Raw genomic sequence first — 57,671 nt, 5'->3', positions numbered from 1 at the left:
TATCTTACGTCCTGTACTTCCTTTTTCAAACTCACTCCATTGGATAGATTCTCCCATACAATACAACTTAGCGATAGCTGTAAGTAGTGCTTCTTCTACGTTTTCACCAAAAACCGAATCAATAACTTTATAGTTAGCACTAAAATTATGTATGTCACATAAACTGTTTCCAATATTTATATAAAGTTCATATCCTTGCTCTGTTAGATATTGTAAATCCATTTTTTTCGACGCATTACTTTCCAAAATCTCCTTCCAATAATCCAATGATACCGCCGTTGCACTATCAATCTCTTTTGATGATCTACCCGATAAAAATCTTACTTTTGGCGGGTTAAGTCTTCCGCTAAATGACTTATGTTCGGATACTTTGAATATTTCTTGTGAAACTAATTCTAAAGCTGTCTCTAATGACATGATTTCTGCAGCACAAGCTGCTGACAGTTCACCAATTTTCTCCCCCAAAACCGCGTCGGGTTTTATACCCAAGCTTCTCCAAAAACTAAAAAGTGAATACTGAATAGCCAACAAACACGCTTCTCTAACTACCGTTTCTGAAAAATCAATTGTCATATTGCCAAGAGTTTTAATATTTTCAATTAATGAGAATTTGAAGTGTTTCTTTATTAGTTCATCACAACTCTCCAATATTTCTTTAAATTTTGTATGCAAATCATATAAGTTTTTTGCAATTTTCAACAGATCATTCATTTCTGAACTAAATATGAAAACTGTCTTTAACCGACCACTAGTATGACATGTTCCTGAATAGAAATTGCCTGAACTTTCTGTAGCTTTGCTTGTACTACCAGTAACAAATTCATTTAAATCATTTCTGAGTTTTTCAAGGTTATCTGCTACGAATGCTGCTCTATTTGAAAAATGTGATCTTCCTACATTTGAGGTATAACAAATATCTTCGATTGGAACATTTCTATTATTATCTATATAATTACAATAAGATCTCACTTTTTCGATTAAAGCATCCTCGCCTTTAGCAGATAAAGCCAAAACATGCCATTTCCTTTGGTGAGTATCTTTCTTGCGGTTACTTACAGACTCAGCCTCAGGAGCTTCTTCAATAATTATGTTTACACTTGTCCCGCTTAAGCCAAAAGAATTCATAGCGCAAATTCTTTTTTTACCATCTGTATCCCATTTGGTTAGCTTTGTAGGCACAACAGCAGGTATTTTGTCCAAATTTAGTTTTGGGTTAAGAGAGTTTAGCCGCATTGTTGGCGGTATCGCTTTATTTTTCAGGCAGAGTACCGCTTTTATAAGTGCAGAAACACCTCCAACATACTCTCCATTATTAATATTTCCTTTAACACTACCAACCATCAGAGGTGTCTTACGTGTTTTGCTGTTTCCATAAACTGACCTTATTGCTTCCATTTCGATAGGATCACCAACAGGCGTTCCCGGGCCATGAGCTTCAAAATAACCAATTTCATCTGGAGAAAGTCCTGCGTTCTCTAAAGATTTTTCTAAGAGTTTTTTCTGTTGAACTACATTAGGAGATGCAAGACTCCTGCCTTTACCATCATTATTAATCGCAGAACCCTTTATGACAGCATGTATATAATCCCCGTCCTTTATTGCATCTGACAATCTTTTTAAAGCTACTATCCCTACACCTTCTCCTCTACCATAACCATCTCCATTGGCATCGAAAGGTTTGCACCTACCATCTTTTGCCAACACTTTTAGTTTACTTAAACCTATAAATACATCCGGCATTAGTATTAAATTTGATCCCCCAGCTAATGCGATATTGCATTCATTATTTCTTAAAGCGGAGCAAGCCAGGTGAATTGCAACTGCTGCTGCCGAGCAAGCTGTATCGACAACTATTGAAGGTCCGTTCAGGCCGAGCACATATGAAATTCTGCCTGATATCATATTTCCAACCATACCAGCAAACGAATAAGGAGTTATTTTTTTCAAGTCCCTATGCATGGACCAGTAATCACCACAGATAAACCCTATATATACACCCGCTACCATGTCAGAAATTTTATTCATGTCTACACAAGCACTTTCAAGGGCTTCCCAAGAAACTTCCAATAAGAGTCTCTGATTAGGGTCCATTTCAGAAGCCTCGCTGGGCGAAATTCCAAAAAAAGCCGGATCAAATTGCTTCAGGTCTTCACTTAAAAATGATGCTTCTTTAACGTATGATTTTCCTGGCACATCGGGATCAGCATTATAATAATCTTCATAATCCCATCTTTCACGAGGTACTTCACCTACAACATCTCCGCCATTTTTTAAAAATTCCCAAAACTTATCCGGTGTATTACTGTTACCAGGAAAACGGCATGCCATGCCAACAATTGCTATTGGCTCATTTTGTTTTTTCTCAAGTTTTTCAATCTTGTCTTGTAATATTTTTATGGCACGAAGTGACTTTTGTAATAAAACTTCTTTATCATGATAAACTTGTTCATCCATGGCAAATCCCCCTCATATATTTGTTAAAAATTTCCTGTTATAATCCCATTTTATCTATAATGGATATAAGATCATCTTCTATAAAATCATTTTTGCCAGACTCCTCTTTTTCTGATAGTATTATTGTGTCTAAAAGCTCCATGACTTTATGGTTGCTGACTTCTGCTGAGCTATCTTCTTCAGAAGTTTTTACTCCATGATTATGCTCTTTATCAAGCTGAATAATATCTAGTATATACTCTGATAATTTTTCAATTGTTGAATATTCATACAATATAGTGCTTGGAAAATCAACTTTAAATTCTTCCACAAGTTTGGACTTGAAGTCCAAAACTGTTACGGAGTCCATTCCAATATTAACAAAATCCACATATATCTCTGGCAAATTTGGCGGAATATAAGATAAAAAATCTGCAGCCATTTTTTGAATATGTTTAGTAATTATTCCTTTTCTTTCGTACTCTGGTGAATCGTATAACTTATTAAAAATATTTTGCTCTGTCTCAATCTTTATATTTGGTTGGTTTCTAAAATTATTTGAATAAATTTTAGACTCATCCGATTTTGAAGTATTAAACAACTTTTTCGGTTCAATTATAGTTTCCACTTGTTCAAGTAGCTTTTTTACCTGTTCAAGAACATCTTTTACGTTTTGAAACAGACCATTTTGTTGCTCTATCCAATAACTTTCCTTCACAAATGGATAGTTTGGCAACGTTATTCGGTTTGGTTTGATTTCTTTATATAGTAAATTCCAATCAACACAAACACCTGAAACCCATAACTGAGCTAATCTATTTGGGTCAGCATAATCTTGTGCACTTGCCACGTTGTCTTTATCTTGTCCAGCATCTAAATTCGGTCTGCCTGACATCGCATTACCCTGATAAAAGTTTTCTAAGTTCATCCTTCCTTCAATATATAAATGTAACTTTTCTATAATCTCATTTACATTAGCAGCTATGAAAGCTATTCTTTCCTCCATTTCAGTTCGTCCAACTTGCAGAGTATAGGCAATATCCCGAAGTGAAATATCTTTTTTGTTTCTAAGTTGTCCATCTAAAAATCCTACAAATTCCTTTGCATATTCTTTTAATACATGTTGTTTCTTTGCTGAAAGAATAAATATATATTTATCTTTATCCTGAGCATCATATATAACTTGATTATTTTCATATTCCTCAAGGATAATATGCGTATTAACTCCACCCGCGCCAAAAGCACTTATTCCTGCTCTTCTTGGGTACACTTTTTCGGTACCATTTTCTTTTATAACAGGACGTTTCCAATTTTCTAGTTTATGTTGAACCTGAAAAGGCGACTCTTCAAAATCAATTAGTGAATTTAATTCATCCGAATGAAGAGACGGCACCAGTTGTTTGTTTTTCATTTGGAGCAACACTTTGGTAAGTGATGCAATGCCAGCAGCCGACTCTAAATGTCCGATATTTGTTTTTACCGAACCTATTGAACAATACTGTTTGTCGTTTGTATAATTTCTATACGCCATATTTAGTCCGGTAATCTCTATGGGATCACCTAAAGCAGTACCTGTTCCGTGTGCCTCTACATAACTGATGGTTCGCGGATTTATCTTTGCCTTTCTCAGTGCCTTTAATATTACTTCTGATTGGGCAATCGGGTTTGGAACTGTATATCCGTTAGTTTTTCCTCCGTGGTTGATTGCACTGCCTTTAATAACACCATAGATATTGTCATTGTCTTGAATAGCTTTCTTTAATGGTTTTAGAAGAACAGCCCCTACCCCTTCACCAGGTACATAACCATCTCCGAGTTCACCAAATGTTCTACATTTTCCATCGCTCGAAGCAAATCTTTTTTGGCTTAACATGAAATACTTGATAGGATGCAAAGTAAGATTTACTCCACCGGCAATAGCCCAATCACATTCTCCTCTTCTAATACTTTCACAAGCCATATGAACTGTAACAAGAGAAGATGAGCACATTGTATCTATGGCAATACTAGGTCCGTGTAAATTTAAGAAAAATGATACACGATTTGCAATGGAAGCAAAACTTGACTCACTGAATCTGTAATTACCTTTCATCAATTCTTCTGCTCCAAATAGTTGGTATTGTCCGAACATTACTCCAACAAATACCCCCATATCCGAACCGGACAGTGCATCACTCTTGTATCCTGCATCTTCGATAGTATGCCATACTGTTTCAAGGAACAATCTTTCCTGCGGATCAATAACCTCAGCTTCTTTTGGTGAAATATTAAAAAATGTAGGGTCAAACTTATCTATGTTGTCTAAAAAACCGCCCCACTTATTGTAATATGTATTTTTATTATATTTATCAGCATCAAAGTAGCGCTCATTATTCCATCTTTCCTCTGGAATCTCTGTAATGCAGTCCTTACCAGATTTAAGGTTTTCCCAAAACATTTCCAAATTGTTTGCCATTGGATATCTTCCGCTTAATCCAATAATAGCAATGTCTTCATCATTATCGTTCTTAATTAAATTTCTTTCTTCTTGATATGATTCCACTATTTTCTCTTCATTATCTTCTTTGAGATTCAAGGGAGCAGCTTCCCTTTTAATGGCATTTACAAGGCCTGATAAAACATTTCCGGGGCCTACTTGTATTATATTCTCTACACCTTGCCCCAAAAGATACCTGATAGACTCTGTCCATTTTACAGAGCCTGTAATTTGATTTGATAAAATTGTTTTAATGTCTTCATCTTTGTAGGGTCTTGCATGAAAATTAGATATAACCGGTATTTCCAGTCTATTGAATGTAACAGTGTGTAAATATTCCTCAAATTCCTCTTTTACTGATTCCATATACCTTGAATGAAAAGCTCCGCTAACCTTTAAAATAATATACCTTGCTCCTGCAGCTTCAAAAATCTGCTTTGCATTATCTATATCTTGTTTTTTCCCAGAAATAACAATTTGTGAAGGTGTGTTATAATTCGCAATATCTATACCATAAAGCTCATTTTTTTCTAATACTTCTTTAACTAATTCTTCATTTAAGCCAATAACGGCTGCCATGCCACCTCCCAAAATATTACCCATCAATTCGCCACGCTTTTTGACAAGTTTTAATCCGGTCTCAAAATCAAAAGCTCCGGCAGCAAATAATGCTACAAATTCTCCAAGACTATGTCCTGCAACAAAATTGGGTTTTATCCCAGTTTCATTTAATTTTTTTAAGTAGGACAGTGAATTTACACAGTATAAAGCGGGTTGGGTAAACTGAGTTAGGCCTAATCTTTGGTCCGGGTCTTCCAGACATAACTGTTTTATTGAATAACCTAATATTTCATCAGCTGTTTGGGTTAACTTGGGAAACTCATCAAATAAATTTGAACCCATTCCTTTCTGCTGCGAGCCTTGGCCAGAGAATATATATGCTATCATTTTTCTTCTCCTTATAGACATAATAATCTTTTATCTGGTTACTACAGTGGTAAATTACCAAATTCTTTATAAATATCAGGTAAAAAAGATGAGAGATGTGAAAACTCTTGAACATTATTAAATGCAAGCCCCATAGGTGCTTCAACCGGTATCACAACATCTTTGGGAAGTACTAACATTGGAATACCTTTGTTTATCCTATATCCTAACCAAAATCTTGTTCTAGACTCTACACCATATTCGGTTTCACGAAAATTATGAATCATTATAACCGGCATTTTGCCCTGACTTTTCCCATAGTTATTATCACGGCTTTCTATTATGCCATAACCACCTATTATCGTTGATTTAGAAGTATCCAATGCTTTAGTAATTCCTAATTCTCTGTGTGTTAAGAAATGAATAACTACGTCCTGGGGCCCTGCTCCAATATCCTCAACTTCGAAATGTATTACTCCCTGCGATTTTTCTTCTAACGGTATATTGGGATTTTTTATTTTCTCTCTATGTTCATCTGAAATAGCAATAGTTTGGTGACCGTATGGATTCCATATTTTATAACGCAAGCCTTCTAAAGTATGCCATGCATACCACCACTGTATCATTTCTATTGTGCAACCTGGAAATTTATTATTTGTCGCCACATATCCTGCGCCATTTTCCAAAATACAATATCCGGTTTCGACTTCCATGTATCCCATCTTCAACAACTCATCCATATTTTCAGGATAAAGTGCTTTGCGAGGGTTCATGGGACCTTTGTTTAGTTGCTCTATTTGCTCCATATTGGGTTGAGCTAATTGAGTTTTATAGTATTTAGCATAAGGCTTTTTTTGTTCTTCCTGGGTCATCGGAATTAGCTGTTTTTCTTTCATGTATTTCCCCCTATGTTTTCAGGTTTATATTTATAGTTCTCAAATGGTACTTCCATCTCGTCAGTTATAAGACTTCCGTTTATACTCTTTGCTGTATACCATTTAACTTTATTTAATTTCTCAGGATAGTCTTCTCTTAAAAACCATCCTCTGGATTCCTTTCTTAATAATGAAGTGGTAAAGAAAAGTTCTGCACAAATCAGCATTGATTCAATTTCATTACATCCAAATAATTGATGTGCGTCCTCGGCTTTTAACATTGATGTCCTTAATTTTAGCTCTTGAATTCGTTTCAAAGCAGCCAAAATTCTTTCTTCACTACGATATAAACTGTTTCCAAGGGGCTGTATAACTTTATGTATTTCCGGAAGAAAATCCATAACCTCTATATTTCCATTTTGTGATAAAGGTTTCTTAAAACGCATATCGATTTGTGCAACTGCAATTTCATCAATATTTCCATAATTTTCGACAGAAGTATATTCTGCAGCACTTAGCCCTGCAATACGCCCTGAGTATTGAGCAAAAGCTAACCCACTCCCCCTAACACGTCCCGGAGGTGGTGGTACTGCTCCAGCTACAGCGGAACCACCATAGCATATATCCCCTGCTGCAAATAATCCCGGAATTGTAGTTGCCATATTCATATCAACCTGAAGACCAGAGAACTCACCTATAAAGCCCGGAATTACTTCGTCGCTAGTGCGTTGAGAAAATGCATTAAAAAATAAATTGTTCCAAAAACGGTCAGCATATGGTCTTTCATAAAAAGAATCAGATCCTAGAACTGAAGTTAAGTATGGCATCAATGGATTTAACTCCATTCGGTAATGCATAGGTCCATTGCCGTCACGCATCTGTTTATACCATTCAGCAAGTGAATTTTGATCTACATCCGGATGCTCTCCTCTTGTATGAGGCTCCCCTACATTTTCACCTTTATCATTAAATAAAGCAAACTCAACGCCCATGTCAGATTCAAAGTTATCAAGGGAGGTCCAATTATAGAAGGATCCAAACTCACAATTTCTAAATTGTGCACCTGCTCTGAAAGCTGCTGCCATTCCTTCCCCGCGTCCAGGCGACCACATAGGCATTATGCGATAATTTTGTGAACCAGTCGCAAGTATAACAGACTTGGCTTGGAATACTATTTGTTCTTGTGTATCTATATTGTATCCTACTGCACCGCTGATCCTGTCACCATCTTTAAGCAGATCAACAATTCCTGTTCTATCAATAATTTTGACTCCCACACTTCTTGCATAACGGCATACATTTAGCATAAAGTCTAATTCAATAGCGACCAATGTCCAAGGGAAATGTTCCGGTTCATCAAAAGTTCTTTTTCCGTATTCATCAGTACCGGTTATTTGAGCTAACCACTTTAAAGTTTTAAAAGAGTTTTCTTTGTTTTTGCAAATTTTACCATTCGACCATTTATCTAGTAGCCTTACCCCTTCATCAAGGGACATAGCATATTTTCTTAATGCATTTTGGTCATTCAAATAATCTCCGATATGATGAATATGATATTTTACAAAGTCTTCCGGATCAGAATTACCCATCATAAACATAATTCCTGCGCCTCTATTTGCTTTGCCGGCATAGCCAGATGTATACTTTTCGACAACGGAAACTTCTAATTCAGGAAATGCCTCCTTTGCAGTTATAGCCGCTGATATACCTGCAAGGCTGCCACCTACAACTAATATATCTGTTTTCGTCATATCCAGCATGATTTATCTCCTTTTACATTTCATTAATATTCTCACGTGGGAATAAATAACTTCCATAGTCCGGTTCAACTTTAACGGCTCGTTTTGGACAGTTAATTTCACAGTATCCGCACTGTACACATTCTTTAGGATATTTTACAATCGGTTTATTAGCTGAATTATCCCATTTTATTACATCGATAAAACATGATTTAAAACAGATTTTACAACCAATGCAGAGTTCTTTATTTATTATTATTGTGTTCATTCTTCCCCCTCAATTTAGTAAAAAACTTTGATAATATATTTGAATCAAATATTCATCGTCTTGAGAATTTAGCTAATATTTTTTTGAATATATTCACATAGCGATTTTATATTTTCACACTTTAAAAGTGTAGCCATTACAATTTTCATATTAAAAGTTTTAATTATTTCATTAGAAAAGTCCAACAACTTTATTGAGTCAAGACCATTAGAAGCAATTGGAGTCTGGACGTTTATATTCTCAGGTGATCTACCAGAGAGGCGGCTGATAATTAATTTAATCTTATTTTCGATATCTTGTATTGTTTGCGAATCAGACGAATATTCGTCACTTGATGTTTCTTTCCATGAATAAATTATATTCATCCTGTTATTAAGAAATTTTTCCTTAGTAGAATTCTTCAACATTTTTCCTGTTGGTGACCTTTCTATCTCCCCAGGTTTAACTAAATTTATTGAGTAAACTGGAATTTCCAAAGCCCCATAAATTTTATTTTGTATAGACTCAGTTACTTTTAGCAAATCATTTTCTGTATAGTTATTTTCATTGATTTCACATACTACTATAAGCCTTTCTTTATCATCTATTTCATCTACAACAAAGGATGTACATGCTGCTGTGCTAAGAAAAGGATGAGAACGGCCTATCAATTCATCAATATCATCTAAATAGTAATTCTTTCCGTTTACAATAATCATTGATTTACATCTACCTGTTAAATACAATTGACCTTCATAGAAAAACCCCATATCACCCATTCTATAAAATGGACCTTCTCCTGTATCCGCTATATACGCATTTAATAATTCCGTTATAGTTTTTTTGTCACTATTCCAGTATCCTTTTGCTACGGTATTACTTCTTACCCAAATTTCACCTATTTCATTTTTTTTACATAATTTTCTTGTATCTGGGTTAACTATTTCAACTTTTGCAAACCTATTGACTTTCCCGGCACTTACCACCTGTTTATATTCCGGTCCGTCAACAGTGGATATTCCAACCAGATTTTCCCCTATTTTCTTTTTGTTTAAATATTTAATAACAAGACCACATCCAAATGTTAAATTCAATGTTTCAGTAGAGCCTAAAAGGTTCTTTAAAGCTTCGGGCCTATACCCGTATTTACTAAATTTATTGCAGAATTTATTATATGTATCAACACGAATTTTCTCACCAGAATTTAAAACTGTTATACAGCTGCTTAAATCAAGACCGATGCATTGTTCGTCTGTGATTTTCTTGCAGCAAAGTTCTAGCAGAAAGTTAATAGTACCCGAGTAATCAGCTTTGTATCTCGATATAGCCTTTAGCCACAAAATAGGGTTTATAACTACACTTGTATAAGGCAATAATACTACATTGAATTTATGGCAAAGTGAATTAACCGTTGCAACATTTAGTCCAAAGGCATTATGTAAAGGCATCCAAGAAACTAATGTTCTTTGAGAACTAATTGGCATCCATGCTTCCATAAAAGCATCCGCACTGGTTAAATGGTTTTTATTTGTTTGCATAACACCTTTAGGTTTGCCAGTGGACCCCGAAGTATATAATATGCTTGCTATAGTGTCCAATTCCATTTGAGGGTCATTCCACATAATTGGATCATAATCCTCAATTTCATCACCAGAAATGATATACTTGCACCCGTAAGATTTTAATTGTCCGATAATATGTTCTATGTTCGAAAGCATAATGTTTGTTGTTAATATACACTCGGCTTGTGAATCAATGACAATATCCTTTAGCAACTTCTCTGCTTTCTCACCCAAAGGTGGAGCAACTGGTATAGCAACTACTCCGGCATATTGACAGCCAATAAAATATAAAAATACATCTACTGAGCGTTCTGAAAATAGAACTACTCTATCACCGGATTTGCAGTTATCTAAAATTTTTAATGAAAGACGTTTTGCCAATGCATCCAGTTCTGAAAATGTATATTTTTCTTCAACTTCTTCTCCGTCTACTAAATATGTAATTGCTACAGAATCAGGGGTTTTCTCAGCTCCTTCTCTTAAGACATCAACAAGAGAGTTATACTTTGAACTGAAATACGCCTCGCCAATATTTAATACATCTTTATATCCTGATTCAATCATATTAGCCCCCTATTATAATGATAAAAATATTGAATTTGAATTAAAAACTATGACCTTATATTTCAAATTTGCATCCCTATACGTTTACCAGGAAGTAAGGTAATTAGAAAGAAAGCTATTAAAAAAACTATAGATACAAAAACAAGTGCATACTTGAAAGATAAATTGAACAAAAGCTTACGGTGGTGGTTATATTCTTTTTTGATTACATTTAATACTGAATCTTTCATTTCATTTGATATTTGATTATTTGATTTTGCTTTATCTAGCTGTTTGACACAAGAAATAGAGCGTTGAGTATCATTTTCAAAAAGTCCTTCAGAAAATGTGACCCTAAAATCATTAATAAGTTCATCCTGTAGCTTTGCTGGTATACCTATATTATGAAATTCGGATTGTATATTTGGAATAGCCTTTTCAACACTTATGTTTGCTTGATTTACCAACACGCCAAAAAAGACAACTCCTACCAAAGCTACGCCTATTCCATTGGCCATTTGTGTTATAGTATTGATAATTCCAGATGCAGATCCAACATCATCATTTTTAACACATCCAATAATGATATTAGTAAGCACTGGAGATATCAATCCACTTCCTAATCCACCAATTATCATCAGCGGAACCATATTCCAAGACCCTATTTCTTTTCCTTTTGCAAATATAGTAATAATCATACCTACCATAGCTATGATTAATATAACCACTCCCGCTCGAATCAACTTTCTTCCATATTTATTCACAAGCTTAACAGATTTTCCAGAAATTAACATTACACTTATTGACCAAGCCAATGTGGTCAAACCAGCATTTTTTGTTGAAAAGCCCATTCCTATCTGCCAATACACCCCAAAAGTAAAGAAAAAAGCAGATATTGCTGAAAATACACATAAATTAACAAGAAGTCCTGCAGCAAACTGTTTTTGTTTGAACAAGCTTACAACAACCAGAGGAGATCCTGTTTTATTGGTTACATGTTTTTCATAGAAAGCAAAGGCTACAAATATGGGAATTGACATTAGTATCATCAGAAAAGACCAAATAGGCCATCCGGCTTCTTCCCCTTGAATTAGAGGATAAATAAATAGCAATAAACCAACAGTAGCAATTACAATTCCTAATATATCCATACGCATTGCTTTCAAAGATTTTGATTCTTGAATAAATATCATAGTACATATTAAAGTAACAATACCTATTGGTATATTAATTAGGAAAATAGCTCTCCATCCAAGATTCAAAATATTTCCCTGAATTAAAAATGCACCAACTAGCGGACCGCTTATAGTAGCTAAACCAACTACTCCTCCATATATTCCCAAAGCTATTCCTCTTTCTTTAGCCGGAAATAATATATAAATAATTGATAGTACCTGGGGTATCATCATCGCTGACATTGCCCCTTGTATAGCACGGGCTCCAATGAGCACTATAGAATTTTGTGCACAACCACACACGGCTGAAGCTAAAATGAATCCCGCAACTCCTATTAAAAAAATACGCTTACGGCCAAAAATATCTCCTAATCTGCCACCAACTATAAGTAAAATAGATAATGAAATTGAATATGCTGCTATTACCCATTGCATAAGCGCAAGACTTGTACCGATATCTCTTTGAATTACAGGGATAGCAAGACCTACTATGGTACTGTCCAAAAGATCCATAAATACAGCAGCAAGTATAACTGTTAACGAAATCCAGTGACGTTTTGGAATTTTCTCTTCACTGCTGTTACGAATATTATTGTATCCTCCGATATTCTCCACAATGAACTCCCCCTTATACTTATAAGTGTTTACCTATTACATAAATTAAAATGAAATAATTTTATCCTTCTATGTTTATTGATTTAAATAAATTGAAAATTTATTTGGTAATGACTAAATTGTTACTGATTAAGCCAAATATAAAGTTCATTTATGAAATATACGCTGTTGCGGAAATTTGCGCAGTTTTAGAAGCTCGGAAAAGGGCTTTGTTTATCTAAAATGCCCCATCAGCAATTAGCATTTAATAAGTGCCTTTTGTAAATATAGTACCTATACACTTCTACATATTAGTGGTATAATAAAATAGCAATGCAAAATAGCATAAAGCTATTATGCAACTAGCCCATAAGTCATCTGCTCCCGCCAAGAAGTTGTATGACTTATGGGTTTTTAACTTATATCTTTTTTCTGTAAATACCTAATTAATTTTGAATTAATCCTTATTATAATTATTCAAGTATATAATATTTGCGACAATATTTATACCATATTTTTCATTTTAATACATTATTTTTGAAATATGACTTATAGTTACATTTTTACTTACTAATTATAAGTAAATATATATAAATTGTCAATATTTATTTGTATTTACAATTTATGCATTATTATCGTTTTATTGGTATCAATTCCTTGTCTTCTATTTTTTCCAAGGTCGCTCCTTATTTAGCCACCCCCGTTCCTCCCAATACTTCCTTTCGACAGGAGAAGAATCCCATCCGGCTTTGTGTATGTTCGCCATAATAAAAAATATAAATTTTGTCTTTATACTTGCTCTTGGCCTTTTAACACGTGCCACCTTTTGGGCAAACTTATTCATATCTTTTTCGATTTTTATTTTCTTATCCGCCTTCACGCCAGCCCAGTTCATGGCCTGTACGTTAATGCCATAGCTTTTTATAAAAGGAACACCCCAATAAAAGAGAGACCTTGTCACGCCCTTAATTGCCTGCTTGGTTCCTGCTCCAGCAGCAGTTGAAATAACAACTGCTTTCTTTCTAAACATCCACTCTCTAGGACAATGTGCCATCCAATATGTAAACATCATGTCAAGAAAAGCTTTCATTGATGCAGATGGACCCATGCAATAGTTTGGGGTAGTGAAAATAAACATATCAGCCTTTTCCATAGCGTCGATAATGCTCCGCTTTTCCTTGTAATATGGACATTTTGTATCATCATCAATACATTGGTAGCAGCCCTTGCAAAAATGATTCAAGTCCCTTGGCAAGAAAAACTCTGTAATCTCATCCTCCGTTGCAAGCTTATCTGCCAATAGCTTGCCTATATGATAAGTACTTCCCATATGGTTTTGCCCATGTATCATCGTAATTTTCATGCTAAATTCTCCAATCGCAGTATTAGAATTATCGGCTTAAGAAAATATAATCCTTGTTTCATGTAATTTAATACTACATTTGGTATATTTCTATGTCAAGATTCAACATTTACCGCACTATTTCGTTTTTAATCATCCTCTTTTCAACTCTTAATATCTGGCCTGTAGTCGCATAAATATTAACTTCATATACACCATATGTTGTACGAATATAGATTTCATAGTTCATATCGCTAGCGTTCTAAAAATGGGCAATATAAAACCGCACACCATTTAATAACTGAATGTACGGTTACCTTCACAAAAGTGCAGCTCAATTGAATCTATAAAATTATTAACACTTAATCAGTTAATTTAATATAAAAAAGCAAAATACGCAATACTAAGTAATTATGTAATGTTTAAATCAAACTTTACGGAGTAGATTGAATTATATTCTCTTCAAACAAAGTTTCAAAGGTATTTGTCGCACCTCCATGCTCAACGATTTTTCCATCCTCTATTTTATCAATATCAACACCAGAAAATAATAACTTTTTCCCTGTATTCAGTTAAATCTTATTTATTGTTTCATAAAGTAATAAAAAAGAACGAACATATTTTATATAATCAAAAATACCTTCGTTCTTTTACTTGCTTGTACTTTATGATAAATACTACATCCGATTAACAATGACACCGAAAACAATAAATGAAGCCACAACCAAGAAAATAATTATGTATCTTCAGTGCTAAAACACAAACGAAACGTTGGATATTGTTATACTATCTGAGGAAGCGTTAGTAATACCTACAAAATAATAATTTGTTTTGTCAGCGGTATACGTTATAGTAGCACTGGATGCCTTCTTTGTCCCAGACTTCCAAGTATTTGGGTGTGTTGTGTCTGAAGTAGAATTTTGATAAAAATAATATTCGATGGTAGCATTTCTGTTTAATGTATAAGAAAACGACATGGATGTGTCTTTGGTAACGTAAAAACCTCTGGGTCCTGGTTGCATAAATGCTGTGTACCAACCATTATCCAGGGTAATTGAACCTGACCAGGTATATCTTGCACCTATTGCCGGAATTAATCCTTCTTTAACGATTTCACCTTTTTCATTATAAACGGTATAATAAATGTCGTGTACGCTCGCATTAGTTGCAACGCTCGCAGCACTTACAGAAAAAGATAACCCCATTACCGTTGCCAAAATCATAGAAAGAACAATTCTAAATAATTTTTTTGATTTGCTCATGTTATACCTCCTGTTAAAGACTTAGTTGATAATTTTGAACGTATCTACTTTTTATGATAAATAATCGGATGTAGCACTAATAACATAATAACTTCTAGATTTCTTATGCTGTCAGGCGCATTTAATTGCAGTATACACAAATATGCTTTCTGCCGGTAAAATTAAGCCTATTATGATGTTTGTATAAAAAACCAGATTTAGCTATACAATACTGTTAAAGAATTTAGCAAATACTAATAGCTTATTTATATCATTATGATAAAAAGAGGTGAGTTTTTATGGATTTTACGGTAAACATAAAAAATAACACTAATGCATTGCATTTAGCATCTGAGAAAAGTGGGTTTATAAAGAGATTAATCGAAGGAAACGCAAGTAAAGAAGGATATATTGAATATATATTTAATTTACATGCTATGTATAAAGCAATAGAGGATACTCTTAATAAACATTTAAACCATGAAGGTATTGAATATTTTGCTACAAAAGAATTGTATAGATCCGAATTAATAAAAAAGGACTTAGATATTCTGGTTGGAGGTAAACTATCTGAAATGAAATTATTGCCTTCTACAGAAGCATGTATAGCAAGAATACACGAGATAGATAAAGAGCATCCTGAGTTAATTGTAGCTTATGCTTATGTCAGGTTTATTGCAGATTTATTTGGAGGAAGAATATTCCCAGACATACTAACAAAAAGTTATGATATTCCTAAAGATGCCTTAAACTATTATATTCAACCTGACATTGGAAATATCAGAGATTATGTAATGGAATATCACAAGAAATTTGAGAAATTAAATTTATCTGAACCCATGCAAAACTTATTTGCTATAGAAATAAGCAATGTTTATATTTATAATATTGGAATTTCAAATGAGCTAGATGCAAAGTTATTTCATGCTAAATAAGTATACTCACATTTTGTGAAAATAAAGTAATCAGCCTGACATAAAATTCTTTTCAGGTCAGGCTGGTCAATATTAAATAACCATACAGCTACGTAGCTAACGGAAGTACCAGTGCTAAACCAGTAAGTATTTCTGTTTTGCTACAGCCCTTCCTATTATCTATTTCTTCTGATTTTAATCACTAATTTATTTTGTAAAATTAACCTTAAAATATCAAAAACATTTCTATCTACAACCCTGTTTTCTATCTTTTGTTCAGGCTTTGAAATAGCGATATCTGCCATTTTTAATATACTTTCAAATGAACCGGCTTTTGCTATAAATCTTGATGAATGGCAAAAGACAGCATCTTTTACTCCTACAATGCGGCTCAATTCCTCTTCCCTTTTTCCAGCCCATTCCTCTGGAAGACTCTTTCTGTCCTTGCGCACTTCACCGTACTCACGAACCGTTTGCATATAGTATCCTTCTTCTTTTGGATAAATAACAAACAGAACTTCTTTATTTTTATCAATCTCTTTTAGCGTACGTTCCCACGGATATGAATTATCCAATACTAACAGTTCAGGTCTCTTACGATTGTTGTAAGCATCAATTACAAAAGTTCTCGCTTTTAGTGTTGAAACCTTTTGATCAATTAAGTTTTCCAGAATATCTTCCGCAAATCCTACTGCATCATTAAATGCTGCATCCACTGACTCTGGGGAATCCCATGTAGGGTTATAACCACCAATAATTGAAGAAATACACATAGTAGGAATAATGTTCTCTGTTGTCCTAATACCATTATCGGCTGCATCAATTCCTTCTACCAGTACAGTATCTACGTACCTGAAAATAATTTCTACTTCATTTTCTGATACTTCCGGATGCTTTGATAATATTGCTTGCTTTCCAAATTTTCTCCATATTAGTCCACAAGCAGCATATGGTGTACCATTGTCCCTATACTCCTTTTCCAACTGATGATGGTCAAACTCCCCATTGCCAATATCGTATATTAAATCTTGTTTCTCAAGAATTTCCGGGTCTCTGGTTCTGGTCAATTCAATTTCAAATACCTGTTTCAGTATGGCCGTTGCCATTACTTCGTCAGCATGAAATCTGCCGCTATGAGTTGCTACTTTTTTAAATTCTTTATTTATATCCAAAATAATCCTTCTTTCAAAAATTTTTAATGAAATTATTTTTACATTATTGTGTTCTATCAAGGTTATTTTGATTCATAAAGAATTAATGTTTAGCAATTGCTGTGCTAACTATAAAAGAGCGACCAAAGAAGCGTTCACTTAGGGATTGAAGAAAAACTTAAATGAACAGCTTCAAGCGGGGCAAAAAAGACCACATAAGAGTTTTTATACTCCTGTGTGGTCTTTTTAACATTCAGCTAATTTTGTCCCAATAGTTCTATAATTAATAGTTTATCTGCAATATCCTTAATAAAATGAGGAATTTCCTCTATATGTTGTGCAATAGCTTTAGCTTTTCCTGGCTTTGAAGAAATATGATATTTTTCAGAAATAGTTTGTTCCATTGAAGTATAATCCTCTATTGCTGTACGCAAATAGGATTCAAAGTCTTTACCGAAGTATGCATAATCGGCTCTAACAATACAATTTTCAGTTTCTGTATCCCATTCTTCTTCGCAAAAGATGCCATTAAACACATCCCTAGTCTTTGATGCATTCCTGTCACAATCAAATATAGCATAACAATTATAACCGTATGCTTTAAATAACCTCCAGTACAAGGGGATTGCATCCTTACCGCGACAATTAACAATTTCGGTTCCATGTTCAGCTAAAGAATACCCACTACGTTTCAAATACACTGGCAGAGCAAAATATTCAGTAGCTCCCTCCACTAAAATGATTGTTTCGGCAAACATTCCTTTTAACTGGTCTGAAAATAGTTTTGTCGAGTAAAAATCAACTATATTTTCTGGTGACACACAATTCTCTGGAACACCTGACCCTATACAAAAATCGCAAAGTTGCTGAGCGGATAGTTGTATTGCTTTAGTAACTCCACCCTCTTTATGTACTCGAACAAGTCCGTCTAAGTATTCTGCATCTATGAATTCTGCGGAATGTGTTGAAATGATTACTTGAATACCACATGAACACATATCCACAACATATTCCTTTAACCATCTTTGAGCTAAGGGATGAAGATGGGCTTCTGGTTCTTCAATAATCAACACAAAGTTTTCACCAGTGAATACTTCCATATATGCTTTAACAAAAGCCATTAATAAGACTTGCTGTTCACCAGTGCCGAATTCTTCAAATCCACGAATATTATCTCCCTCTTTTGCATAGATCCGAAGTGACTTTGCATAATTGTTTGGATCATAGGCTGAAAAATCCACAGCCAATGAATGAACAAACCCTTTTACCGCTCCCTTTAGAGCTTCAGAAAATCGATTAAAAAAACCAGAGAATTCATCAGTCTGTTCAAAGGATGCTGTAATTTGATTAAAGGCTTGTGATAATTCATCTTTATGCTCTGTACTTAAGGCTTCATGTATCTTCTTTGAAAACTTGCTTAACAGAGAGTAGCTACTACTATAATTAAAAGCACTCTGGATATTTCTTTCAGCATCAATCAAGTAAGATTGACAAGCGGAACGCTCTTCATTTTTTATATATAACCTATTTCCATTAACATCGTGAAAAAGATTATTATTAGCCTGTCCATTATAATTATAACTTATAGTTATCACATCATGTCCATTCCCTCTACTATCATAATGTAAAGGCTCAGAAAATTTAGCAGTTATCTGTGCGGTAGGATATTCACTTTGATTACGTTTAAAGTAATCACTTTCCAACATCTCAATATTTGTTGGATACCTTTCACCAAGTAATCTATTTATAGCTGATAATATATTAGATTTTCCTGCGTTATTCGGTCCAAATAGGACAAGTGGCTTATTTTGAGGAAGTTTAAGAGCCACTTTTTCTATCGACCGATAATGTTTAATTAAAAATGCTTCTAACCTCAATCTTTCACCCCCCTAAATTAAATTACTCTGCCAATACTTCCTTAATAATCTGAGCCATCTGTTTGTTGTTTAACTGATCACGGAAATAAACAGTGTATCCATCTTTCGAGAGCATATCAAAGAAAACACGAGCACAATCAATTTTTGCTTTTTCTGTACCACGTAAGTCGGATTTATTTTCTACGTCTTTTGTTTCGACTACAATGTTAAGCTCTTTCTCACCGGAAGCCTTTCTTACAACATACATGAAGTCTGGACTGTACATTCCACCGGTAATAGTTGGTATGGCAATGCTGCTACGTGGAATTTTTCCATATACAATGACTTCTTCGATGTCCGACATAATATTTTTTTGTTCCAACGGTGAGTCATAAGCGAAAGCATCATATAAATACTTCTCACTTGGAGTTCCCGGAACTATCTTTGTGCCAATACGTCCCTGCGCAATATCTTCACGTGGAGAACCGTCTGAATAGGTGAGTGCTGTTGCACCAACAGGCGTATTGCTTTTTGCATAATGGAATCGACCTTGCAAATTATTGCTTCTCCAGTCATGAAATTGTTGGATAAACATGCTGACAGAATTTTCATTAATACGTTCTGGATTTATAGTTCCATTCCTCTTAACATACTCACACAATGCCTCATGCAATACTTTAATTGGAATGTTTGTAGCATTTGTGATCCTCTTAAGAAATTCATTGTAGGGAATAGGTTTGGATACTATATATTGGGCACCTGTATCTGAAACAATCATCATCTGTGAGCCATCGCTCTTAACGATATCTCTGGAGCTAGTCATGACAACGTCTGTAAAAACACCGGGTTTTTCCAGCAAAGATAAAACAACTTTAGCCATATCAGCATCCAGATCATCATCATAGAAAAGTAGGTATCGTTGATTGATTGCTTCCCATAATTCGCGTATTTCACTGTAAACAGCTTTGCGGATTTTTACAGGTCTTGGTTTTGCTACATTTCGGTCTTTTACCTTACCTGAAGACAATCCTGTAGCAAAGTCCGGGTATTCTGCAAAGAAAGCGTCCCTTGTATCGGGTTTTATATTTAATCGCCTGTCTATGTAATGTTTATCATATAGTGCATCAAAAAGTTCATCTGAAGTCATGCCAAGCTTCTTGGCCACTTGTTCCAATCTTTCTTCGCTAATAGAAGAAGCTTGTGGAATTTCTCCGTTTATTTGGTCTATTAATCGTTTAGCAAAGTCTGCCTCTGTGAAGTCGACAATATAATTAAGCTGGAATTCTTCATTGGAGATTCGATTACCATTCTCATCTACAGGCAGTCGTAAACCTCGTCCAACCTCTTGCAGTTTACTGTTTTCACTTCCACTAGAACGAAGTTTAGCTATCGTAAATACATTAGGGTTATCCCAGCCCTCTTTAAGTGTCCATTTTGAAAATAGAAAACGTAAAGTGTTATAGCTACCGTCTTTATTCTTGAAAGAGAGAAGGTGTTTTTTTCCATGAAGGATAGTTTCTACTTCTTTTGCTATATCTTCATCCGAATCGCTATTGTCCTGTGAAAAATAGCCTGCATGGCAAGCAGAAATATCTGCAAGACTTGCTTCCAGATATGCCCGATATTCAGTATCATGCTCACTGAGGGTAGATAGCACCGATTCTATCCGTTCCTTAAGCAATCTCTCAAAAGCTTGTAATAGATAAGGGGTTTTACCTTCCTCGTTTGGTCGATATGATGATATATCATCGATAAAAAATAATGCCAATGTCTTGATCTTGAAATTGCGACCACAGAAGTTTATTTTTTCTGTTTCAAAATGACGCTCAAGGGCAAGACGCATCATCTGCTCTTGATAAGAGGTCATATAGATATCCACATCCAATTCCTCACCAGTTGACTTTTGAATACCATTAGAAAACTCAACTGTTGATTTGCCAATAGCATGAACCGTAATTCCCTCGAAAGCTTCATTAATGATAGATAGTGAATCTCCAGTTTTAAGAGTAAATGTTTTAGTCGATTCATCACGCTTTTTATACTGAAAGGTAACAGAATCCTTGCTTGTGATGGAAGTGATTTTCACCTTTTCTTCACGCTTGGATACCGGTTCAAAATGCTCCTTCGTTACTCCCTTTATCAAATTTTGATTAAAAGATTCACAGGCATTTAAATCATAGAGCAGGTTTTGGTAGTCTTTTACGGTTATTTTGTTTTTTCCACGTCCACTTGTAGTTTCAGGGAAGGTAGCACCAAAGCGTATAAGACACTGTGGTTTTATTTCATCAACGATAACCTTAAATGCCTTCTGGTCACGAGAAAATCTATGTGGCTCATCAATAATAACAACAGGGTTTGTTGCACGAATAGCATCAAGTGGTCTATAAAAACCTTCTACTCCATAATCATAGTCGTCACGGCTAAGCATACCATTTGATCGGACAACAAGTAGTTGCATATTAACTAATAATACATAAATCTTCTTCGTGTTCTGGCAAGAACCTTTTACAAAGTCGCTCACAACACTCGGGAAATAGGAGCGCCCCTTTTTCTTGTTTTTTGGCGCTTCTAGTACTCCAACCTCAATTTCTGTACCATAGCCACAAACATCGGAAAAATGTCGCTTTACATATTCATCACGCAAAAACTGTGCAGTTCCTGCTTTAATCGCAAGTGAAGGTACAGCGATAATAAACTTATTAAGATCGTAACGTTTATGAAGCTCATATATAGTATGAGTATAAACGTAAGTCTTTCCTGTACCAGTTTCCATTTTAATATCAATATTCAAGCAGTCACCAATAGGCATACTGCTTCGATATTCTGAAGGTATATTTTTTTGAATTTCTCTAATATTTGCAGCTAGTTTAGGATCAGAAAGAGAAATACTTGGGTTTTCATAAAATTGTACAGGAGAAGTTATCTGTACCCCATTCAAAGCAGCACTTATTGCATCTACAGCTTTTTGTTGGTGTGGTAATCCTCGTTGTAGGATAAGTTCCATAACATACCCTCCAATCAATAACGGATATCGAAGTTGATACGCAAGTTTTTCTCTGTATCCTTCAACCGTTTCAAATTAATTTTTAAAGCTTCCATTTCCGTCCATGTAAAACTATAACCGAATAACACCACGTTCTCAGGATTAAAGCTGCCGTCAGTTTCATATTTTACTACAATGGCTTCAATCGCCTTATTAGACAATTCCGGGTCAATTAGGTAAAGATGTTTTCCTATATAATAGCCATTGTATCCAGCAAAATTTAACTCCTCAGCTTCTGCTGTAAGTCCATATCCATCTCTAACAAGCCACGTTGCAAGGACGGTAGGTTTTCCAAAATCACTAAGAATGTCTTTGTCAGCAAATAATTTATTTTCAGTAGGGTCAAACTTTTCAAGCTTGTCTAGAGTGTTTTGCTCAGGCTCAACCAATGTATAGTGCTTAAAGCCAAGGTCAACTGTTGTATCTGGATACTTTTCTCTTATTTTTACAGCTGCTCGTAGTATGCGATCCATGCCGATTTGGTCTATGGTAGTGTATCCTGCTTTTTCTGCATCACTTCCTGGCTTTACAGGCTCTTGTAGCTGTATAAGTATATATTTTCGTTTTCCTTGGGTTACTGCATTCATTCTCATGATTGCATGAGCAGTAGTTGCACTGCCAGAAAAAAAGTCAACTATTATATCCCCATCATTACTTCCAATTGTAAGTACTTTTTCTAACAAACCAATAGGTTTTGCTGTTTCAAAAACTTTTTGCCCGTCAAATAGATCTCTAATATCTCTTGTTGCCTTTTTATTGCCTTCGATATCAGTCCAAAGAAATTCATGATTTGTGTCATCTGGTGGCCAGAAAAAGTCTTGCCATATGTTCCCTGGTGCTTTTGTTCGATTTTCTAAATAATATTTTTGATATGGGTGCCAAACTTTTTTCCCAAGCAAATCAGTTTTTCTCCATTCAATCAATCCATCTTCCTCGAGCTTTTTTGCTGTCTCTGGAGCACATATCCATCTGCTCTCATATCCAGTAGGACCAATAGGATAGACCTCAGTACCATCTGGAGCAATTAATGGATAGTACATGGTTGGCCTATCTTCACGTCTATCTTCACCACCAGTTCTACGTAGTGATCGAGTTAAATATCTATTTCCATCTTCATCAATCTGATTATATATTCTTGCATCATCTTCATTCATAGCTAATCCATTGATTACAGCAGCGGTAATATTTCTTGCGTATACAAGCATATAGTCTAATTCATTAACAAGACCATCAAAACCTCCGCCAGTTGGAGTACCTGTTGCACGCGAAATGCAAGTCAAGAAATTATTTTCTCCGAAGACATCATCACATATCAGTTTAAGATTGGCTTGCTCATTATCATCAATAGAAATAAATATAATCCCATCATCCTTAAGTAAATCCCTAGCCAGTAAAAGACGTGGGTACATAAACATTAACCACGCAGAATGAGAAGCCGAACCACGCTTTGTTAAGTCTAAAATACGTTGTGCCTGTTCTTCTCTAATACTTAATTTTTCCGAAAGTTCTTCCACAGTAAAATTGAACTGGTCATTATACACAAATCCATCTGTTCCAGTGTTATAAGGAGGATCAATATAAATACATTTAACTTGACGTGAATAGGACTTCAAGAGATGCTTTAACCCATCAAGATTATCGCCACTTATGTAGATGTTTTCACTGTTCATATTTTCTGATTTTGAGTTATGTTCCTCGTCTGGCACAACAACAGTTGTAGTATCAATCGAAGCCAACAATCGGGCATAATTTTTTCCTAAAAACTTGAGTTCATAACCCTCTCCTGTGACAGCAATCTTATCACTTAAAAATTCCTTAAACCGTTCAATATCAAAGGACCCATCTGCCTTAAAACATGAGGGGAAATTTTCTTTTAATACAGCCATTTCTCGACAGTTCGGCGTTGCACTATCATTGGCATTCATAATATCCTTAATCATTGTTATCATTCACCTTGCCTTTCTCAATTTTATCAGGTACAAACTCTAAAATATCACAAATGTCACATTCTAATGCTGTGCATATTTTTTGAAGTATTTCTGTATTTACATTTTCGTTTCTGCCAAGCTTTGTGATAGTTGCCGAGCTAACACCGGAAAGGCGTTGCAAATCTTTCTTTTTCATATTCTTATCAATTAGCAGCTTCCATAGCTTGTTATAATGTATTGCCATTTTTTGCACCTCCCACAAATATTAATAATTATATCACAAAAACACGCTATAAACAGTATATATTTTTAATCTCACATTATTTTTCGTCTATTTCAATCACAATTTTCTATTTACGCATTTATCTTAAGATGTTCGAATTAAAGCTTTTAGACAAAAAAGTCGAAAAGTCTAATTGAAAAATCCAAAACTACAGCATTAAGCCTTCTTAAATTTAATACCACTTTCGCTCAAATTTGAGCAAAAGCATAAACATTACAGCCGTCTTTTCTGGAAAAAAGACAGGCTATTTTTTATTTTAGGGGTTCGAATCAATAGAATTCTTCGCTTATGGATGAGGAAGAAAAATATTTTTAGAAAATCCTCAACTAATGTGCCCTACCAAGGCTATAAGGTGAGAGGAAAATACTTTGCTTGACCATTCGAGTAAGCTATTTGCTGTGGCATTAGCTAAGGGGTTAATAATTTCGGCTATTAGTAGAGGAAAGCAATTCACAGAAATATTTGTTCCTGTACTCAAACTGCAGGTTTGAGGCCTGTGGAGGATGAGAGGAAATTACCTTAGCAAACTCTGTGGATCTGCCTTTCTCATGAACAATCAATGAAAACATAGTTTTTCTCTCACTGCTCCTTGACAACTGAATACCCCGAAATGCAAGAGATACTTCAAGCAGAATATGCCATGACGATAATTCCGAGCGTATTCCTTGAAAGATAACGAGGTTGTGTCAAACAAGGCAAACCCTCTGGAACAGTAGTGTTTCGGGTCATTTATAAAAGGCAAGGAGGTGAAGTAACTGAAAACACAATATGATAACTTGCCACAGATACTTAAAAGTAAGCCACAGTTTTGCTGTTGGAAATATGAAGAGCGAAGTGGTAGAAAAACCAAAGTTCCCTATAACCCGATAACAGGAAAAAGGGCAAAACCAAATCAACGTGGTACATTTAAAGATTTTAGTTCGGCGGTAGCTGCTATAAGTGATTATGACGGTATCGGATTTTTGGTGGGTAATGACATATGTGTTATCGACTTAGATGATTGCTTTGATAGCAGCGGTAAGCTTAAGCCTATTTCCCAAAGTGTTGTAGACTCTTTTAGTGGTTGCTATATGGAACACAGTCCATCTGGGAAAGGGTTGCATATTTTCTTTAAGGCCACTGACTATGACTTTGACAAAACAAAATACTATATCAATAACAGAAAGCTGGGAGTTGAGGTTTATGTGGCTGGAGCAACAAATCGTTTTGTTACCGTAACAGGCAATGTATTTGTAGATGGTGATATATCGGAGAAATCGAATGAACTACAGATGATACTAGACAAGTATATGTTGCGTCCTACCCCTGTGAAGCAACTACTGGATACAGAAAGCCGATCCTATCTATCTGACAAGTCTGTTATTGAGAAGGCATTAAAATCAGCAAATGGAGAAAAATTCAAAGCATTATGGCAAGGAGATACGTCAGGCTATGCTTCTGCAAGTGAAGCTGATTTGGCACTTTGCGGTATGCTGGCATTTTGGTGTGGCAGGGATATTGGACAGATAGACAGACTTTTCCGGCAGAGCGGCCTAATGCGAGATAAATGGAATAGACCACAGTCTGGCAGTACTTATGGAATGATAACCATAGAAAAAGCAATCGCAAATGCTACTGAGATATACAAACCGGGTGGTATACATTCATCAGCTACAGAAGATTTTGGTGAATGTTCCCTTGCTGGCTTTAAGCCTGAGAGTAACGATCGCTACCCTTGGACAGATATTGGGGCAAGCAGGTTGTTTGCTGATTATTATAAGTCTTTTGCCCGCTTTGTTCCCGAAAGGAAGATGTGGTTTTGCTATGAGAATGGCATTTGGATTCCTGATGTCGGTAATCTCAAAGTAATGGAAATGTGTAAATCATTGGCTAATCAACTGCTAACCTATGCTTTGACTATTCAAGATGAACATCAAAGAAAGGCATACATTGACTATTGCCGAAAGTGGCAGTCAAGAAGATACCGAGAAACGGTACTTAAAGATGCACAGAGCGTATATCCCATATCAATGGCTGAATTTGACCAAGACCCGCTTATGCTCAACTGTGCCAATGGAACCTTGTTTTTAATATCCATGGATTTTCGTCCCCACAACAGCGAGGACAGACTCACAAAGATATCTGGTGTTAAATATGACCCAGAAGCAAAAAGCGAGCGATGGAATAGATTTATTCATGAGATTATGAGCGGAGATGAGGAAAAGGCAAAATTCCTCCAAAAAGCCTTTGGCTACAGTATCAGCGGAGACACTCGGTATGAATGCCTGTTTGTTCTTTATGGTGCTACAACTCGAAATGGTAAAGGTACGCTATGTGAGAGCGTTCTTAAGGTATTAGGCAGTTATGGCTGTACCGCAAGGCCGGAGACTATCAGTCTGAAAAAGAACAATAACAGTTCAAGTCCAAGTGAAGATATTGCCCGGCTTTCAGGAGTACGCTTTGTGAATATCTCCGAACCTAGCAGAGGACTTGTCCTAAATGCTGCACAGGTAAAAAGCATGACAGGTGGTGTCAATGACGTTTCGATTTTGTAATTTTATAGCGTTTAAATTTTGCTGTTTTATGGCAAAAAAATTATTCCTTAGTCTTAAATAATGTATTTACCATTGTGGTACTTCCTGTCATCATCTCCTTTCGTTCCTTTAGACGATAACTTTCACCTTTAATACTTACAACTTGACAATGATGTAGAATTCTGTCAAGAATAGCGGAGGCAATAGTTATATCTGAGAATACTTCATTCCATGCTGAAAAAGCTTTATTTGAAGTAAATATGGTTGTATTTCTTTCATATCGTTTGGCTATTAATTGAAAAAATAAGTTTGCACCTTGAATATCCATTGGAAGATATCCAATTTCATCAATGATTAGTACCTTGTATTTGGCAAAGTTCTTCAATCGTTCCTGAAGTCTATTTTCATAATGGGCTTTGTTCAACTGCGTAATTAAGTTATGGCAGTTAATATAATAAGTGGAATATCTATGCTCTGCAGCAATCATTCCAAGTGCTACAGCAAGATGTGTTTTGCCAACACCAGGAGTACCTAGAAAAACAACATTTTCTTTATTTTCCACAAAGCGCATGGTCGCAAGTTCCATGATCTGCTCTCTGTTAATGCTAGGTTGAAAATCAAAGTCAAACATGTCAAGTGTCTTTTTATATGGAAATCCTGACATTTTAATTTGATTTTCCACAGCTCTTGATTTCTTTGACTTGGCTTCTTCTGTGAAAATATGATCTAAGATATCGACGATATTTCTCTTTTCATGAATGGCTTGCTCTAAGTAATTATCAATAATCGTAAGTGTATTTCTCATTCCTAATGTTTCAAGGTTGTTCTTGATTCTTTCGTAAGCTAGTTCACTCAAAATGTTACTCCTCCCATCAGCTCATCATACTGTTTAAGAGAATGTTTTGGAGATGGAAAATCTACAATATCTGGATTATGTAGAAGTGTGTTTTCTATATCAAAACTCTGTTTAACCAACATTGTTTTATAGTGTTCTTTGTTGACGTTTAAGGTGTTTTTACTGTATGATAATTTATGAATTGATATTTGTTTTCCTTGAAAATATGCAGCTAACATATTTTGAAGGACAATGACTGCCACATCTTTGCCTACATATTCTGCTGGTACAGAATACTTATTACCGGCATAGCTGATAAGGCAGTCTTTTTCAACTCTTCGAAGATTAATTTTGTCTATTATGTATTCTCTTTTTAATGGAGATAACATCTCATCTCTCAATCGATCAATAGGACGTTCATTGGTAGTTCCATGAACCTTGCTGTTAACCTTATTACACCATGCATACGCCTGTCCATTTAAGTCATCGAGAGAAGCGTATTTTATACCTGTCATAAAGTTGTCTCTAACATACGCAACGGTTCGTTCTACTTTTCCTTTTGTCTGTCCGCGATATGGTCTACATAGAACAGGCTTATATCCATAAAATCCTGCAAAATCTTCAAACTGTCTATTGAGTTCACTGTCAGCTTGTTTTAATAATCGCTTTACAACAACTTGTTTCATATTGTCGTATAATATTTCTTCAGGATATCCTCCAAAATATCGAAAAGCATTTACATGACAACGTATTAGTGTTGAAGTACTCATATCTGTTACAAATTCAATATATCTCATTCTAGAATACCCTAAAACCATGAGAAAACAGTAAAGCTTTTTATATTCTCCATTTTCCAGTACCTTATAGTTTTCAAAGAATCCCCAGTCAACCTGTCCCTGAAGTCCAGGCATCGTTTCAAATCGGACAGTGGCTTTTTGATTTAAGTCCTGTTTTTTTGATGAAACATACTCACGGACTATGGTATATTTGCAGTTACAGCCTTGTTCTAGAAGCTTTTCATGAATTCTTACTGCACTAAATGGTGCTTCTTCTAGCCATAAATCGATCTGGTGCTTGTAAGAGTCTAATTTAGAAGGTTTGGGACCAGTAAGCTGATAGACAGGTTTTATATCTGATTCTGCATATTTCTTTGCAGTACGTGGATCCATATGATATTTTCTTGCAATCTCTGTGTAAGATAATCCTTTCTTGCGATCATTTCGTATTTCCATCCAGTAGTTTCCTTTCATTCTTTGTACACCCCAAGTTTTATTTGAAGTGTATCACAAGTTATTTTGTTACCACCATATACATACAAAATTTAACCGCTGTTTTCTTACATTTTATCACCGTCATTGACACTTTTGAACGACACTTTGATGAAAGCGAGCAGGATAAAAACTTAAAACGTGAATTCGCCAAAGCGAAGAATCAGAGTGCTATCCTCAACTGGCTAATTGAAGGCTATCAGCTGTTAAAAAAGGAAGGCTTAATTTTACCTGATTCCGTTAAGACAGCAACGGAGGCTTATAAGCGTGACAGCGACAAAATAGCATTATTTTTCGAGGATGCCTTGGAGGAAAATCCTAACAGTGAGGTGCGGACATCCGAAGTATATGCCCGGTATCAGCGTTGGTGCAGTGCCAATGGATGTTATTCGGAGAATGCAAGAAACTTCAAACAGGCATTAACAGCTATCGCCCGTGTAGAACGGAAACGACCACGTTCTGGTGGTGGAATGACCACAATGCTTATCGGATATAGGCTGACAGAAGAAGAATTTCTTCTTATTTAAACACAGTGTAGCAGCTTGTAGCAAGAAAAACAGGTTATATAAAAAATCGCTCTCGTATAGAGAGTTTAGTTTTTACCTGCTACATCTTGCTACAAAGCTTAAAACCACTGAAACCACTGGATACAAGTCCATGTGTTAATACCTACCCCCTAGGGGAGTTCAAATCTCCACACCTTTTCATCTGGACAACGGGCGTGGGGCAACGCGTAAAAAAACGCGGTTTCAAACGGGGTATATACCCCACATTTAATAAAATTTAGGAGGTAAACGATTATGGCAACATCAACAACTTATAATAGAGCGTTTTGGAATGTTATGAAAGGAAAAGAAGAAAACAATCAAAATCTAAGCGAGGGCTTTGATAATGTAGGAGCCTATGTCGCACCAGATGAGTTCAGAGAAGGCTTTAACACTGCTTTGGCAAAGGAGAATGTATTCCGTAGATTTGCTACTGTTATCAATCTATCTTCTGCAGAAGGTAAAATTCAAGCGGTATCCTCAACGGGGACAGCAGATTGGGTTGAAGACGGAGATCCAATTCCCGAAAATGCCGATACATTTACACAGTTTCTGGTGAAATCATACAAGCTGGCATCTCTTGTCAAGCTAAACTGCTCATTCGTCACCGATATGAACTTTAATCTTGAAAAATATCTGATGGGTGATTTTGCGAAGCGTTTTGGCAAGGCTGAGGAAAATGCATTGCTTAATGGAAATGGCACAACACAGCCAACAGGTATCCTTACAGCAGATGCAGATGTAACTACAGCAGATAGTGCTACCATCTCTTTTGACGAGATTATCTCTCTGTATTTTTCATTAAAAGATGAATACCGAAATAACGCTGTGTTTATCATGCACGATAATACATCCATGCTTCTTAGAACCCTTAAAGATACAAATGGCAGTTATCTATGGAATACTTCAGATAACACCATCTTCGGAAAGCCTGTAGTTACCTCTCCATATATGCCTACAGTATCAGCAGGAGCAAAAAGCATTGTATTCGGAGATCTATCGTATTACTGGCTGATTGAGCGTCAGCCAATAACAATAAAGAAATTAAGTGAGTTATATGCATTGCAGGGGCAAATTGGATTTTCTGCTTACGAAAGATTGGATGGCAAGCTAATTCAACCAGATGCTCTGAAAATATTACAAATAAAAGCTTAAATAATGGATTAGGTACTGGGTCATCAATTCGGCTCAGTGCCAGTTCCTTCAAAACATCGGACAGGAGGTCACGATATGGAAAATCAAAGTAACAGCCGCACAACCAAATCCGATATCGGAGGTACGGTCTATGTGGTGGAATCACGAGTAAGCGATTCAGCAAAGGAAAGTGCATATTCCAAGCTGAAACGACTGATTACAGTCAACGCAAAAAGCCTTTCAAAGTTATCTGATAGTTCATATAAACCCACGGAAATCAACTCGACTTCTTCAAGGTAGTACGGTAATATACATAGTGCTAAACCGCTTGAAGACTGTCGGAAATGGAGGAGAAAAATGAATAGACAGTCAACATTTAGCACTATACGTAAATCAACATTAGCATTTGAAGAAGCGAAAATTACTGCTCTTTACTGCAGGCTTTCCCGTGATGATGAGCTTGCAGGGGACAGCAACAGTATAGTAAACCAGAAGGCAATTCTAAAGAAATATGCTGAGGACAACGGTTTTCGTAACATCGAATTTTATGTGGATGATGGGGTCAGCGGTACAACTTTTGATAGACCAGACTTTAACCGCATGATTGCAGATGTAGAGTCCGGTAGAATCGGAACGATTATCATCAAGGATATGTCCCGCTTCGGCAGGGATTACCTCAAAGTAGGTTATTATACCGAGATTATGTTTCCTGAAGCAGATGTACGATTTATTGCTATTAACAACGGTATTGATAGTGCAAACCAAGCAGACAGTGACTTTACACCGTTTCTTAACATTATTAATGAATGGTACGCTAAGGATACTAGCAAGAAAATCCGTGTTGTGTTCAAATCCAAAGGACAATCCGGTAAGCCACTCTGCACCAATCCACCTTACGGTTATATTAAAGACCCTGAAGATAAGTTGCACTGGATTATAGATGAGAAAGCCGCCGAAGTGGTCAGAGATATTTTCCGACTGTGCATGGCTGGCTTTGGACCCACGCAGATAGCAAAGCAACTTGAAAAGCGATGCATTGATACACCTACGGTTCATCTTCGCAAAATGGGTATTAACACTCCAGCAAGACCACCTGAAAACCCATATGCTTGGTCGGCTCGTACCGTAGCAGATATTCTGGCTAAAATGGAATATCTAGGTCACACGGTGAATTTCAAGACTTCTAAAAAGTCATATAAGAGCAAAGTCAAGATATTGAACAATCCAGAAGATTGGCTAGTTTTCAAAAATACCCATGAAGCAATTATTGATGAGGGGACTTGGGAAACAGTGCAGAAAATCAGAGATGGCAAGCGAAGACCATCACGATTAGGTGAAATGGGAATGCTTTCTGGCATGATGTTTTGTGCCGACTGTGGAGCAAAGCTGTATCAGGTTAGAGGCAAGGGATGGACACACGATAAGGAATATTTCGTTTGTGCGACTTACCGCAAGAAAAAGGGTATGTGCAGTTCACATCAGATACGTAATGTTGTAGTGGAACAGCTTTTGCTAGAAGATTTAAGACGTGTAACCTCCTTTGCCAAAGACCATGAACAGGAATTCATCCGTATAGTTATGAATAATTCAGAAAAGGAACTTGCCAAAGAACTCCGCCAAAGTCAAAAGGAGTATGAACAAGCACAGACTCGCATTGCTGACATAGACAAAATCATTCGAAAGCTATATGAAGACAATGTGATGGGCAAAATTCCCGAAGAGCGTTTTTACAAGATGTCGGCTGAATATGAAGCCGAGCAGAAGGCACTGGAAGAAAGGATATCCAAATTAAAGCATACCATTGATACAGCAAATGAACAGTCCCTCAATACCGACCGCTTTTTGGCACTGGTTAAAAAGTACACAGAAATTACAGAATTGGATGCAGAAATTATCCGAGAGTTTATTGACAAAATTATAGTATTCAAGGCTGAAAAGATAGATGGCCGCAGAACCCAGCGGATTCAAATTTTCTGACGCTGTAAATAATTTTGTGTATGAAACATAGGAAATACTCTTTTCTGGTTAAGAATTTAAGTATTAACCAGAAAGGAATATTTTTTATGAGCGTATTATCAAAAGAGTTAGTACAGGAAATAATTGCGGAGAATGATTTTAAAAATCCCGGAGAAATAATCTCCTTTTTAAAGGAGGCATTTAAAGATGTTCTTCAGGAAATGCTTGAAGCCGAAATGGATGTTTCTCTTGGGTATTCCCGAGATGAGTCAAGACATAAAATTACCGACAAAAGTAGAAACGGTTACTCAACAAAAAAACTAAAGAGTGAATTCGGCCCTGTACAGATTGATATTCCAAGGGACAGAAAAGGTGAGTTTGAGCCTAAAATAGTTCCCAAGTACAAAAGGGATGTATCAGGAATTGAGGATAAGGTGATTTCTCTTTATGCCCGAGGCATGTCTACCAGAGATATTCACGATCAGGTTAAAGAGCTTTATGGAATAGATATTTCTGCTGAAATGGTTAGTAAAATAACTGAAAGAATCCTTCCTGAAATAAAAGAATGGCAAGGTAGGCCCCTTGAGGCTATCTATCCTTTTGTATTTATGGATGCTATCCATTACAAGGTAAGAACTGATGGACAAATAGTAAATAGAGCTGCTTATGTTGTTATGGGTGTAGATATTTCAGGTAAGAAAGATATCCTTGGAATATGGATTGGAGAGAACGAATCCTCCAAGTTCTGGTTAGGTGTGTTAAATGACCTTAAAAACAGAGGTATAGAAGATGTACTCATATTCTGTGTGGACGGACTTACAGGGCTCAAAGAAGCTATTGCAGCTGCTTTTCCAAAGTCAGAAATTCAAAGGTGTATAATTCATCAACTAAGAAACTCATTTAAATATGTTTCATATAAGGATTTGAAGGCTTTTTCAAAGGATTTTAAAACTGTCTACACAAGCCCCAGTGAAGAAATAGCATTAAACCGGTTTGAAGACCTGAAAAACAAATGGGGCAAGGATTATCCATATGCATTTAAAAGTTGGGAAAACAATTGGGAAGTTTTATCACCATATTACAAGTTCCCAGAGCAGATAAGAAAAATAATATATACAACCAATATAATTGAAGGATTGCATCGGCAGTTCAGAAAAGTTACTAAGACAAAATCCGTTTTTCCTTCTGATACTTCTCTTGAAAAGATGCTTTATTTGGCATCAATGAATGTAATAAAAAAATGGACTCAACGATACCGGAATTGGGATCAGGTCATGAGTCAATTAATGATTATGTACGATGGGAGACTGGATAACTATATTTAAAACATAGAGCAAAGCCCCCACCGCCCTGAAGGGCTCGTCCTCATTGCCGGACGGGCTAGACCTTCAAAATACAGGTATAAGCATAGAAATACCATTATTAAATAATTATTGCCAGATTTAATCTAAATAATGCATAAAAATAGAATAATCTGGCAATAATTTGAAATATAGTATTAAATTTTTGAGAGTTAATACTTTGGAAATACTTAGCCATCATTGAGTTTGAAAGGCTTCATACACAAAATTATTTACAGTCCCAATTTTCTATAACTGCATTGGTGCTATCGACTTACCAAAATAAACGAAAAAACGGCATAGCCGAATATCAACGACTATGCCGAATTTTTTAGGAATTATAAATCCCTATCTGACCGCTCCAAAAGCCGCTCTTTTATAGTTAAAGTGTTTTACTAAATCGAACCTAATATCAATTTTTTAAACAAAGCGAAGTCAATGGCATCAACATTTCCATCTGCATTCATGTCCATTACATGAAAAGCCTCTGAAGTTACAGTTATCTTGCCCAAAATATATTGCTTAAGCACTCAAGATTTAGAGCATCATGTCTAAACAGGAAGCGAATTAATTGTCCCCAGCAAGTACATTTTCAGATACAAATAATCCATGCTGTCGATAACACCGTCGGAATTCAAATCTCCCGCCTTCTGCCAAAATTCAGATGGCATTGAATTGGTTATTTGAAGAAGATAACTTCTCATTACGCTGTAATCCAGAACATCCACAATGCCGTCTCCATTTACATCCCCGTAAAGAAATGCAGGTGCTGTGTTTTCCTTAACAATAACCGTATAATTCACATAACTTGAGGAGCCCCCATTAGTTCCAAGCCTTACAACAGAGCCGGAAGTAAAATCCTTCTTATACAGGTTGAAGGTAACTGAACTATCATCGGTTAATGTTTCACCTGTTTTGCTCCAATCACTTAGCCATGCCGGAATACTGGTAATTCTTGAATCCAAACCGATATAAACCGATATATCCTTTTTCGCAGTAAAGTAAGCTTCTTCCGCTAGATAACTTTTAGAATCACATGCAGTTCTTATCCATTCGGCACCTACAAGACTCTGAGGAATTTTTGTATATTTATATGTTCTATCTCCAAAAACTGTATCACCAACCTGCAAATTTGACTGTATGTACCAGTCAGCAGCATTATTGGAATCATTTACCCTCAGTTCTTTTATTAACTCACCATCTCCTGTAGAAATGTTGGGAGCCGGTGGCATTGACATGCCTTCACCCAGATAATAATCAGGGTAAACAGAAGAAAGATAACCTTTAACATCAACAGAGTTCCTGTAAGCCGGATTATGCATCAAGGTATATATCCTGTAGTTGGTAGGAATGGTTGTAGTATAAATACGAAGCTCTGAATTGTCTGTAGTTTCAAGAATAACTTCCTCACGCCAGTCACCCATAATATCTCCATAAAAAGGTGGTCTGGCCGCATATGGTGATTTGACTCCCTCCTGATAAATTGAGTATATCCGGTTGCTGGTCTTTGTAGTATAATTCCATTTATTTATTGCTGGGTTGAAGCCATTTGAATCAGTACCTATAAAAAATTCTCTGAGCAAATCTCCATCCCACCAAATACTCAAAAATGGGAAAGACTTTTCAGAACCGATAACCTCTCCCTTACAGTTGTATAAATTCTCAAGTGTAGACCAACATTCCATACCTTTATAATTAGGATCAATATCCGCACAGTCCCCTCTACCTACATCACCAACTGCATTCATATACATTTTTTTAATCATAGTCCCATTACTTGCATCATATAATGCTGCCCCCAAAAGACTCGGATTATTCTGTTGAATTGCGTAACACTCAAGACCATCTCTGTCAGGATCAATATCCCCTATTACAAACCTGTCTCCATGTGTCAGCTCCGTAGCGTACAGTAATTTACCATCGTCATTGAGCATGGAGCCTCCCCATGAAATTTCATCTTTTCCATCCTTATCCACATCTACAGCACGAATTGCATGAAAATCAGGGAAATTCTTGCCGTAAGGCAATGCCTGATTTCTAGCATCCCATTTCCACCGCTGACTAAGTTTTCCGTCCTTAAAGTCCCATGCCTCAACTTTCATAACATTTCCGGGGCCTCTTGACATTACTACACTTGGGTGAACACCATCCAGATAGGCAACAGTCATAAAAATAAAGCTTGCACGGTTCCCATAATCATCTCCCCAGTCCGTAACTTTTCCTCTTGCAATAAAATCTGCTCTGCTTAGCTCTTTACCTGTCATTCCATCAACTACAGAAATAAATTCGGGTCCCGACAAAACTTGATAGGTAGATAATGACTTATTGCAATAGTTAGTTATTCCATCATTATTTGTGTCTCCAATTAAAGTACCATCACCAAATCTGGTGCTTTCACCAGTTTTTAAAAGAACTTCTGCTTTTCCGTCACCATTCAAATCCGATACAACCAAAGGTGAAGTCATAGCGGAGTTATATGTTTCTATATTGGGCCCTAAATCAATACGCCATAGAAATGTCCCATCTGCTTTATAAGCTTCTACCTGTACAGGAGACCTATCATCATTCATACGCTTTACTATATAGTCATATTTCCCATCTCCATCAAGGTCACCCACATTTATATGCATTGTGTAATATCCCGCAGGAAGGGATTTTAGTTTTAAAGGAATATACTGTCTGACAGGAGTATTTGCAGCCAAAGTATACTGTTCACTTTCACTACTTTCAATTCCATCTAAAACTGTTTTTACTATGTAAGTGTTATCCTTTGTTGTATCAACACCGTTATCAACGTAATTTGTACTGGATGTAATTGGTGAGCTATTAAGTTTAACTTCTATGCCACCTGCGGTTTTTCGATATAGATTGAATGCAATATTACCGGGTTCTGTTCCGAGAAGACGCCAGCCTACATAAACCTTCCCGTTTCCCTGATTAATAGCAACAATTCCCCTATCCAACCGTTCAAGCTTTCTGGGTGGAATAGTTGTTGAAGCTGCATTCACTGATTTAGTAACTATGCCAGCAGCAAAACTGGTACTAATAAGCAAAGCAGCCAAAGCAATGCATGCCTTTTTAAAGTACTTCATTATTATCGCCTCCATATATTTGGTTATCCGATAATTTCAATTAAATTTAATTTATATTGTTGAGAATCTAGACATGTCAATTGCAAAAGATGTTAATCTAATTTCGGAATTTAATAAAATATTATTTATGGTTTGAATTTATCAAATTATACCAGAAATGTCAAGAAGCTTCTTCTGATATGAAGAAGCTTCTTCTAAAATATATCATATGTCTGAAATTTAACATCCAATTTCAATATAATTACCTTCAGGGTCGGCTATCCAAAAATTCCTTTGTCCCCACGGTTGAGTAACCGGCTCACCTGTCAATGATTGAACACCAAGTGCTGTTAGTCGTTCATATTCTCTATCCACATCATCTTTAGTAGGAACACCTATAGCAACTTCCATTGTCTGATTAAATCCTTTTGGTGGGCAATAAGGTTGTTTCATAGAAGCGGCAAATTGTTTCCTATCAAACATAAACAACCCACCATCTTTTACTTTGAAACTAGCAAATGGTCCTCCATCCCAATCTGTTTCAAAACCCAGTATATCTCTGTAAAATGCCACCATCTTTACAATATCTTCAACAAATAACCCAGTATGTACACTGCCAGATAAAACACCCATACACATATCCTCCTTTTCAAACTTATGAATATTATGTTTACTAATTAGTTATCATTAATTGGAATGTAATAATCAAGGACAATGTGGCCATTTTCATCAGGTGTAGTATATCGAGGACAATTATACAATTCCATACACCATTTCATATTGTCACACTTGTACCCTTTTTCTTTAATGGCTTGTTCAGTAAGAGGATGAGCAGAAGAGCAAACATCAGCTGTATTTTTACCTTTAATCCATCCAATTGCGACATCTGTTTCTTCTAAGTCTTTATGGTAGTATCCTTCTGGAACAGATACTCCATCTTTCATTAACATACCGACGATGTAAGAAAAATCTCCATCTCCTTTGTCCCAATCAAGCATTACACCAACGTATGAACTGTCAAAAATAAAATCTGTTTGATCTTCCAGTAATGAAAAAATTCCATCAGCAAAACATTTATCCCAAAAATCTGGAATACGATTATCACCTTTCATAAGTGCTTCCATATTATACCGTAGTTCTTTTCCTACTATTTTTACCCCTGGCAATCTTTTAACTTCGAATTTAATAAGTTCGCTCATTTCTCTTTCCTCCCCAATGAAATAATCATCACAAATATGTCCTAACTTTTCCATTTTATATCAATGTGATATAAAATAAAATAGAAATTTGAAATTATTCATTTTAAGTCATCAGAGGTAAATATTCTCTATCTATGCTTTTCCATATCTCCTTTAGTTGAGTAAACATGATCTTACCTAAATAAAACAACATACGTTCTCTCTCTTACTCAAGCAATACTATATTAGGGATATTCTCACTGCACTTTCTAAGAAGCATGTGGCCGTATCCAGAAATTCCTTTCATCAAAGACATTGATAAACTCCAAAGCTTATTTTCGTCATTAGTATTAGGCCCTATAGTGTTTTCTACCAAATTAGCAAAAGTATTATTGCACCTATTTCTCAACACTTCATCCTTTAATACTTTAGCCGTGTATTCCAATACTTCAAGGGCTCCTATGTCACCGTTATAATAGAAAGGACTATTTCCAAACCCTTTTTTAATTGTCCATGCCAAAGCTTTGTCTATTTCTATATCTATTAAATTATCATCATAACCATATTGCTTAAGAAAAACTCTGCTAAGAAGAATACCAATATGTTCAACTTCTAACATAGTTTTATTACTAAATCTTTTGTCAAATTTAAAATTTCTTTCTATTTTTAATAATTCTTCAATAACTGACTTTATTGCTGTATCTCCGATTAAATTTAATAAATTAATAAGAACTATTATTACCCCATTAATACCGTGATAATATCCCGGTGTGGTACTTATTGTGTCCATATTAACTAGTATATTTTTATACGCTAATTCAGCAATGGCTAATAAATTAACCTTAATATCAGAAAAATGTTTATTTTTATAGATAGCCAGAATTACAGCCAAAACTCCGGAAAGACCACTAAAGAGACTAATATCCTTTTGATTTACAATTGCTGATTTAACATATAAAAGTCCCAATTTAACAGCTTTTTTTACATTCTCATCTTTTGTTATCGAGTATATTTTAGAAAGAGTATAAATCTCCCCACAAATCCCATTAAATGCGCCAAGTTCTATTGAACTACATCTAAATAATGTACTTATATTCGATATAGATTCACGCATAGCTTCTATTGCTGTATTTATAAAATAATCTTTTTTTGTAGTTACACCCAAATTTAATAAAAAGAGTGCAATCCCGCTATTACCCTCATATAGGTTTTTACATTCTGGTGAGATTATTATCTTATCTCCACACTCAACTGTGTTAATCCATGTTCTACTTGTATTATTATTAATAACCCCTATGATACTATTCTGTATAATATTGTTGCCTAGCTTAACCGCAAGCTCTAGATAATAATTTAAATTTATTTTATTTGGAGCCCTATTATCAGAAAATTTAGTGGTGGATTTATAGTTTTGTTTTATATTAAATTGATAATCCAAAAAATATAGCTGCCTATTTAAATCATTCATATTTAAATTATATACGTTTGTACTTACTGCGGCTAAGTATGGTGAATCCTTATCAAATAATTCATTTAAAAAGTCTATAAACTCCATTTTACTATTTGTTATTATTTTGTATATATACTGAAACCCTAATTTTATTGATGAGATATTTAGCTTAGCTAAATATCTGTGTCGTTTAGGTATAATGCATAAATTATATACCGAAGAATCTATAATTTTCTGTGCTATATTCTTCGATGAAGGGGCGAAATTCAACTTTCTTTCAGATATAGAAAATAGTCCTTCTAAATTGGTCAACACTGGTAACCTTGATAGTTTCAGAAGTTTTCCTTCTTGGAAATTTTTACAATTGAGTATATATATCAATGATAAAAGCTGGCCTATGCAAAAAAAACTATTAGTAATATCCTGTTTATCACATTCAGAAGATATATACTCTAAAAATCCATAGGAACCATATGATATAATCTTCCTGATATATAATTGATATCTTTCATCTACCTTAAAATTTACCCAACGAATTATACTGTTGAAAATTTGCTCGTCATTTAATGAACTATTTCTGAATATTATTTTTCTATTGTGAGAAAAAGTTATTACAGCACTTCTTTTGACTAGGCTACAATGTATATCAACTATCTTTAGTTTTTCATCTAAAAGCAATATATTACTTAATATGTCATGAATATGTTTTTCAGTCATATTAACTACTTGCATTACGAATGTTAAATACTCATTTATTTGAGTCTCAGGTAAATTAATTTTATAATAGTTTTTTATTAAAGAAAGCGAGAACGCCTTTTTATCTTCTATTATATCAGCTATATCCGCTAATTCATTAACAAACTCACTTATTACATTAAATATTTCTGAATTAAAGTAGTTGTACATCATAATTTCACTTTGTGTCGTATTTCCTTCCGTATCATATGATGTCATAAACTAACTCCTTTACAATAAAAACTTATAAATCTATAGAAAATATAACATATATGTATAAATACTTTTCATCTACGTAATATTCGTTTAATATCAAATAATAAGCAGTTTAAAACACTTCAGTTATTTCCTACGTAAGCGGTAAACCATCAGTACCTATACAAAAATACCGCCTTTCGGCGGATATAATTTTGCTAACTTTGAGTTGCTTTTTTGCATTCTTCCGGTAAATCTTCTGACCACGGAAGTAGCTTGTCTATAAAGGATGTATCCTTATCACTCATATGTTGGGGAATCTGCTGCAGTAAATACTTAAAGTAATGGTATGGTTTTAAGTTATTAGCCTTAGCTGTTTCTGCAATACTGTAAATTATTGCACTTGCCTAGGCTCCATTGTTTTTTCCTATGCAGAAGCCTCGAATAGCTCCCTCTGTAGCATTATTATCCAGAGGTACGTAACCATTTTCAAGAAATGTTCTTAGATATTTTTCTTGATTTAGGCAATAGGTAAAGCCTTTGCCTGTTTCTGATTGTGATGGAACGTCACTTCTATGCTCTTTAACCCATGCAAAGAAAGCTTCTACTTGAGGTTTTACAAGAAGCTTACGTCTGACAACTCTCTCTTGTGGAGATAGCCCCAAAAGATCATTATCTGTTTTATATATCAAAGCTATTTGTTTTAATGCTGCATATGCTAATGTATCTTTAGCGGTTTCTTTGTCCATTGTCTTGACAACATCCGCAAACCTACGACGGGCATGACTCCAACATCCTGCTATCTTTATGTCTGGTTCTTCTTTCTCAAGTTTGTGGTATACCTCGTATCCGTCAGTAACAATAGTTCCTTTATATCCCTTGAGAAATTTTCTTGGATGATCAGCTTTACGCGTTTTCTGGTAATCATACAGAATAATTAGCGGAGCAACATACATTTTGCCCGTACGATATACCCACATGTAGCTTTTTGAACCGGCAGATCGTCCATCTTTTGAAACAATCACCGGTGTCTCATCAGCCTGTGATACGCTGCACTGATAGAGTTCCTGATGCATTCTATCATACAATAGTGACAGGTACCTCTCGGCACATTGTATTGTCCAGTTTGCCATTACCTGTCTGGATATATGTATGTCATTTCTCTTAAACTCCTGTTCCAACCTGTATAGAGGAAGAGCATTTATATATTTTCCATTTAGTATACCAGCTGCCAGAGTTGGCGTTACAATACTGTTACGCAATAGATCAACAGGGCGGTTTGCCTTTACAATGGTTTGATTGTCCTTTCCTGCATATACTGCAACATGATGCTCTTCCACCTCAAATGTAACAGGGTGAAATTGAAGATGTTTGTACACTTCATCAGGCAGTCGTTTCCATGTGTCTCCGAAAATTGTTCTTAGCTCATCGTCATTAAGAGTATGTTCAATGATACTGACAGGCAAGTCTTTTAAGTCCTCATTACGTTTTCCTTTTGCTTTTTTTCGCTTATATGGCTTTAGCCATCTAAATTGCTTAGGTGTGATTTCTTTCATTTCTGCTTCACTGCGAGGCCATTGAAATCTTCCGCCTTCTAAACGCTTGAATAGTAGTACAAAACCATCACCTTCCCATAGAAGACCTTTTATCCTGGTTGCTTTTCTTCCGCAGAAAAGAAACAGGATATTTTGAAATGGATTCAAATGAAATTGATTTTGAACCATCCCGGCAAGGCCATCAATTCCTTGGCGTAAATCGGTATAGCCGCATGCTAAGTAAATCTGGTAAAAGCCAGTAGCATCATTAAACATTTTGGAGTACCTTCAGTACTGTCTCTAGTAAGTTAGGGTTAGTATCATTATTAATTTGTAATTGGTATCCTCCCACATTAACAATCAGCTCTGTGTTAAAAGAAACTTTTTGCAAGGGCTCATTATGGGAATTCGGTAGCTGAACAGGTACAAAAGTGATTGACGGATCATTTGCTAGATTTTCTACCGATGTACAGAGTTGCTTACGTATTTTACACTGCCAGTAAAAAAATTGAGCTGTATTCACATTGTTTTCCAAGCACCAATCCTTCACAGACATTCCGGTAGCGCGGCATTCCTGAATAATAGCAGCCCATTTTGAAAGAAGATATTGCTGTTGTACTTTTTTAGCCTCCATTGATAAAACCTCCTTGAAAAACTTTATTAAAGTTTTTCAAGCTAACTTTAAAAAGTTATACAATTTTTTAAAGTAGCTTGTGAAAACATGGAAGAATTATCTCATATTAAACAGAATCTATCGAGGTACTCATGGTTTACCGCTTACCTTCTTGCCATAAAAAATAGCCTCCTATGATAATTTGATTTTATCATAGAAAGCTGATTTTACAGACTTTTCTTCACAGGCTCTATTGGCAGTGCCCCAAACAAAACTTAATATTTCCCAGAGGAGTGTCAACTCAAGTACCGTTCAGGACAGATATATAAATTACCGATAAAAGACAAACAAGAGCTAATCACTGCTTTAAAGTGATTAGCTCTTGTTTGTCTTTTATTGTCCACTAATAACATAAATTCTCTATTCTTTTACTAAGCCTTTTAGCATTCTTATAGATATCAGACATTCCTGACCATTTACCATATGTATACATCTGTTAGTTAAATCTATCTCTCTTATGTTATCCTTATTAACAATATAAGATTTATGACATCTATAAAATCTATTATCTAGCTTTTTCTCAATATCCTTTAGTTTTGCATAAAACTCAATCTGCCTGTCAAATGCATGTATAATTACTTTATGTATCGTAGGTGATGTCTCAAAAAATAAAATTTTACTGTACTCAATATTTATTATTTTATCACCAGACTTCATACTGAAAACTTTTTGAAGTTCAGTTACTTTTGCAGAGTATTTCTTATTTGCGTCTATTATGCACTGATGTATTCTCTCCTTTATATTTTTATAATTATCTTTAATTATAAAATCCATGGCTTCAACTTTATATATAAACGTCAAATAACTCATTTCTGAATGAGTAGTGATAAACACAATAAAACCTCTGGGATCATACTGTCTTATCATTGAGGCTAGTTCAATTCCGTTAATCGAAGACTTTAAGTCTATGTCCAAAAAATACAGTCCTGAAACATCATTCTCCGCTAGATAGTCCAAAATGTCATCAGGCTTAGAAGTACTTAATTTTAACTCCATATCAAAATTTTCAATTAGAATTAGATTTTGAATTATTTTTGTAAACTTTTCTCTTTGCTCATTATTATCTTCACATACAAATATGCTTAACATCTATTAGTCTCCTTCTACATTTGCAATCTCAAAAAGTTGCTTAAACTCTCCATTTTCTATCAACGTGTCTATAGTTATATTGTTATATCCTTCTATAATTTGCTTTAAATTATATAACCCTATTCCTCTGTTAGATCCCTTAGTCGAGAACCCCTTTTCGTATATTTTATGTATCATAACCTCTTCAAATAAGCTATTTATTACAACAATTAACACGGAATTTTCTTTTTTGATAAGCGCTAACTTTAAAGATGGCTTTTCACAATTTACAGCAGCTTCAATAGCATTATCAAGCAGAATACCTACTATTCTGCTTAAATCTATAATATCAATATTAACCTTGTAAATTGGTTCTGCTACTTCGAGAAGCACATCTATGTTTAGTTCCTGTGCTCTAATTAATTTAGAAGAAATAATTCCCTTAATTTCAGGTATTTTTAGATTCTTTAATGCACCTAGTTTGAAATTATTTGACTCAATCCCTCTACTCAAAGGTAGTATTTTATCATTAAAATACCTTTCAAGACTTTCTATATCCTTATTTTCTATATACCCTATCATTGAAGACAATATATTTATATAATCATGTCTAAAAGTTCTCATATCGGTATATAGCTTTTCTAAACTTCCCGTATACTCTTGAAGGCTATCAAATTGAATTTGTTTGCTTCTTAAATCTAACTCCCTTTTAATACTCGTTATAACTACGTACACAACAATAATAAGCATTACAAAGTAAGCAGTAAACAATAAGCCCTTTACCATAATAGTTTTTCCGCTCTGGTCAGGTCCAAAAATAATATTTGTATAAAAGACAATGGCAGTTAATATAAGGGTAACAACTATAAGTAATCCAATCTTCCCCCTAATTTCAAATATTGACAACTTTATTTTTTTATTAATTATCTCTGCTAAAAGCCTTGATATAAGGAACATAAATATTAAATCAATAGTGGCAACAATAAAATACAATTTCATGTCTTGCCGTATTTGCTCCAGATGTAAACCAAAAACCGAAATGCAAATATTGCTAATAATGTTATCTGATAGATTAAATAAAATGATTGAAACTATAGGAATTGATATTGCCCTAACAGTATTTTTACTATTCTTGTATATAAAAATTGCGGGCACCACTATTATGGATATAACAGCTACGAATTCACTTAATTGTAGTAGAATCGACCCACTAGTCTGAATCAAGGTAATCATAAGTACATTTTCATAGAATAGAATGTAATTATCTGCAAGATTTTTAGAATAAACGTTTATCATAACATAAATTAGAGGCCAAAATATTACCTTATAGGATGAAAATAGGTGCCGTCAAGTATTTTTCGTAAATTCAGATTCAGCCATATGGTAGAAATAAGTTAACCTGCTATAAAATCGGACTCATCAGAGTCTATGTTTTCTAAATGCTTCATGTTCATATACTTTTTACTACCCCATTGTGTACCTGCAACGTGTCGTAGTCGAGCACATACTAGCATTAAGGCTGAATTTCCGTCGGGGAAAGTGCCAACTACTCTAGTCCGGCGGCGAATCTCCCTGTTGAGGCGTTCGATTGTATTGTTTGTGCGGATTTTTGTCCAATGCTCATAAGGAAAATCCATATAAACAAGAGTTTCTTCAATGCCGTCTTCCAACTTTTTAGCTGCTTCTTTAAGTTTCATGGACTTTAGCTCTTCTGCCACCAATTTGGCCTTTTCACGGGCGGCTGCTTTGCTCTCTTGTGCATGAATCGCTTTAAGCATTTTTGCTACAAGCTTCATCTTTGATCGTGGTGTAGCTGAAAAGATATTGCGGTAATAATGAACGGTACAACGCTGATATTTAGCTTCAGGAAACACTTCGTTAACTGATTCTAACATTCCTAAACATTTATCACCTACAATAAGTTTTACACCATTAAGCCCACGACCTTTAAGCCATTGAAAGAATTCCTTCCAACTGGCCTTGTCCTCCTTCATTCCTTATCTGGCACCAATAACCTCTCTGTAGCCTTCCTGTTTTACAGCAATTGCCACAAGAATAGACACATTTTCATTTTCACCGCCCCAATTACGTTTCAGATAGATGCCATCTACATACACATATGGGTATTGAACACCTTGCAAAGAGCGGTTTCGCCAGTTTTCAATATGTACATAGGCTTTCTTATTTAGTTCACTTATTGTTCCGGGAGATACCTTAGTTCCCCAAAGAGCCTCGGTAATATCTTCTACTCGGCGAACCGATACATCAGCCAGATACATTTCAATCAAGGCTTCTTCAACGGAACTTTCCCGACGGCGATATCTTTCAATTATTGCTGTTTCAAACGGTATGCCCTGACCTTAATCCGATTTGATGGACACAAAGAATCCCTATATAATAAAAACATGGAGGGATTCAAATGGCTGAGAGAAAAAAGTTTGATAAAGCATTCAAGGAACAGACCGTTGAAAAAATATTGGCAGGTGAAACAACAGCAAGCTTAATGGCAAAAGAAATTGGAGTGCACTACTCAACAGTAAGAGACTGGTTAATCGCTTATGAAAAGGATGGTTCAAGTGCCTTTCCAGGCAGTGGTAACCTTAAGCCTGACGATGATGAAATAAGAAAATTACGCAGGGAATTAGCTAACCTTAAAGAGGAAAATGAAATATTAAAAAAAGCCGCGGCCTATTTTGCGAAAAATCAGAAATAAACAAGTTTAATTTTATCTATAAACACCGCTTCATATTTCGGATTGCAAAGATGTGTCAGGCCCTTCAAGTATCAAGAAGCGGTTATTATGCATATTTTTCACGTAGCGAAAGTAATCGGAGCAAGTCAAATAGAGAGCTCCTTGAAACTATTAAAGAAATCCATAAAAAGAGTCATGGAATTTATGGTGCTCCTCAGATAACAAAGAATCTTCCGGAAAATCAGAAAGCCAGTAAAGGCCGTGTTGCAAGGTTAATGAAGGCAAACGGTATACGTTCCAAAGTGTCAAAGAAATATAAAGCGACTACGTACTCAAATCATAGTCTTCCTGTGGCAGATAACATTCTTAATAGAGAATTTACTGCCAGTAGACCTAACCAGAAGTGGGTATCAGATATTACGTATATTCCTACAAAAGAAGGTTGGCTTTATCTTGCTGGTGTAATGGACCTCTATGGACGTAGGCTTGTAGGATGGGCTATGGCGAACCATATGAGAACGGAGTTGGTATCTGCTGCTCTGAATCAAGCAATTGGAAGAACCGGTGCTAAAGAAGGATTAATAATTCATTCTGACCGGGGAATTCAATACGCCAGTAATGACTATCAAAATCTGCTAAAAAGATATGGATTTGTATGCAGTATGAGCAGAAAGGGCAATTGTTATGATAATGCCCCTATGGAATCTTTTTGGGGCAAACTTAAAATGGAATGGCTAAATGATTATAATTTTGAGACCAGAGCTGAGGCTAAAAAGGCTGTTTTTGAATACATAGAACTGTTTTATAACCGTAAAAGGACTCATTCAGCAAATGGGTACATTCCACCATTCATGCTGAAGGAAATATCATAGGTATTTAAGAATTAATGGAGTCTGTGAAATAAATTCTGTAAATTAAGCTTTCTATGATAAAATCAATATATCATAGGAGGCTTTTTTTATGACAAGAAGAAAAAATTCAATGAGTGAAGGCAAAAAAAATATTATTGCTTCACTTCTTCAGGAGTATGACATTAAAACTGCTGAAGATATTCAGGATGCACTTAAAGATTTGCTCGGAGGAACGATTCAAAGTATGCTCGAAGCAGAAATGGATCAGCACCTTGGTTATGAGCCATATGAAAGAACTGACAACGGTAACTACAGAAATGGTACAAAACCTAAAAAGATTCGTAGTACCTACGGTGAAACTCAAATCAATGTTCCACAAGACAGAGAAAGTAGTTTCGAGCCTCAAATCGTAATGAAGCGTCAAAAAGACATCTCCAGCATTGAACAGAAAATAATAGCTATGTATGCTAAAGGAATGTCTACTCGTCAAATATCAGAACAAATTGAAGATATTTATGGGTTTGAAGTTAGTGAGGGTATGGTCTCAGACATAACAAATAAACTTTTGCCTGAAATTGAAGAGTGGCAGCACAGACCTCTTTCTAGTATATATCCAATTGTATTTATTGATGCGGTACATTTTTCTGTTAGAGAAAATAATGTAATCAAAAAGTTAGCTGCATATATAATTCTTGGCATAAACGAGGATGGCCAAAAAGATGTGCTAAGCATTAACATTGGACAAAATGAAAGCAGCAAGTATTGGCTTAGTGTGTTAAATGAACTTAAAAACAGAGGTGTTAAGGATATACTTGTTCTTTGTGCCGATGGACTATCTGGAATAAAAGAATCCATTTCTGTTGCATTTCCAGACACAGAATATCAGCGTTGCATTGTCCATCAAGTTAGAAATACTCTAAAATATGTTGCAGATAAAGACAAGAAAGAATTTGCCACTGATTTAAAAACCATATATCATGCTCCGAATGAGGAATTAGGGCATGAACGTATGGAAAGGATATCTGAAAAGTGGCACGAAAGATATCCAAATGCCATGAAGAGTTGGTCAACAAATTGGGATGTAATCAGTCCAATTTTTAAATTTTCTGCAGATGTGCGTAAAGTCATATATACAACTAATGCTATCGAAAGTCTAAACAGTACGTACCGCCGTTTAAACCGCCAAAGAAGTGTGTTTCCGAACGATACAGCCCTATTAAAAGCACTATATCTAGCAACCTTTGAAGCGACTAAAAAATGGACTCAGATACTGAGAAACTGGGGCAAGGTTTATGGAGAATTATCAATAATGTACGAGGGTAGGCTGCCCTAATAAATCTAAATGAAGGCTCTGAAAAAGGGTCTTCTTGACATGCCAAGAATTTTTGTTTATATTATAAACAAGGTATGGAAGCAAATTTTAGGCATCCATACCTCAAACTTTATTATCATAGAAAGCTATTTACAGAAAAAACTTCACACACTCAATTAATGAGATAAATAGTGATTCTTGCTGTCTATTTTATTGAGGCAAGGTCACCCTTTAGTTTAGGAACTCTCAAAGTTACTTCACCTGATGTTGTTTGTAAACTACGTGTATAAGGCCTGAGCGATAGCCTTGTCGTTCCTGTGTACTCTCGTACTTTGCAGCGTTGGTTAAGTCTTCAGCCTCTTTATCAAGCAAGTTGTTCAATGTTTCCTCAACACTATTCCTGACTAGATTCTTTAGTTCTTCCTTGATGATTACTTCATTTAGCTGTATAATCATTTCGGACATATTTACAGTCTCCTTTTTGGTATATTTTGTATGGTAACTTAATTCTACCAAATGACTGTAAATCTGTCCTTTTTATTTGAATTTGCGAAAACTATTATACGTTATCTCGTATGTCTCCGTTTCTCTGCTTGTTTAGTGTAATCTGAAAGTGTAACAAAGTGCAGCCAAAAAGTGTAACGGTCTGCGATGTAAAAGTCCATTGTAACACCCTTCAATTTGAGTTATCCTTTAGTTTGTCTGACGAACTGAAGGAGGTACAGAAAGGATGTTATCAATGGACGATATAAAGTATATCAGAAGAATGCATGATGTGGAAGGGTGTTCAATCCGTGAAATCATGCGACGCTCCGGTTACCATTACGAAACCGTTAAGAAATATTTGGATATGAAGGATTTCAACAATCCAACACTACTACCTAAAGAAGTTCCATCCCTGCTTGATCCACTTAAGCCAATAATAGATGAATGGCTTGAGAACGATCTTAAAGCACCCCGTAAACAGCGACATACTGCAAAACGCGTTTATGAACGTCTGCTAAATGAATATCCGGGTCAGCTTGAAGTTAAGCTCAGGACCGTCCAATATTATGTATCAAAGAAGAAGAAAGAGCTGTACGCAGAAAAGTCTAAGGGGTACATCCCTTTGGAACACCCTGCCGGTGAGGCACAGGTAGATTTCTGTCAGTTCTTCTACTATGATAACTCCAATACTTTGAAAGAAGGTCGGAAGCTGACAGTTTCCTTTCCACAAAGCAACGGAGCATATTGCCAAGCATTCCGGGGTGAGAACCAGGAATGTCTGTTGCAAGGGCTAAAAAATATCATGAAGCATATGAACAAGGTTCCATTCCGTATGGTATTCGATAATCTATCAGCAGCTGTTGCCCATATCGGCAGCGGTAAGGACAGAATTTTAACTGAAGGCTTCAAGCGGTTTGTTGAACACTACGGTATTGAACCAGTTTTCTGCAATGCTTCTGCTGGCTGGGAAAAGGGCAATGTTGAAAACAAAGTAGGTTATGAACGCAGGAATATGTTTGTTCCAGTCCCCACAATACTGGACTTTGACCAGTTCAACAGAAAGCTCCTTAAATGCTGTGAAAGGGATATGCAGCGGGAGCATTACCGTAAGGGACATCTGATTGCAGACCTGTTTGAAGCAGACAGACAAGCTATGCTGCCTATGAATCCGATTGATTTTAAAGTATCCAGATTCCAAGCTGCAAAGGCCGATAAATATGGAAAGGTAATGTTTGAAACCAATCTATATTCATCATCACCAAAGCTGGCACAAGAACATGTATACCTTGAAATTACAAGTGATAGCGTCACAATAATGGATATTAAGTACAATCCCGTTGTCACCCATTGCAGACTATATGAGAAGGATGGGGAGTCAATGGATTGGCTACCATATATATCATTAATGGCTAAACGCCCCAATGCAATTAAATATACAGGCTTTTATCAGGAACTACCCGAGATATGGCAGAACTACCTGGCAGAGCTGTCACCAGAGAAGAAGAGGGAAGCCCTCCTTACTCTAAATACAATGCTTCAGAAGCATGATATTGCAGCTGCAGCAAATGCACTTGAAGTTGCACTGGATAGTGGAGTAAAAGACTCTGACAGCATACTGGCAAGCTATTACAGACTGACAAACAAAGTGCAGCAGTTGCAACCGATGCAGTTCACAAATCCATACATAAAAGTACCATCCTTCAAAACAGATAACTCAAGATATGATAGTCTGTTTGGAAAGGAAGTGAGCCAATGAAGGAACAACTGCTTGAATGCTGCAAACAGCTTAGGCTTAGTGCACGGTTTGCAGAAAATGCAATAAATGCAAACGGTGCAACGAATCAGGAATATATGCTTGAGGTCTTAAAAGCCGAAATCATATATCGGAATACCAAACGCCGGAACCTATATTTAAAGAAAGCCGGTTTTGATAACATTAAAACTTTTAACGGCTATGATTTTGAAGATATTACGCTACCTTCAGGCGTAACGATTGATTTATTGAAACAGGCTGAATTCCTGTCACGTCAGGAAAATTTAATTCTTTATGGCAGGAACGGAGCCGGCAAAAGTCACATGGCAACAGCAATCGGTGTAGAAGCCTGTATGCAAGGCAAACATGTCCGATTCTACAAAACTGCTGCATTGGTCAATGAGTTATTAGCAGCAAAGGCCAATGGCTCACTGGTACAGATGCTAAAGAAGCTCAGTAAACTTGACCTTTTAATCTGTGACGAATGGGGTTACATCCCCTTCGATGCAGAGGGCTCTCAGCTGCTGTTCCAAGTTATTGCAGACTGCTACGAAAAGCGTAGCCTGATAATCACAACAAACATTGAATTTAGCAAGTGGAACGGAATATTTTATGATGATCAGCTTACAGCGGCCCTCATCGACAGGTTAGTCCATCACAGCCATTTGATAGTCTTTGGCCGGGACAGCTGGCGGTTAAAGCACTCACTGATGAAACAATCTAACAACTAAATACAATTTGGGGTGTTACACTTTTGCATTGCATTTCGTTACAGAAAGCTATTGCAATAAACACCTCTGCTGAGAAACTCCAACATACTCAACAGGCTAAAGCCCATAAAATAAAAACACCCTTTTGGAAGGGTGCTATTGACATGCCATTAATTTACTATTATATTGTAGACAAGTTATTAAAGCCAGCATCTGGTCTTCACAACTCTAATAAAATTATCATAGAAAGCTATTTACAGAGATTATTTCACACACTCTTATAATTTACAAAAACGAGAGAATAGACAAACTCTATAATGAAAATCTTCGCCCTATGTTTCAGGATATTTATTACAAGTTATTAGAATTTGCAAAAAATAAAAGCCAAGATTCTGTCCTCTATAAGCATCACATTGATTATATAAATAAGAAATATTACCCTTCAAGTGAAAACTACTTTGAGCAGGAACCTAACCAAATAGTAGTAGATTATATTGCGAGTATGACAGATGACTATTTTATAGACTTATACAATTTCTTATTCCCTCATAGTAAACATAAAATTAAATATGTATCATATTTTGACTCTTAATAACCTAAAAGTCATGACCACACGTAGAACACACAATGTCGTCAACTTATGAATAATTCAATAAATATCAAAAAACACTTGACAAGGCAACCCCAAAATGCAGCCTCGCAATTGAATATAACTATTTGATTGCGAGGCATATATAATGAAAGCTAGGGTTTTACTTATATTTTTCATTTATATCTTTTCCACAAGTCATCAGTTCTGGCTCGTGGTTTATCAAATTTCTTTTAATATATGTATTAAACCAAGATTCCCAGTAATAACAAACTTTTCTATGAAAAATACTATTTAGCAACATTACAAACATAAATATTATAAACAGAAATTGAATTATTATCATTACTATTGAGTTAACTTCTACCCTTCCCTGTATTGTAAAAATAATGTGAAGCCATAACCCTATAAAGATATTGTGTAATAATGCTTTTGGAATATTTACACATTTTCCCATATTATCAGTAAGATTAAGTCTTAAAATAAACATTCCTATGGTTTGTCCCTTTGTAAATAGCGGTATTATTATAAATACAATTACTTCTGAAACCAAAAAGATAACCAAATCCCATTTTCTATGAGCAACATTCCAATATATTACTACTCGACTAAGCTCATATAAAACGATAATTGATATATAATCCACAAGCAATGACACCAACCTTATAGAAAGGCTCGCCTCTTTCTTAATAACTCTTTTATCTTTTTCTATATTGGGCAAAATGTGATCGATAAAGCGGGTCAACAAGTAGCCAACCACTGCACCAAACGTGTTTACTATTAAATCATCAACATCTGCCAAGCGGTAAGCTTTAGGATAAATACCATAAAGGCCTGTATATTGTGTCACCTCATAAAATAAGCTTAGTAAAAAACCTAAAATTGCCACTGCCGCTAAAGGTAGCTTAAAATACTTTTTTAAGTAAACACCAAAAGGGATTGTCAGAAAAACATTAAAAACAACGGTAAAACAGCTTGGACTTAATATAGCTGAGTACCAGGTTTTTGGTTTTGTCAAAATAAAGCCTGATTCATTTAAAAAAGTAGTTATAAACAAAAATGGTCTATAGTTAGGTATTATCTGCTTCATTTCGCGTACTGCTTGCATTGACGGCAGAGGTAAAATTGTTAAAAACCATGCTGTTATCATATAGATAATAAAAGAAGCAATAACAATATTTCTACGTATTTTTAGAGTTCCATGCCTTCGAAATTGATGAACAAATAATGGTATAAATAATAGATAGATAATTAATAGTGACACTAAAATGCCAAGTGCAATTGGATTTATATAGACTCTCATACTTTCCTTCCTTCAAAATAATAGATTTTTAATAATATTTAAATATTACTAAGCAATTGTAATATATCTGTTTCAATTTTTCCATAGTTTTAGCATATTTTACATAATTCTAATAATATTAATATTATTTTCCCCTCATAGGTATCTCCATAAATCTTTAACATCTTTATTTGAGGAGGTATTTCAATCGCCTATATACGCGTTTAGAACTAGAGTATAAGATTAAAAGCTTGCTTTATTAATAAATTTATAATAAAGCAAGCTTTTAATAATTTATTTTATATTGACTTATTCATTATAAGTTATTATAGGTGCATCTTCCCTATCTATGTACTTGTCATTATAGAAATAATTCAGAGAACTAAAGAAATCAATAGGTTTTCCTGTATTTAAATCAAACACCAAAATGTGATTGGCATTTACAAAGTCATATGAATCAAGTTCTCTAGGAGTAATTCTTCCATTTGGATCCACAAAAGATTTGGAATAGTTTAATGGATTGGCATTTTCAGTTATAGTTTCATAATATGTATATTTTGTACCTTCATTTAAATATAACAATATTGCATTATCAGAAGATGCATATTGTGATTTATATGTAACAGGAGCCGAAATCGTTCTAACTTTAACATTTTCTAAAATCATCTTTTTAGTTTCAGTAATTTGCTCCTTCACATTCATAACATCCCTTTTCCAATTTAAGTGACTGTTAGCTGCAGCAGAATCCCAACTAAACACATATATTCCATTTGCATAAACTTCTTGATTTACATATGTTATAACTAACTGTTGTAATGAAGGAGTAATTGTATTGATACTGCTAAATTCGCCTGCCGGATTAGTAGCATTGATTTTCAGGTCATAACTATCTCCTACTGAACCATTAGATGATATCAGAAAGAAATAATCGCCCTGTTCCAGTCCGCTATTTGCTATTATGCTATTTGAACTCTCAACAATATCTGTAGGTAAAGCTTGACCAGTTATATCATCAATTTTATAAAGACTAATTGTATAATCAGCATTACTTGAAGCTAATCTAGCCCAAATAAATGTATCTTTCGTTACAGTAAAGTAAATGTAATTTGTATTATTATCAGTTGTTAATATTCCGTTTTGAATTAATCTTGGATTATTTTGTAAAAATACAGTATTTGAAACAACAGATGCTGTCATATTAGCGCTAGCTTTAGAAACAGCTTTTGCAGATTTAATTGACTTTAGTTTTATTGTCGGCTTACTATAGTCTATATTTACATGACTTTTTATGTTTACATCTTCAATATTAATATTTGCAGTATTTGTATTATCATCACTTTCAGCAAATACAGTCAATGAACTACTTAATAATACCGCTACCATAAAAATTGATACTACCGTTTTTAAAATTGCTTTCATAAAATTTCTCCTTTAGTTTTAATTTTTTAAATAAATTAGGGGAATTTATGAATTTCAAAAATATACTTAGCCTCCTTCTTTAAAGATCTCCCTAAGCAAATATCCCCATGCGGTCACAAGTAAATAAGCCTTATTTGCTTAGGGGGCAGGATTTACCAAATATATGGCAAATTTGGAACTATATTGCAATATTATGGTAAATTATTACATTTATTTATTGTATATTATGTTTTAGATAATGTCAAAGAGAAAATTTTATACAACTAGCTTACAATTATTAAATTATCCAATTATAGCTTTTACCAACAAGTGTGCTCCAGCTTCGCTGGACGCATTAACAAATAAGACCCTAAAAGAATCTGTTGGTGAAATTTTTTCATAAAAAAATAGACCCTAAAGGATCTATTTTTTGGCTCCTCAAGTAGGACTTGAACCTACGACCCTGCGGTTAACAGCCGCATGCTCTACCGACTGAGCTATTGAGGAATATAAATCTGGCAGAGACCTACTTTCCCGGGCCGTCTCCAGCCAAGTATTATCGGCACTGAGATGCTTAACTGCCGTGTTCGGTATGGGAACGGGTGTGACCATCTCGTCATTTCCACCAGAAAATTCACAGATTTTAATATGCGTCGCACTACTTCGTTACCTTCCTAGCTCCGGTACTCATTTATCCACATAAACTCCGTTCCTCGCTTCGTCGGTGCCTTGTATTGCTTGCATCTGAAAATCTGATTCTGACTTATTAATTTTTGCTCAGGTACTTTGTACCTTCAGAACTGATTAATGTTACTCTTCTAAGAAGATGTGAAGCTCTCTCATTGTCTAGTTTTAAGACCTTCTACTTTTTTGATACCTGTTTCTTTTGGGTCAAACCCTCGACCTATTAGTATCAGTCAGCTTAACACATTACTATGCTTACACTCCTGACCTATCAACCATGTAGTCTACATGGGGTCTTACCTATTGCTAGTGGGATATCTCATCTTGAGGTGGGTTTCACGCTTAGATGCCTTCAGCGTTTATCCCTGCCGAACTTGGCTACCCAGCTGTGCCATTGGTATGACAACTGGTGCACTAGAGGTTCGTCCATCCCGGTCCTCTCGTACTAAGGACAGATCCTCTCAAATATCCTGCGCCCGCGACAGATAGGGACCGAACTGTCTCACGACGTTCTGAACCCAGCTCGCGTACCGCTTTAATTGGCGAACAGCCAAACCCTTGGAACCTGCTACAGCTCCAGGATGCGATGAGCCGACATCGAGGTGCCAAACCTCCCCGTCGATGTGGACTCTTGGGGGAGATAAGCCTGTTATCCCCAGGGTAGCTTTTATCCGTTGAGCGATGGCAATTCCACTTTCATACCACCGGATCACTAAGCCCTACTTTCGTACCTGCTCGAGGTGTCTCTCTCGCAGTCAGGCTACCTTATGCCTTTGCACTCGCTGTGCGATTTCCAACCGCACTGAGGTAACCTTTGGACGCCTCCGTTACTCTTTGGGAGGCGACCGCCCCAGTCAAACTGCCCACCTGACAGTGTCCCTAGACCAGCTTATGGTCTCAGGTTAGAGTTCCAGTACTTTTAGAGTGGTATCCCAACGTCGACTCCATGATGGCTGGCGCCACCACTTCTCAGTCTCCCACCTATCCTGTACAAAAAATACCGAAACCCAATATCAAGCTACAGTGAAGCTCCATGGGGTCTTTCCGTCTAGTCGCGGGTAACTTGCATCTTCACAAGTACTACAATTTCGCCGGGTACGTTGTTGAGACAGTGCCCAAGTCATTACGCCATTCGTGCGGGTCAGAACTTACCTGACAAGGAATTTCGCTACCTTAGGACCGTTATAGTTACGGCCGCCGTTTACTGGGGCTTAAGTTCATGCCTTCGGGTTTCCCCTAAGCAATTCCCGTAACCTTCCAGCACCGGGCAGGCGTCAGCCCCTATACTTCATCTTTCGATTTAGCAGAGACCTGTGTTTTTGATAAACAGTTGCTTGGGCCTATTCTCTGCGGCCTCAATCTCTTGAGGCACCCCTTTTCGCTAACTTACGGGGTCAATTTGCCGAGTTCCTTAACAACGCTTCTCCCGCTCGTCTTAGGATTCTCTCCTCACCTACCTGTGTCGGTTTGCGGTACTGGTACCTTTAATCTGGATAGTGGTTTTTCTCGTCAGTGTGGAATCTGTCACTTCGGTACTTGTTTTCCCTCCGCATCACGTCTTCGAAACATCCGGCGGATTTGCCTACCGGACTATCTACCCCGCTTGCACGATCTTTTCCAGCTGATCGCTTGACTTATCCTCCTGCGTCACCACCTCTCTCATAACGATTAACGGTAGTACAGGAATTTCAACCTGTTGTCCATCACCTACGCCTTTCGGCCTCAGCTTAGGTCCAGACTTACCCTGGGCGGACGAACCTTCCCCAGGAAACCTTAGGCTTTCGACGGTAAAGATTCTCACTTTACTCTCGCTACTTATTCCGGCATTCTCACTACTGTCTCGTCCACAAGTCCTTTCGATCTTGCTTCAACCTACTACAGTAAGCTCCCCTACCACCCTCGTACATCCAATACTACTGCTAACGGTACAAGTTTAGCTGTATGTAATTTGACGAAATGTTTTGATTTATTTTTCATTTGTTACATTTCGTGAAATTACCTCTTCGCTTCTTATTTCATTTAGCAATACTATTGGATGTACGCTGATCCATAGCTTCGGTACACAGTTTAGCCCCGGTAATTTTCGGCG

The 57,671-nt window shown here is 35.8% G+C and carries 41 protein-coding genes, 1 tRNA gene, 2 rRNA genes and 2 pseudogenes (2 of these 46 cut by a window edge); 12 read left to right on the top strand and 34 right to left on the bottom strand.

Translation table 11 applies throughout. The features are described 5' to 3' along the window. The 10 genes from K412_RS20875 to K412_RS0114415 form a co-directional block, all read right to left on the bottom strand. A protein-coding gene (locus K412_RS20875) for a type I polyketide synthase (protein ID WP_024833767.1) crosses the window boundary here: on the bottom strand, positions 1 to 2,454 show its 5' portion. 459 nt of this gene lie to the left of the window's left edge; the window shows 2,454 of its 2,913 coding nt (coding positions 1-2,454); it begins with the start codon at positions 2,452 to 2,454; its stop codon lies off the left edge, out of view. Between the two features lie 37 nt (positions 2,455 to 2,491). Beyond that, positions 2,492 to 5,857, bottom strand: coding sequence for a type I polyketide synthase (locus K412_RS20870; protein ID WP_024833766.1), 3,366 nt, complete (start codon positions 5,855 to 5,857; stop codon positions 2,492 to 2,494). A gap of 41 nt (positions 5,858 to 5,898) precedes the next feature. Next, the gene (locus tag K412_RS0114445; RefSeq protein WP_024833765.1) at positions 5,899 to 6,732 is read right to left on the bottom strand and encodes a DAPG hydrolase family protein; all 834 of its coding nucleotides are present in this window, start codon (positions 6,730 to 6,732) and stop codon (positions 5,899 to 5,901) included. Further along, positions 6,729 to 8,471 carry an FAD-dependent oxidoreductase gene (locus tag K412_RS0114440; protein ID WP_024833764.1) on the bottom strand — a complete coding sequence of 581 codons (1,743 nt, stop codon included), beginning with the start codon at positions 8,469 to 8,471 and terminating at the stop codon, positions 6,729 to 6,731. The genes K412_RS0114445 and K412_RS0114440 overlap by 4 nt, the downstream gene beginning before the upstream one ends. A gap of 13 nt (positions 8,472 to 8,484) precedes the next feature. Next, positions 8,485 to 8,718 (bottom strand): 4Fe-4S dicluster domain-containing protein, encoded by a 234-nt coding sequence (locus K412_RS20865; RefSeq protein WP_024833763.1) that lies wholly within the window; start codon positions 8,716 to 8,718, stop codon positions 8,485 to 8,487. Positions 8,719 to 8,786: 68 nt separating this feature from the next. Next, complete coding sequence (locus tag K412_RS0114430) at positions 8,787 to 10,823, bottom strand: non-ribosomal peptide synthetase (protein ID WP_024833762.1); 2,037 nt, start codon at positions 10,821 to 10,823, stop codon at positions 8,787 to 8,789. 62 nt (positions 10,824 to 10,885) lie between these two features. After that, positions 10,886 to 12,592 (bottom strand): MFS transporter, encoded by a 1,707-nt coding sequence (locus K412_RS20860; RefSeq protein WP_024833761.1) that lies wholly within the window; start codon positions 12,590 to 12,592, stop codon positions 10,886 to 10,888. A gap of 643 nt (positions 12,593 to 13,235) precedes the next feature. Beyond that, a complete protein-coding gene (locus K412_RS0114420) occupies positions 13,236 to 13,934 on the bottom strand; it encodes a flavodoxin family protein (protein ID WP_024833760.1) in 699 nt (232 codons plus the stop codon). 109 nt (positions 13,935 to 14,043) lie between these two features. After that, positions 14,044 to 14,163: a PepSY domain-containing protein gene (locus K412_RS23110; RefSeq protein WP_479691917.1), complete on the bottom strand. Its 120-nt coding sequence runs from the start codon at positions 14,161 to 14,163 to the stop codon at positions 14,044 to 14,046. Between the two features lie 502 nt (positions 14,164 to 14,665). Continuing rightward, the gene (locus K412_RS0114415; protein WP_024833759.1) at positions 14,666 to 15,175 is read right to left on the bottom strand and encodes a hypothetical protein; all 510 of its coding nucleotides are present in this window, start codon (positions 15,173 to 15,175) and stop codon (positions 14,666 to 14,668) included. A gap of 278 nt (positions 15,176 to 15,453) precedes the next feature. Here K412_RS0114415 and K412_RS0114410 point away from each other — a divergent pair, with 278 nt between their 5' ends. Next, on the top strand, positions 15,454 to 16,089 hold the full coding sequence (locus tag K412_RS0114410) for a biliverdin-producing heme oxygenase (protein WP_024833758.1): 636 nt from the start codon (positions 15,454 to 15,456) through the stop codon (positions 16,087 to 16,089). A 155-nt stretch (positions 16,090 to 16,244) separates the two neighbouring features. On the opposite strand, the gene K412_RS0114405 is transcribed toward K412_RS0114410, so the two are convergent. From K412_RS0114405 to K412_RS0114385, 5 genes are all read right to left on the bottom strand, one after another. Continuing rightward, a complete protein-coding gene (locus K412_RS0114405; protein ID WP_024833757.1) occupies positions 16,245 to 17,240 on the bottom strand; it encodes an MYG1 family protein in 996 nt (331 codons plus the stop codon). A gap of 236 nt (positions 17,241 to 17,476) precedes the next feature. Further along, positions 17,477 to 19,096: an ATP-dependent nuclease gene (locus tag K412_RS0114400; RefSeq protein WP_024833756.1), complete on the bottom strand. Its 1,620-nt coding sequence runs from the start codon at positions 19,094 to 19,096 to the stop codon at positions 17,477 to 17,479. Positions 19,097 to 19,118: 22 nt separating this feature from the next. After that, complete coding sequence (locus tag K412_RS0114395) at positions 19,119 to 22,079, bottom strand: type III restriction-modification system endonuclease (RefSeq protein WP_024833755.1); 2,961 nt, start codon at positions 22,077 to 22,079, stop codon at positions 19,119 to 19,121. Between the two features lie 14 nt (positions 22,080 to 22,093). Continuing rightward, positions 22,094 to 24,058 (bottom strand): site-specific DNA-methyltransferase, encoded by a 1,965-nt coding sequence (locus K412_RS0114390; RefSeq protein ID WP_024833754.1) that lies wholly within the window; start codon positions 24,056 to 24,058, stop codon positions 22,094 to 22,096. Beyond that, complete coding sequence (locus K412_RS0114385) at positions 24,051 to 24,290, bottom strand: helix-turn-helix domain-containing protein (protein ID WP_012103576.1); 240 nt, start codon at positions 24,288 to 24,290, stop codon at positions 24,051 to 24,053. The genes K412_RS0114390 and K412_RS0114385 overlap by 8 nt, the downstream gene beginning before the upstream one ends. 815 nt (positions 24,291 to 25,105) lie before the next feature. Between K412_RS0114385 and K412_RS0114375 the strand changes: the two genes are divergently transcribed. Beyond that, the gene (locus K412_RS0114375) at positions 25,106 to 26,863 is read left to right on the top strand and encodes a phage/plasmid primase, P4 family (RefSeq protein WP_024833753.1); all 1,758 of its coding nucleotides are present in this window, start codon (positions 25,106 to 25,108) and stop codon (positions 26,861 to 26,863) included. 40 nt (positions 26,864 to 26,903) lie between these two features. Here the strand turns inward: K412_RS0114375 and istB (K412_RS0114370) are convergent, their stop codons facing one another. Together istB (K412_RS0114370) and istA (K412_RS0114365) are read right to left on the bottom strand one after the other, a co-directional pair. Next, complete coding sequence (istB, locus tag K412_RS0114370; RefSeq protein WP_024831762.1) at positions 26,904 to 27,698, bottom strand: IS21-like element helper ATPase IstB; 795 nt, start codon at positions 27,696 to 27,698, stop codon at positions 26,904 to 26,906. After that, complete coding sequence (gene istA / locus K412_RS0114365; RefSeq protein ID WP_024831761.1) at positions 27,695 to 28,927, bottom strand: IS21 family transposase; 1,233 nt, start codon at positions 28,925 to 28,927, stop codon at positions 27,695 to 27,697. Before istA (K412_RS0114365) ends, istB (K412_RS0114370) begins: the two co-directional genes overlap by 4 nt. Positions 28,928 to 28,950: 23 nt before the next feature. On the opposite strand from istA (K412_RS0114365), the gene K412_RS0114360 reads away from it, so the two are divergent. The 5 genes from K412_RS0114360 to K412_RS0114340 all read left to right on the top strand — a co-directional run bounded on the left by K412_RS0114360 (position 28,951) and on the right by K412_RS0114340 (position 33,905). After that, positions 28,951 to 29,472, top strand: coding sequence for a primase-like DNA-binding domain-containing protein (locus K412_RS0114360; protein ID WP_024833752.1), 522 nt, complete (start codon positions 28,951 to 28,953; stop codon positions 29,470 to 29,472). A 273-nt stretch (positions 29,473 to 29,745) separates the two neighbouring features. Beyond that, positions 29,746 to 30,645, top strand: a complete 900-nt coding sequence (locus tag K412_RS0114355; RefSeq protein ID WP_024833751.1) for a phage major capsid protein — start codon at positions 29,746 to 29,748, stop codon at positions 30,643 to 30,645. A gap of 75 nt (positions 30,646 to 30,720) precedes the next feature. Then, on the top strand, positions 30,721 to 30,924 hold the full coding sequence (locus K412_RS0114350; protein ID WP_024833073.1) for a transposon-encoded TnpW family protein: 204 nt from the start codon (positions 30,721 to 30,723) through the stop codon (positions 30,922 to 30,924). A gap of 57 nt (positions 30,925 to 30,981) precedes the next feature. Next, on the top strand, positions 30,982 to 32,601 hold the full coding sequence (locus tag K412_RS20855) for a recombinase family protein (protein ID WP_034847577.1): 1,620 nt from the start codon (positions 30,982 to 30,984) through the stop codon (positions 32,599 to 32,601). A gap of 86 nt (positions 32,602 to 32,687) precedes the next feature. After that, positions 32,688 to 33,905 (top strand): IS256 family transposase, encoded by a 1,218-nt coding sequence (locus K412_RS0114340; RefSeq protein WP_024832875.1) that lies wholly within the window; start codon positions 32,688 to 32,690, stop codon positions 33,903 to 33,905. Between the two features lie 410 nt (positions 33,906 to 34,315). Here the strand turns inward: K412_RS0114340 and K412_RS22940 are convergent, their stop codons facing one another. The 11 genes and pseudogenes from K412_RS22940 to K412_RS21905 all read right to left on the bottom strand — a co-directional run. Beyond that, positions 34,316 to 34,450 (bottom strand): dockerin type I repeat-containing protein, encoded by a 135-nt coding sequence (locus K412_RS22940; RefSeq protein WP_117385201.1) that lies wholly within the window; start codon positions 34,448 to 34,450, stop codon positions 34,316 to 34,318. 21 nt (positions 34,451 to 34,471) lie between these two features. Beyond that, the gene (locus tag K412_RS0114335; protein WP_024833750.1) at positions 34,472 to 37,012 is read right to left on the bottom strand and encodes a rhamnogalacturonan lyase family protein; all 2,541 of its coding nucleotides are present in this window, start codon (positions 37,010 to 37,012) and stop codon (positions 34,472 to 34,474) included. A 219-nt stretch (positions 37,013 to 37,231) separates the two neighbouring features. After that, complete coding sequence (locus K412_RS0114330; RefSeq protein WP_024833749.1) at positions 37,232 to 37,624, bottom strand: VOC family protein; 393 nt, start codon at positions 37,622 to 37,624, stop codon at positions 37,232 to 37,234. Positions 37,625 to 37,668: 44 nt separating this feature from the next. Then, positions 37,669 to 38,190 (bottom strand): GyrI-like domain-containing protein, encoded by a 522-nt coding sequence (locus K412_RS0114325; protein WP_024833748.1) that lies wholly within the window; start codon positions 38,188 to 38,190, stop codon positions 37,669 to 37,671. 205 nt (positions 38,191 to 38,395) lie between these two features. Further along, complete coding sequence (locus K412_RS0114320) at positions 38,396 to 40,573, bottom strand: lanthionine synthetase LanC family protein (RefSeq protein WP_024833747.1); 2,178 nt, start codon at positions 40,571 to 40,573, stop codon at positions 38,396 to 38,398. A gap of 194 nt (positions 40,574 to 40,767) precedes the next feature. Continuing rightward, entirely contained in the window at positions 40,768 to 40,935 is a 168-nt protein-coding gene (locus K412_RS22935; RefSeq protein WP_278244555.1) for a transposase domain-containing protein, read from the bottom strand. 21 nt (positions 40,936 to 40,956) lie between these two features. After that, positions 40,957 to 42,360, bottom strand: coding sequence for an IS66 family transposase (gene tnpC, locus K412_RS20850; RefSeq protein ID WP_242835630.1), 1,404 nt, complete (start codon positions 42,358 to 42,360; stop codon positions 40,957 to 40,959). Next, entirely contained in the window at positions 42,353 to 42,718 is a 366-nt protein-coding gene (tnpA, locus tag K412_RS0114310) for an IS66 family insertion sequence element accessory protein TnpA (RefSeq protein WP_024833746.1), read from the bottom strand. The genes tnpC and tnpA overlap by 8 nt, the downstream gene beginning before the upstream one ends. 399 nt (positions 42,719 to 43,117) lie before the next feature. Further along, positions 43,118 to 43,846, bottom strand: a complete 729-nt coding sequence (locus K412_RS0114305) for a LytR/AlgR family response regulator transcription factor (RefSeq protein ID WP_024833745.1) — start codon at positions 43,844 to 43,846, stop codon at positions 43,118 to 43,120. Positions 43,847 to 43,849: 3 nt separating this feature from the next. Further along, the gene (locus tag K412_RS20845; protein WP_024833744.1) at positions 43,850 to 44,824 is read right to left on the bottom strand and encodes a sensor histidine kinase; all 975 of its coding nucleotides are present in this window, start codon (positions 44,822 to 44,824) and stop codon (positions 43,850 to 43,852) included. A 395-nt stretch (positions 44,825 to 45,219) separates the two neighbouring features. Then, positions 45,220 to 46,182: pseudogene (locus K412_RS21905) on the bottom strand (IS256 family transposase); the annotation flags it as partial. Positions 46,183 to 46,244: 62 nt separating this feature from the next. Between K412_RS21905 and K412_RS0114285 the strand changes: the two are divergent. Then, positions 46,245 to 47,389, top strand: a protein-coding gene (locus K412_RS0114285) for an IS3 family transposase (protein ID WP_278244541.1) whose coding sequence is annotated in 2 segments (ribosomal slippage) — positions 46,245 to 46,509 and positions 46,509 to 47,389 — 1,146 coding nt in all. Because the reading frame shifts where the segments join, the coding sequence is not laid out codon by codon here. A 109-nt stretch (positions 47,390 to 47,498) separates the two neighbouring features. Further along, the gene (locus K412_RS0114280; RefSeq protein WP_198527707.1) at positions 47,499 to 48,701 is read left to right on the top strand and encodes an IS256 family transposase; all 1,203 of its coding nucleotides are present in this window, start codon (positions 47,499 to 47,501) and stop codon (positions 48,699 to 48,701) included. A gap of 205 nt (positions 48,702 to 48,906) precedes the next feature. On the opposite strand, the pseudogene K412_RS0114275 reads toward K412_RS0114280, so the two are convergent. Further along, positions 48,907 to 49,145 (bottom strand): annotated as a pseudogene (locus K412_RS0114275) (transposase); the annotation flags it as partial. Positions 49,146 to 49,419: 274 nt separating this feature from the next. On the opposite strand from K412_RS0114275, the gene istA (K412_RS0114270) reads away from it, so the two are divergent. The 3 genes from istA (K412_RS0114270) to K412_RS23060 all read left to right on the top strand — a co-directional run bounded on the left by istA (K412_RS0114270) (position 49,420) and on the right by K412_RS23060 (position 52,221). After that, entirely contained in the window at positions 49,420 to 50,922 is a 1,503-nt protein-coding gene (gene istA / locus K412_RS0114270) for an IS21 family transposase (protein ID WP_157833822.1), read from the top strand. Beyond that, positions 50,919 to 51,650, top strand: a complete 732-nt coding sequence (istB, locus tag K412_RS0114265) for an IS21-like element helper ATPase IstB (protein ID WP_024833243.1) — start codon at positions 50,919 to 50,921, stop codon at positions 51,648 to 51,650. Before istA (K412_RS0114270) ends, istB (K412_RS0114265) begins: the two co-directional genes overlap by 4 nt. 313 nt (positions 51,651 to 51,963) lie before the next feature. Beyond that, positions 51,964 to 52,221 (top strand): hypothetical protein, encoded by a 258-nt coding sequence (locus tag K412_RS23060; RefSeq protein ID WP_024833739.1) that lies wholly within the window; start codon positions 51,964 to 51,966, stop codon positions 52,219 to 52,221. A 160-nt stretch (positions 52,222 to 52,381) separates the two neighbouring features. Here K412_RS23060 and K412_RS0114250 read toward each other — a convergent pair whose 3' ends face one another. The 5 genes from K412_RS0114250 to K412_RS0114230 form a co-directional block, all read right to left on the bottom strand. Then, the gene (locus K412_RS0114250) at positions 52,382 to 53,521 is read right to left on the bottom strand and encodes a VanZ family protein (protein WP_024833738.1); all 1,140 of its coding nucleotides are present in this window, start codon (positions 53,519 to 53,521) and stop codon (positions 52,382 to 52,384) included. 288 nt (positions 53,522 to 53,809) lie between these two features. Further along, complete coding sequence (locus K412_RS0114245) at positions 53,810 to 54,919, bottom strand: hypothetical protein (RefSeq protein ID WP_024833737.1); 1,110 nt, start codon at positions 54,917 to 54,919, stop codon at positions 53,810 to 53,812. Positions 54,920 to 55,329: 410 nt separating this feature from the next. Then, positions 55,330 to 55,405: transfer RNA gene (locus tag K412_RS0114240), tRNA-Asn, on the bottom strand. 6 nt (positions 55,406 to 55,411) lie between these two features. Next, positions 55,412 to 55,528: ribosomal RNA gene (rrf, locus tag K412_RS0114235) — 5S ribosomal RNA — on the bottom strand. Between the two features lie 257 nt (positions 55,529 to 55,785). Beyond that, a 23S ribosomal RNA gene (locus K412_RS0114230) occupies positions 55,786 to 57,671 on the bottom strand; it runs 1,169 nt beyond the window's last position.

The organism is Ruminiclostridium josui JCM 17888 (assembly GCF_000526495.1).
Classification (GTDB): Bacteria; Bacillota; Clostridia; order Acetivibrionales; family DSM-1351; genus Ruminiclostridium; species Ruminiclostridium josui.
Note: the sequence above shows the minus strand (reverse complement) of the source record. Positions and strands in the feature narration are given on the sequence as shown.

Excerpts from the sequence above, each read along its gene's own strand:
- K412_RS20870 (WP_024833766.1), bottom strand. The coding sequence starts at position 5,857 with ATGATAGCATATATATTCTCTGGCCAAGGCTCGCAGCAGAAAGGAATG.
- K412_RS0114445 (WP_024833765.1), bottom strand. The coding sequence starts at position 6,732 with ATGAAAGAAAAACAGCTAATTCCGATGACCCAGGAAGAACAAAAAAAG.
- K412_RS0114440 (WP_024833764.1), bottom strand. The coding sequence starts at position 8,471 with ATGCTGGATATGACGAAAACAGATATATTAGTTGTAGGTGGCAGCCTT.
- K412_RS20865 (WP_024833763.1), bottom strand. The coding sequence starts at position 8,718 with ATGAACACAATAATAATAAATAAAGAACTCTGCATTGGTTGTAAAATC.
- K412_RS0114430 (WP_024833762.1), bottom strand. The coding sequence starts at position 10,823 with ATGATTGAATCAGGATATAAAGATGTATTAAATATTGGCGAGGCGTAT.
- K412_RS0114420 (WP_024833760.1), bottom strand. The coding sequence starts at position 13,934 with ATGAAAATTACGATGATACATGGGCAAAACCATATGGGAAGTACTTAT.
- K412_RS23110 (WP_479691917.1), bottom strand. The coding sequence starts at position 14,163 with ATGAACTATGAAATCTATATTCGTACAACATATGGTGTATATGAAGTT.
- K412_RS0114415 (WP_024833759.1), bottom strand. The coding sequence starts at position 15,175 with ATGAGCAAATCAAAAAAATTATTTAGAATTGTTCTTTCTATGATTTTG.
- K412_RS0114410 (WP_024833758.1), top strand. The coding sequence starts at position 15,454 with ATGGATTTTACGGTAAACATAAAAAATAACACTAATGCATTGCATTTA.
- K412_RS0114395 (WP_024833755.1), bottom strand. The coding sequence starts at position 22,079 with ATGGAACTTATCCTACAACGAGGATTACCACACCAACAAAAAGCTGTA.
- K412_RS0114390 (WP_024833754.1), bottom strand. The coding sequence starts at position 24,058 with ATGATTAAGGATATTATGAATGCCAATGATAGTGCAACGCCGAACTGT.
- K412_RS0114385 (WP_012103576.1), bottom strand. The coding sequence starts at position 24,290 with ATGGCAATACATTATAACAAGCTATGGAAGCTGCTAATTGATAAGAAT.
- istA (WP_024831761.1), bottom strand. The coding sequence starts at position 28,927 with ATGAAAGGAAACTACTGGATGGAAATACGAAATGATCGCAAGAAAGGA.
- K412_RS0114355 (WP_024833751.1), top strand. The coding sequence starts at position 29,746 with ATGGCAACATCAACAACTTATAATAGAGCGTTTTGGAATGTTATGAAA.
- K412_RS0114350 (WP_024833073.1), top strand. The coding sequence starts at position 30,721 with ATGGAAAATCAAAGTAACAGCCGCACAACCAAATCCGATATCGGAGGT.
- K412_RS20855 (WP_034847577.1), top strand. The coding sequence starts at position 30,982 with ATGAATAGACAGTCAACATTTAGCACTATACGTAAATCAACATTAGCA.
- K412_RS0114340 (WP_024832875.1), top strand. The coding sequence starts at position 32,688 with ATGAGCGTATTATCAAAAGAGTTAGTACAGGAAATAATTGCGGAGAAT.
- K412_RS0114335 (WP_024833750.1), bottom strand. The coding sequence starts at position 37,012 with ATGAAGTACTTTAAAAAGGCATGCATTGCTTTGGCTGCTTTGCTTATT.
- K412_RS0114330 (WP_024833749.1), bottom strand. The coding sequence starts at position 37,624 with ATGGGTGTTTTATCTGGCAGTGTACATACTGGGTTATTTGTTGAAGAT.
- K412_RS0114325 (WP_024833748.1), bottom strand. The coding sequence starts at position 38,190 with ATGAGCGAACTTATTAAATTCGAAGTTAAAAGATTGCCAGGGGTAAAA.
- K412_RS0114320 (WP_024833747.1), bottom strand. The coding sequence starts at position 40,573 with ATGACATCATATGATACGGAAGGAAATACGACACAAAGTGAAATTATG.
- tnpC (WP_242835630.1), bottom strand. The coding sequence starts at position 42,360 with ATGTTTAATGATGCTACTGGCTTTTACCAGATTTACTTAGCATGCGGC.
- tnpA (WP_024833746.1), bottom strand. The coding sequence starts at position 42,718 with ATGGAGGCTAAAAAAGTACAACAGCAATATCTTCTTTCAAAATGGGCT.
- K412_RS0114305 (WP_024833745.1), bottom strand. The coding sequence starts at position 43,846 with ATGTTAAGCATATTTGTATGTGAAGATAATAATGAGCAAAGAGAAAAG.
- K412_RS20845 (WP_024833744.1), bottom strand. The coding sequence starts at position 44,824 with ATGAAATTGTATTTTATTGTTGCCACTATTGATTTAATATTTATGTTC.
- K412_RS0114280 (WP_198527707.1), top strand. The coding sequence starts at position 47,499 with ATGAGTGAAGGCAAAAAAAATATTATTGCTTCACTTCTTCAGGAGTAT.
- istA (WP_157833822.1), top strand. The coding sequence starts at position 49,420 with ATGGACGATATAAAGTATATCAGAAGAATGCATGATGTGGAAGGGTGT.
- istB (WP_024833243.1), top strand. The coding sequence starts at position 50,919 with ATGAAGGAACAACTGCTTGAATGCTGCAAACAGCTTAGGCTTAGTGCA.
- K412_RS23060 (WP_024833739.1), top strand. The coding sequence starts at position 51,964 with ATGTTTCAGGATATTTATTACAAGTTATTAGAATTTGCAAAAAATAAA.
- K412_RS0114250 (WP_024833738.1), bottom strand. The coding sequence starts at position 53,521 with ATGAGAGTCTATATAAATCCAATTGCACTTGGCATTTTAGTGTCACTA.
- K412_RS0114245 (WP_024833737.1), bottom strand. The coding sequence starts at position 54,919 with ATGAAAGCAATTTTAAAAACGGTAGTATCAATTTTTATGGTAGCGGTA.